Consider the following 57,124-nt stretch of genomic DNA (forward strand, 5'->3'; position numbering starts at 1 on the left):
GCCGGCATCATCGTGCCATGGAACGCGCCGGCGGTGCTGCTGGTCCGCGCGCTGGCGCCGGCGCTGGCCGCCGGCTGCGCCGCGGTCGTCAAGCCGGCGCCGCAAACCGCGCTGTTCAGCGCCGCGCTGATCGCCGAGCTGCACGCGGCCGAAGGGCTGCCGGCCGGCGTCGTCAACCTCGTCAGCGAGGACGGCCACGAAGTGGCCGCCTGCCTGGTCGAGTCCGAAGACGTGGACGTGATCAGCTTCACCGGCTCCAACCGCACCGGCCAGCGCATCATGGCCGCGGCGGCGCCGACCATGAAAAAGCTGTCGCTGGAGCTGGGCGGCAAATCGGCCTGCCTGGTGTTCGAGGATGCCGACGTCGCCGCCGTCGCGCCGCGGCTGGCCGCCGCCGCCACCATCATCAGCGGCCAGCAGTGCACGGCCGCGCGGCGCGTGCTGGTCCACGCCAGCCTGTACGAGCCGATGAAGGCGGCGCTGGCTTCGGCCCTGCGCGCGCTGCGCGTCGGGCCGGGGCTGGAAGAGGGCATGCACATCGGCCCGCTGATCGATCCGGAGGCCGCGGCCACCGTCGGCGCCCGCATCCGCGACGCGATGGAGGCCGCCGACGAAGTCGTCGTGCGGGGCGAGGCGGGCACGGGGCCGCTGGCCGGCGGCGCCTTCCTGACCCCCACGCTGGTCGCGCACCGCGACACGCACGCCTTCTTCGTGCAGGAAGAAATCTTCGGGCCGCTGCTGGTGCTCGAACGCTTCGAGGACGAGGCCGAGGCCCTCGCCCGCGCCAACCATTCCCAGTACGGCCTGTCGGCCAGCGTCTGGACCCGCGACGGCGCGCGCGCCCTGCGCGTGGCCCGCGCACTGCGCAACGGCACGGTATGGATCAACGACCACAACAAACTCTTCGCCGAGGCGGAAACCGGCGGCTACCGGCAGAGCGGCCTGGGCCGGCTGCACGGCTACGACGCGCTGGCCGACTTCCAGGAAATCAAGCACATCTACCAGCAGGCGGGTCTGGCCTGAACGACGTCAACGGCAATACGACAAGGAGACGAATGATGCAAGAAGCGACGAGAACGATACTGCGGGGCGCCGGCGCCCTGGCCTGCGTGGCGGTGGCGCTGCTGTGCGGATCGGCCCGGGCCGACGACGGCTATCCCGACAAGCCGGTGCGCATCATCGTGCCCTACCCGCCCGCGGGCTTCAACGACGTGATGGCGCGCGCCTTCGCCACCAAGCTCAACGAGAAGCTGGGCCAGCCTTTCATCGTCGAGAACCGGGCCGGCGGCGGCACCGTGATCGGCACCGCGGCGGCGGCCAAGGCGCCGGCCGACGGCTACACGCTGCTGGTGCAGGGCTTCCCGCTGATCGTCAACCAGTACCTCTACAGCAAGCTGCCCTACGACACCAACACCGCCTTCGCGCCGGTGATTCTGGGCGCCGAGACGCCCAACCTGCTCGTGGTGCGCGCCGACTCGGCAATCAAGTCGCTGAAGGACCTGATCGACGCCGCCAAGGCCAGCCCGGGCCGGCTCAACTATGCGTCGTCCGGCACCGGCACCTCGCAGCACCTGACGATGGAATACCTGAAGAGCATCACCGGCACCGATCTCAACCAGATTCCCTACAAGGGCAGCGCGCCGATGGTGACCGACCTGCTCGGCGGCCAGGTGGACGTGATGTTCGACAACTTCCCCAATGCCCTGCCCTTCGTGAAGGCCGGCAAAATGCGCGCGCTGGCGGTGACCTCGCGCCAGCGGCTGGCCGAGCTGCCCGACGTACCGACCGTGGCCGAACAGGGCTACCCGGGCTTCGAAGTGGCCGTGTTCTATGGCCTGTACGCGCCGGCCGGCACGCCCGACGCCGTCGTCCACAAACTCAACGCCGTGCTTAACGAGGCCCTGAAGGCGGACGACGTCAAGTCGATGTTCAAGACGGCCGGCGTGCAGCCGATGGGCGGCTCGGCCCAGGACTTCGCCAAATACAACGCCGCGCAGGACCGCAAATGGGCCGACGTCATCCGCAAAGCCGGCATCAAGGCGGATTGAATGGGCCCACCCCTACGCGCTGCGCGCGCCAGGGAGGGACCCACCCCTACGCGCTGCGCGCGCCCCTCAAGGGGCGGCACTGGCGGACCGGCAGAGCCGGATCCGCGGTGCCCTGGATAGGGCGGCGCAGGGTTATAGGCATTGGAAGGTACGCAGGGCCATAAAGCATTGATATGAACGATACGCTCGCTCCCTCCCGCCACCTGGGCCGGCGCGCCGAGCGCGTGGAAGACCGCGCGCTGTTGACCGGCCGCGGCCGCTATGGCGACGACGCGCCGCTGCGGCCCGGCACGCTGCACGCGGCGGTGGTGCGCTCGCCGCATGCGCACGCCCGGCTGTCGGCCGTGCGCGCCGACAAGGCGCTGGCGTTGCCGGGCGTGCGCGCGGTGCTGACCGGCGACGACGTGCGGCGCTGGTCCAGGCCCTTCATCGTCGGCGTCAAGCAGCCGATGGAAATGTGGGCGCTGGCGGTGGACAAGGTGCGCTACGTGGGCGAACCGGTGGCGGTCGTGGTGGCGGAAGACCGTTATCGCGCCGAGGACGCCGTCGACCTGATCGAGGTCGACTACGAGCCGCTGCCGGCCGTGGTGGATATCCGCGCGGCCATGGACGATGCGATCGTGCTGCACGAGCAGGTGGGCAGCAATGTCGTCAGCGACCGCAGCTTCCGCTACGGCGACCCGGAAGCGGCTTTCGCCGCCGCGCCGCACCGCGTCGAGATCTCGGTCGAATACCCGCGCAATTCCTGCACGCCGATCGAGTGCGCCGTGGTGGTGGCGGAGTTCCTGTCCGAGCAGGACGGCTACGACGCGCAGTCGAATTTCATGGGGCCGTTCTCGCTGCATACGGTGATGGCGATGGCGCTGAAGGTGCCGGGCAATCGCCTGCGCCACCGCACTTTTCCTGACTCGGGCGGCAGCTTCGGCGTCAAGCAGGCGGTCATGCAGCCCGTGGTTCTGATGTGCCTGGCCGCGCGCAAGGCGCGGGCGCCGGTCAAGTGGGTGGAGGACCGTCTCGAACACCTGGCCGCGGCCACCTCGGCCACCGCCCGGCTGTGCCACGCCGCCGCCGCGGTGCAGGCCGACGGCCGCGTCATCGCGCTGGCGCTCGACCAGATGGAAGATTGCGGCGGCTATCTGCGCGCGCCCGAGCCCGCCACCCTCTACCGCATGCATGGCTGCGTGACCGGCGCCTATGCGATTCCCAACCTGAGCGTGCGCAACCGCGTGGTGCTGACCAACAAGACGCCCACCGGCCTGGTGCGCGGCTTCGGCGGGCCGCAGGTGTATTTCGCGCTGGAACGGCTGATGCAGCGCATCGCGGTCGAACTGGGGCTGGATCCGCTGGAGGTGTACCGGCGCAACTTCATTGCGCGCGACGCCTTTCCCTATCGCGCCGCGGCCGGCGCGCTGATCGATTCCGGCGACTACCACGCCGCGCTGGACACGGCCGTCGCCGAGGGCGGGCTGGCGCGGCTGTACGAGCGCCGCGATGCCGCGCGCGCCGAGGGCCGGCTGTACGGCATCGGCTTCGCCGCCATCGTCGAGCCCTCGGTCTCGAACATGGGCTACATCACGACCGTGCTGCCACGGGAACAGCGCGCCAAGGCCGGGCCCAAGAACGGCGCCATCGCCACGGCCACGGTCGGCATCGACCCGCTGGGCGGCATCAACGTGACGGTGGCCTCGTCGCCGGCCGGCCAGGGCCACCGCACCGTGTGCGCGCAGGTGGCGGCCGACGCGTTCGGCGTCGCTCCGGCCGAGGTGGCGGTCAACGTCGAGTTCGACACCGCCAAGGACGCCTGGTCGGTGGCGGCCGGCAACTATTCCAGCCGGTTCGCCGGCGCCGTGGCCGGCACGCTGCACCTGGCCTGCGCGCGGCTGCGCGGCAAACTGGCCCGCATCGCCGCCGCCCAGTTCGATTGCGATGCGGACGAGATCGTGTTCGCCGCCGGCAAGGTGCATCCGCGGGGCCAGCCCGGGCGCGGCGTGCCGTTCAGCCGCTTCGCCGCCAATCCCCACTGGGCGCCGGCCCTGCTGCCCGCCGGCGTGGAACCGGGCCTGCGGGAGACCGCGTTCTGGACCGCGCCGCAGCTGACGGCGCCGGACGAGGACGACCGCGTGAACACCTCGGCCGCCTACGGCTTCGCCTTCGATATCTGCGCGGTGGAAGTGGACCGCACGACCGGCCGCGTGCGCATCGACGACTACGTGACCCTGCACGACGCCGGCACGCTGCTGAACCCGGCGCTGGCCGACGGGCAGATCCGCGGCGCCTTCGCCCAGGGCCTGGGCGCGGCGCTGATGGAGGAATTCCGCTACGGCGCCGACGGCAGCTTCCAGGCCGGCACCTTCGCCGACTACCTCGTGCCCACCACCTGCGAAGTGCCCGATCCCAGGATCCTGCACCAGGAAACGCCCAGCCCCTACACGCCGCTCGGCGCCAAGGGGCTGGGCGAAGGCAACAACATGAGCACGCCGGTGTGCATCGCCAACGCCGTGGCCGACGCGCTGGGCCGCGCCGACGTCGCCCTGCCGCTCACGCCGGCGCGCGTGATGGCCCTGCTCGGCATCGACGATCCGCCGCCGTCCGGGCCGCTGTCGGCCGAAGCCGAAGCCGCGGCCGCGGCCGCGCCGGCCGCCGGCAAGAGCGGCAAGGCATTGACGGCGCAGGGCGAGATCTTGCTGCCGGCCCCGCCCGAGGCGATCTTCGCCGTGCTGCTGGACCCGGCCGCGCTGGCCAGGGTCGTGCCCGGCTGCAATGCGCTCGAGGAAACCGGCCCCAACCGCTACCGCGCCGACGTGACCGTGGGCGTGGGCATGATCAAGGCGCGCTACGCCGCCGAGATCGCGCTGTCCGAACTGGACCCGCCGCGCCGGCTGCGCCTGGCCGGCTCGGGCCTGTCGAGCATGGGCGCCGCCAGGGGCAGCGGCCTGGTCACGCTGGAGCCCGCCGGCGGCGGCACGTTGCTGCGCTACGACTACGAAGCCGAGGTATCGGGCAAGGTGGCGGCCGTGGGCGGCCGTATGCTGGAAGGCGCCGCCCGGATCATCCTCAGGCAGCTGTTCGAACAACTGGGCCGCCAGGCCGGCGGCGCGGCGCCGACCGCGGGCGGCCCATGGTGGCGCCGGCTGCTGCAACGGCTGGGAGCAGGGCGATGAAGCCGGCGGCCTTCGACTACGTGCGCGCCGACAGCGGCGACGAGGCCATCGGGCTGCTCGCCCGGCACGGCGGCGACGCGCGCATCCTCGCCGGCGGCCAGTCGCTGATGGCGGTCCTCAACATGCGCCTGGCCCAGCCCGAGATGCTGATCGACATTTCCCGCAGCGCGGACCTGGACTATGCGCGCGCGCAGGGCGGCGTGCTGGCGGTGGGCGCTGCGGCCACCCAGGGCAGCGTGGAATGGCGTCCCTCGCTGGCGCGCGAAGTGCCGCTGCTGGCGCAGGCCTTCCCGTTCATCTCCCACTTCCAGATCCGCAACCGCGGCACGGTATGCGGCTCGGTGGCGCACGCCGATCCGAGCGCCGAGATTCCCCTCGTGCTGGCCGCTCTCGACGGCGAGGTCGTGCTGCGCAACGCGAAGAAGCGCCGCGTGCTGCGGGCGGCCGACTTCTTCCAGGGCATGTTGATGACGGCGCGCGAGCCCGACGAGCTGATCGAAGAGGTGCGCTTCCCGCTGGGCCGTCCGGGCCAGGGCACCGCCTTCGCCGAATTCTCGGCGCGCCACGGCGATTTCGCGATCGTGGCCGCGGCCGCCGTCGCCGATGCCAACGGCCTGCGGCTGGCGATCGGCGGCGTGGCCGATCGCCCGCGCGTGGCGCGCTGGCCGGCCGGCCTGGGCACCGCCGATCTCGACGCCGCGCTCAACGATTTCGCCTGGGAGCTCGGCGCCCGCGACGACGCGCACGCCGGCGCGTCCTTCCGCCGCCATCTGGTGCGCAAGCTCGGCGCCCGGGTGATCGCGCAAGCCATGGAGGGCAGGGCATGAAGCAATGCGAACGCGGCGCGCGGCACGTCGTGCGGCTGGCGCTCAACGGCACGCCGCGCAGCGGCAGTTGCGAATCCCGCACCCTGCTGTCCGACTTCCTGCGCCACGACCTGGGCGCCACCGGCACGCACGTGGGCTGCGAACACGGCGTATGCGGCGCCTGCACCGTGCTGATCGACGGCGTGGCCGGCCGCGCCTGCATGACGCTGGCGGTGCAGGCCGACGGCCGCTGCGTCGATACCGTCGAAGGTCTGTGCGACGACGGCCCGCTGTCGGACCTGCAGGAAGCATTCAGGCGCCATCACGCCCTGCAATGCGGCTTCTGTACGGCAGGGATCCTGATGAGCTGCGCCGACTACCTGCGCCGCAAGCCCGACCCTACAGAGATCGAGGTGCGCGAGATGCTGTCCGGCCACCTGTGCCGCTGTACCGGCTACACGACCATCGTGGCTGCCGTGCTCGAGGTCGCCGCCCGGCGCCGCGAGGCCGCCGCAGCCCGCCAGAACGGAGATTGACCCCATGTTCGACCTCGGCACGACCTTTCTGCAAAGCGTGGAGCGCAACCCGCGTGCGCCGGCGCTGGTGGACGACGGCGTCCGCCTGGACTACGCCCAATGGGGCGAGCGCATCGCCCGCGTCGCGGCCGGCCTGCGGCAGCTGGGCCTGGCGCGCGGCGACCGCCTGCTGTCGGTGCTGCAGAACCGCCACGAGGCCGCCACCCTGCATTGGGCCTGCCAGTTCGCCGGCGTGGTCATCGTTCCGCTGAACTGGCGCGCCAAGCCGGAGGAGATCGATTACTGCCTGGCCGATGCCGAGGCCAAGGCCGTGTTCTTCGAAGGGGTGAGCGAGTCGGCCGTGCGCTACAGCACGGCGGCGCGCGCCGTGCCCCGCATCGGCATCGGCGCGGACGCCACGGGCGCCACGCACGCCTGGGACGAGTTCGCCGCCGGTGCGCCGGACGGCTTGCCTGCCCAGGCCAGCGCCGACGACATATCGCTCATCCTCTACACCTCCGGCACCACGGGCAGGCCCAAGGGCGTGCCGCGCCGCCACCGGCACGAACGCGCGGCGGCGCTGGCGCACGTCGCGCAGAACCTATACCGCCGCGGCGAGCGCACCCTGGGCGTCATGCCGCTCTACCACACCATGGGCGTGCGTTCGCTGCTGGCCATGGCGCTGGTGGACGGGGCCTTCGTGTGCCTGCCGCGCTTCGACACCCAGCGCGCGCTCGACCTGATCGAAGCCGAGCGGGTCAGCTGCCTGTACCTGGTGCCCACGCTCTACCACGACATGATGAACCGGCGCGAGGCGCTGGGGCGCGGTACCGGGCCCGGGCCCGACATCGCCTCGGTAACGAAGCTGGGCTTCGCCGGCGCGCCCATGCACGACGCCCTGCTGCGCCGGCTGCAGGCCGCCTTCGCGCCGCAGGTCTTCGTCAACCACTACGGCTCGTCGGAGGTCTACACCTTTTCGATCGACCAGGACGCGGTCGGCAAGCCGGGCAGCGCCGGGCGTTCGGGCGTCAACACCCGGCTGCGCGTGGTGGCCCTGGACGCGGACGGCGTCGACGACGTGGTCGGCCCCGACGTGGAAGGGCAGATCATCGTCGACCTGCGCGGCGACGAAGCCTTCGAAGGCTACTGGAAGCGCGACGATGCCAACGCCAAGTCGCTGCGCAACGGCTGGTATTTCACCGGCGACATCGGCTATGTCGACCGCGACGGCGACCTGTTCGTCACCGGCCGGGTCGACGACATGATCATCAGCGGCGGCGAGAACATCTCGCCGGTGGACATCGAATCGGTGATCTCGCTGTGCCCCGGCGTGGGCGAGGTGGCCGTGGTCGGCCTGCCCGACGAACGCTGGGGCCAGCGCGTGGTCGCCTTCGTCACGCGCCGCGCGGGCGAGGCCGCGCTCGACGCGCAGACGCTCGACGCCCATTGCCGCAGTTCCGACCTGCCCAATTTCAAACGCCCGCGCGAATACGTATTCGTGTCAGAGATTCCCAAGTCCCCGGTGGGCAAGGTCTTGCGCCGCAAGCTGACCGCCGGCGAATACACGCCGCTGGCCGGCGGCGCCAATCCTGCCGCCTGACGCTACGATCAGCACGAGACGCCTCCATGACCACCATTGCCCCCCATACCGACCTGCGCCGCTGGCTGGCGCACCTGGCCGACACCGGCCGCCTGGCCGTGATCCGCGAAGGCACGCCGCTCAAGCACCGGCTGGCCGCCATCGCCAAGCGCCTGGACGGCCGGCAGGCGGCCTATTTTCCCCGGCCCGAGGGCCACGAGATACCGGTGGTATCGGGCTTCGTCGCCCGCCGCGCCTGGATCGCGGAAGCCATGGGCGTGCCCGAATCGCAACTGCTGGCCCGCTACCGCCACGCCGCCGAGCACCCCCTGCCCTGGATCGAGGTGGCGCCCGGCCAGGCACCCTGCCAGCAGGTCGTGCACCGCGACCGCGATCCGCGCGAGGTGCTGCCCATCCCGACCCATAGCGAGCACGACAGCGGGCCCTACATCACGGCCGGCCTGGTGATCGCCCGCAATCCGGAAACCGGCGTCCAGAACGTGTCCATCCACCGCATCCAGGTGCATGCGGCTGACCGCATGGCGCTGCTCGTGCTGCCGCGCCACCTGCAGGCCTTCCACCAGAAGGCCGAGGCGCGCGGCCAGGCGCTCGAGGTGGCGGTGGCGATCGGCGTGGATCCGCTCACGCTGCTGGCCTCGCAGGCCATCGCGCCGATCGACCGCGACGAGCTGGAGATCGCCGGCGCGCTGCACGGCGCGCCGCTGCGCGTGGCGAAGTGCCTGACCAACGAGGTGCGCGTGCCGGCCGACGCCGAGATCGTGATCGAAGGCCGCCTGATGCCGCGGCTGCGCGAGCCCGAAGGCCCGTTCGGCGAATTCCCCAAGTACTACAGCGCGCGCGAGCAGCGGGAAGTGATCCGCATCGACGCCATCACCCATCGCCGCAACCCGGTCTACCACACCATCGTGCCGGCCGAGATGGAACACCTGCTGCTGGGCGCGATCCCGCGCGAGGCGACCCTGCTCGCCTACCTGCAACGCAGCTTCCCGAACGTGCTGGACGTGCACCTGTCGATCGGCGGCGTCGCCCGCTACCATCTGTTCGTCAAGATCAGGAAGGCCCACGAAGGCCAGCCCAAGAACGTGATCTGCGCCGCCTTCGGCGCCCACTACGACGTCAAGCAGGTGATCGTGGTGGACGACGACGTCGACGTCCACGATCCCTTGCAGGTGGAATGGGCCGTCGCCACGCGCTTCCAGGCCAGCCGCGACCTGGTCCTGATCCCCGGCGCGCAGGGCTCGGTGCTCGACCCTTCGACCACGGTAGGCTTCGATTTCGCCGACGGCGCGCCGCCCCCCGCGCACCTGCAGGGATTGAGCGCCAAGATGGGCCTGGACGCCACGCGCCCCGTGGTTTACCACGAGCACGTCTTCACCAAGGTGCGGATCCCGGGCGAAGACGAGGTCGACCTCGCCGCCGAGATCGATCGCGACGCGAAAATCGACCTCGGTGCCGCATGAGGCCCGCGGCAACGAACCGGAAACCCGCCCCGCGGCGCGCGAGGCCGCCCCGCTCCAACATCCAACAGGAAACGCCATGACCGCCCTGACCCATCCCGCCCACAGCCTGCTCGACCGGTTCGACGGCTTCCGCGTCGAGGTCGACGCCGCGCGCGAGCGCGCCGACATCGTGCTCGCGCGCCCGCCCCTCAACGTCATTTCCATGCCCGCCCGCGAGCAGCTGCGCCTGGTGTTCGAGTCGCTCGACGCGGATCCCGCCGTGCGCGTCATCGTGCTGCGCGCCGAAGGCGAGCATTTCTCCAGCGGGGGCGACATCAAGGGCTTTCTCGAAGCCTCGCCCGAGCACGTCTCCCGGCTGGCCTGGAACATCGCCGCGCCGGCGCGCTGCGGCAAGCCGGTGATCGCCGCCGCGCGCGGCTATTGCTTCGGCGTGGGCTTCGAGATCTCGCTGGCCTGCGACTTCCGCATCGCCACCGACACCACGCAATACGCCCTGCCGGAACAGAAGCTCGGGCAGATCCCCGGCTCGGGCGGTTCGGCCCGCCTGCAGAAGATGGTGGGCATCACCCGCACCAAGGACATCGTGATGCGCTCGCGCCGCATTCCCGGCCGCCAGGCCCACGACTGGGGCGTGGCCACGGAATGCGTGGCCGACGCCGAGCTGGAGGCGGCCACCGACCGCCTGGTGGACGAGCTGCGCGCCTTCTCGCCGCTGGCCCAGCGCACCGCGAAGAAGCTGCTCAACGACACCGAGGACGCCACGCTCTCCGTCGCCATCGAGCTGGAAGGCCACTGCTACAGCCGGCTGCGCAGCTCGAACGATTTCCGCGAAGGCGTCGAGGCCTTCCACGGCAAGCGCCGCCCCAACTTCAACGGCACATGAACCGCCAGGGCATGGACCGACTCCGATGACCCCAAGCAAGGCCCTTTCGATCGCGGACCTGGCGCAGGCCGCGCGGCGCCGCCTGCCGCCCGGCATCTACGGCTACGTGCACGGCGGCAGCGAAGACCAGCTTTCGCTCGACGCCAACCGCGCGGCGTTCCGGCGCTGGCGCTTCCGCACCCATCCGCTGGTGGACGTGTCGCGGCGTTCGATGGCGATCGAGCTGTTCGGCGCCGCCTACGACGCGCCGGTGGGCATCGCGCCCATGGGCGTGGCCGGCCTGTGCGCCTTCGACGGCGACCTCGCGCTGGCGCGGGCGGCGGCCGCCGCGCGCCAGCCGGCGGTGCTGAGCGCGGCCTCCACCATCCCGCTGGAGCGCGTGATGCGCGAGGCCCCGGGCACCTGGTACCAGGCCTACCTGCCCGCCGCCACGGAAGTGATCGGGCCGCTGCTGGCGCGGCTCCAGGCCGCCGCGGTGCCGGTATTGGTGGTGACCGTGGACGTGCAGATCGCCTCGGCGCGCGAGAACGAATTGCGCAACGGCTTCAGCATCCCGTTGCGGCTCACGCCGCGCCTGGTGGCCGGCGGCCTGGCCCGGCCGCGCTGGCTGGCCGCCACCTTCGCCCGCACGCTGCTGCGCCAGGGCATGCCGCATTTCGAGAATTTCACCGCCACGCGCGGCGGCCCCATCGTCAGCGCGGCCAAGGGCGACCATCGCGCCGGCCGCGCCGCCATGACCTGGGATACGATCGCCTGGATGCGCGAGCGCTGGCCGGGCCGGCTGGTGATCAAGGGCATCCTGCGGCCGCAGGACGCGCGGCGCGCGCACGCGCTCGGCTGCGACGGCATCGTCGTCTCCAACCACGGCGGCCGCCAGCTCGACGGGGCGGTGGCGCCGCTCGATGCCCTGCCCGCGATCGCGGCGGCGGTGCCGCGCGATTTCGCCGTGCTGCTGGACGGCGGCATCCGCCGCGGCACCGACGTGCTCAAGGCGCTGGCGCTGGGCGCGCGCTGCGTGTTCGTCGGCCGGCCGGCCATGTACGGGCTGGCGGCCGGCGGCCAGGCCGGCGCCGCGCGCGCGCTGGAGCTGCTGCGGCGCGAGATCGACGTCGATCTCGCCCTGCTGGGCTGCCCCGACGTCAAATTGCTGAATACCGATTACCTGATACGGGAGGACAGCCTGCCATGACCGACATCCCTCTCGCGCGCCGCAGCGGCGGCGAAGTGCTCATCGAAGCGCTGCGCATCCACGGCGCCGATACCGTCTACTGCGTGCCCGGCGAAAGCTTCCTGGCCGCGCTCGACGCGCTCTACCACGCGCGCGACGCCATCCGCCTGATCGTCGCCCGCCAGGAGGGCGGGGCCGCCCACATGGCCGAGGCGCACGGCAAGCTGACGGGCGAGCCCGGCATCTGCTTCGTCACCCGCGGCCCCGGTTCCACCAACGCCAGCATCGCGATCCACACCGCGCGCCAGGATTCGACGCCGCTGATCGTGTTCATCGGCCAGGTCGGACGCGACGCCATCGGCCGCGAGGCCTGGCAGGAAATCGACTACCGCCACATGTTCGGCCACATCGCCAAGTGGGTCGACCAGATCGACGACGCGCGGCGCATCCCCGAATACGTGAGCCGCGCCTTCCACGTCGCCACTTCGGGCCGCCCCGGCCCCGTGGTGCTGGCGCTGCCGGAGGACATGCTGGCCGAGGCCGTGGAAGTGGCCGACAGCCCGCGCTACCGGCGCGCGGGCGCCGCGCCCGCCCCGTCCGCGCTGCGAGGCCTGCGCGGCGAACTGGCCCGCGCCGGGCGGCCGCTCGTGATCGTGGGCGGCGGCGGCTGGACGCGCGAGGCGAGCGAAGACCTCGCCGCGTTCGCCCGCGGCTTCGATCTGCCCGTGGCCGCCGCGTTCCGCCGCCAGGACCTGGTCGACAATCGCTGCGACCAATACGTAGGCGAAGCCGGGCTGGGAATGGATCCCAGGCTCGCCCGCCGGATCAGGGAAGCGGACCTGATCATCGCCGTCGGCGCGCGCCTGGGCGAGACCAGCACGCAGGGCTACGAGCTGCTGGCCGTGCCGCGGCCCGCCCAGCGCCTGGTGCACGTGCATGCCGATCCGGAAGAACTGGGCCATGTCTACCATGCCGACGTGCCCATCCTGTCGTCGATGCCGGAATTCGCCCACGCGGCGCGCGCCCTGGCGCCGGAAGCCGCGCCCGCGCGCTGGGCCGCATGGACCCGCGCGGCGCGCGCCGACTACCTGGCCAATCTCGAACCGCCGGCCTCCATGCCGGGCGAGGTGGACCTGGGCCGGATCATGGTCCATCTGCGCGACGCGCTGCCGCCCGACACCATCGTCACCAACGGCGCCGGCAATTACACGCTGTGGGTGCAGCGCTTCTGGCGCTACGGCGGCTTCCGGACCCAGCTGGCGCCTACCAGCGGCACCATGGGCTACGGCCTGCCGGCCGCCATCGCCGCCAAGCTGGTCCATCCGGAGCGGACCGTGGTGTGCTTCGCCGGCGACGGCTGCTTCCTGATGAACGGGCAGGAACTGGCGACCGCGATGCGCTACGGCGCCGGCGTGGTCGTCATCGTGGTCAACAACGGCATGTACGGCAGCATCCGCATGCACCAGGAACGGCATTACCCGGGCAATGTGCACGGCACGGAATTGCTGAATCCCGATTTCGCGCTGCTGGCGCGCGCCTATGGCGCGCATGCCGAATGCGTCGAACGCACGGCCGACTTCCCGGCCGCGCTGGAACGCGCGCTGCATGCGGGCAGGCCGGCGCTGATCGAATTGCGCGTGAGCCCCGAGGCGCTGACGCCGCGCGCCACGATCGCGTCGCTACGCGGCTGATGGTTTCCCGTCATCACCGCTTATGATCATGAGAATCAATATATATTAATTTACATGATGAAAAGCGGCTCTTAGACTCTGTCGGCACTTTCCACCAGAGCACGAGGACCACATGCCCACCGAGGAAATCCTCAGCATCTCGATCGAAGACAGGGTCTGCCGCCTGACCCTGAACCGCCCGGAACGCCGCAACGCGCTGTCGCGCGACATGAACGCCGCCTTGCGCGCCGCCATCCTGGAAGCCGACGTCAACCCCGCCGTGTCGCTGATCACCATCACCGGCGCCGGCACCTCGTTCTGCGCCGGCGCCGACCTGAAGGACGCCCGCGCGATGGACGAGAGCGGCACCCGCTACCGCGGCCCGCTGCACCAGCCCGAACGCACGCCCTTCGAGATCATGCTCGAGTCGCGCAAGCCCATCCTGGGCATCGTCAACGGCCCGGCCACGGCCGGCGGCTTCGAGCTGGCGCTGGCCTGCGACCTGCGGGTGGCCAGCGAGACCGCATGGTTCTGCCTGCCCGAGGCGCGGCGCGGCATGGGAGCGCATTTCGCGTCGGTGGTGCTGCCGCAGATGATTCCCCCCGGCATCGCGATGGAATGGCTGTACTCGGGCCGCAAGGTATCGCTGGAGGAAGCCGCGCGCTGGGGGCTGGTGAACCGCATCGCCCCGCCCGACGAGCTGGCCGCCGTGGCGCAGGAGCTGGCGGCGGAGATCGCCGCCTCGGCGCCGCTGTCGCTGCACCGGATGAAGCTGACCAGCCGCAAGACGGTGGGCATGCCGCTGCTGTCCGCGCTGCGGCTCGATGTCGGCCCCGATCCGTATGCGTCGGAAGACCGCAAGGAAGGCGCCCGCGCCTTCCTGGAGAAACGCGCGCCGGTGTGGCAGGGGAAATGAGCGCTGCGCGGACGCTGGCAGGCTACCTGGCATCGTTCGACGCCTCGCGCGCCGCGCCGTCCGCACGGCATGCGGTGCGCCGCGCGGTGCTGGACACGGTGGCGGTGGCCGCGGCGGCGGCCGGCGAGCCGGTGGCCGCCGCCATCGTCGGCCTGGTGCGCGGCCGCGCGGGCGCCGGCGCGGCGCAGGTCTGGTCCGCGCCCTGGCGCGTGGACGAGGAAGGCGCGGCGCTGGCCAACGGCACGCTCGCGCACGCGCTGGATTACGACGACGTCGCCACGCCGATGCGCGGGCACCCCAGCGCCTGCCTGGTGCCGGCGCTGATGGCGCTGGGCCAGCCGCGCGGGCGCACCCTGGAGCAGCTCGCCGTCTCTTACGTTGCCGGCTTCGAGGTGGCCTGTACCCTGGGCCGGGCGGTCATGCCCGCCCAATACCCGCGCGGCTGGCACACCACGGCCACCATCGGCATGCTCGGCGCCGCCGCGGCCTGCGCCCACCTGCTCGGCCTGGATGCCGGCCGGACGGCGCACGCGCTCGGCATCGCCGTCTCGCACGCCAGCGGCACGCTGGAAAACTTCGGCACCATGTGCAAGCCGCTGCACGCCGGCCATGCCGCCGCGGCGGCGGTCCGCTGCGCGCTGCTGGCCGAGGCCGGCTTCACCGCGTCGCCCACGGCGCTCGACGGCCGGCAGGGCTATCTGGCCCTGTACGGCGGGCCGCCCACGCTGAACGGCGCGCTGGCGCGGCTCGGCCGGGAACCGCCGGCCATCCTGGAAACCGGCATCGAGATCAAGAAATATCCGATGTGCTATGCCGCGCACCGCGCGCTCGACGGCGTGCTGGCGCTGCGGGCGGAGCACGGCCTGGCGCTGGAAGACGTCGCGCGGGCCGAAATCGCCGGCAGCCCGCGCTCCTTCATCCCGCTGGTATGCCCACGCCCCCGCGCCGGCCTGGACGCCAGGTTCAGCATGCCTTATGCCATTGCCGCCGCGCTGCGCGACGGCGCGATACGGCTCGGTTCGTTCACCGACGCCGCGGTGCTGCGGCCGGAGATCCAGGATTTCATGGAGCGGGTCGACGTGCGCGAGGCCGAAGGCCCCGACACGCCGCGCTGGACCGGCGTCGCGCTCGTGCTGCGCGACGGCCGGCGGCTGGAACGCCGGGTCGAGCGGCTGCGCGGCGGCCTGGGCCAGCCGCTGGCCGACGCCGAACTGGTGGAAAAGGCCCGCGATTGCTTCGAATACGGCGGCGCGCCTGCCGCCGCCGATCCGGTATGCCGGCTAGCGCTGGGCCCCGGCGATCCACGCATCGCCGAGCTGGCCGGCCTGCTGCGCGGCCCGCCCGGCTAGCCCAGCCGCGGATCAGGCCGCGGCCGCCTGGGCGATGCGTTCGCGCACCCGGCGCAGGCTGCCGCCCACCATTACCGCGCCGGGCAGCGGATGGCCCACGACGTCCTGCGCCAGCCGCGCGCACTCGATCAATGCCTCGAGGTCGATGCCGGTCTCGATGCCCATTTCCTCGCACATGAAGACCAGGTCTTCGGTACAGACGTTGCCCGCGGCGCCCGCGTTGGCCGCGAAGGGGCAGCCGCCCAGGCCCGCCACCGAAGCGTCGAAACGGTCTATGCCCATTTCCAGGCCGGCGTAGGCGTTGGCGATCCCCATGCCGCGCGTATCGTGCAGGTGCAATTCCAGCGTCACCTCCGGATACCTGGCGCGGATGGCGCCCACGGTGCGCTTGATGGCCAGCGGCGTGGCCCAGCCCATGGTGTCGGCCAGCGACAGCGAGCCGATCGACAACCCATGCTCGGCGGCCACGTCGATGGCCTGGCCGACCAGGCCGACCACCTTGTCCGGCCGCACGTCGCCTTCGTAATTGCAGCCGAAGGCGGCCATGATGGTGACGCGATCGAGGCCGATGCCGCGTTCCCGATAACCGTGCAGCATGCCGTGGAGGGTGGCCAGCTGCTGCGATGGCGTCCGGTTCAGGTTCTTCTGCAGGAAGCGGTCCGACGCGCTGAGGGAGATCGAGCCCTTGACGTCGATGCGGCCGGCGGCGATCGCGCGCTCCAGGCCGGCCTCGTTGAACCAGAGGGCCTTGTACGACACGCCCGGCACCGGCGTGATGCCCGCCACCACCGCCTCGGCGTCGGCCATGCCCGGCACGGCCTTGGGATTGACGAAGGACACGATCTGCATCTGGCGGATGCCGACCCGGGACAGGGCATCGATAAGCTCGATCTTGCGCGCCGTGGGGATCGGCGCCTTCTCGAACTGGAAGCCCTCGCGCGGGCCTTCTTCCTTGATGTGGATGCGGCTGGGCAAATCGTTCATCTGGGTCTCCTGGAGCGTTGCGCGGCCGGCGCTCAATACGACTTGGGCAGGCCGAGAACGTTGTGGCCGATGAAGGCCAGGATGAGGTTGGTCGATATAGGCGCGATGCGCTGCAGCCGGGCGGCGCGCCACTTGCGTTCGATATCGTACTCGCGCGCCACCGAAAAGCCGCCGTGGGTCTGCATGCATTCTTCGCCGGAACTCCACGCGGCTTCCGAACTCAGCAGGCGGCCCAGGTTGGCCTGCTCGCCGCAGGGCTGGCCGGCGTCGAACAGCGCGCACGCGGTGCGAACCATCAGGTCGGCGGCGCGGTACTGCGCGTAGCAGCGGGCGAGCGGGAACTGGATGCCCTGGTTCTGGCCGATGGGGCGGCCGAACACCACGCGTTCCTTGGCGTAGTTCACGGCCTTGTCGATGAAGTAGCGGCAATCGCCCAGCGACTCGTGCGCCAGCAGGATGCGCTCGGAATTCATGCCGTCGAGGATGACGCGGAAGCCCTTGTTCTCCACGCCGATCAGGTTCTCCACCGGCACGCGCAGATTGTCGTAGAAGATTTCGTTGGTCTGGTGGTTCACCATGGTTTCGATCGGCCGGATGGTCATGCCCTTGCCCAGCGACTCGCGGATGTCGACCAGCAGCACCGACAGGCCGTCGGTGCGCTGCTTGACCTGGTCGGCCGGCGTGGTGCGCACCAGCAGCACCATCAGGTCGGAATTCTTCGCGCGCGAGGTCCAGATCTTCTGGCCGTTGACCACGTAGTGGTCGCCGTCGCGCACCGCGGTGGTCTTCAGGTTCAGCGTGTCGGAACCGGTGGTCGGCTCGGTCACGCCGAAGGACTGGAAGCGCAGCCTGCCCGACGCGATGTCCGGCAGGTAGCGTTCGCGCTGCCGCGGCGTGCCGTGCTTGACCAGGATCTTCATCATGTAGGCCTGGGCGCGGATGTTGCTGGCGCTGCAGCCGGCGGCGGTGATCTCTTCGAACACCACGCCGCCGGCGCGGATCGGCAGGCCCGCGCCGCCGTACTCCTCGGGAATCAGCGCCGACAGGTAGCCGGCGTCGGTCATCGCCTGCGTGAATTCCTGCGCGTGCTCGTGCCGCGCCTCCTGGTCGCGCCAGTATTCGCCGGGGAAGTCCTTGCAGATGGCCTGTATCGATTGCCGTATCTCCGGATAGTCCTCGCCGTAAGGCACCATGGTCAGTCCGCTGTCATTGGCTTCGACGCTCATCGGGTCTCGCTCCTGTGTTCCAGTATCAGATGGGTATCGGCGCCCAGCTCGGGAGGCGCCTTGCGCAGCGGCGGCCGCACGCCGTCGAACGAGACCGGCAGGCCCATCAGCGATACGCTGCCGTCGGGCGTCCGCTGCAGCATGCCCAGCGCCCGGGTTTGCGGATGCTGCATGACCTGGTCGAGCGTCTGCAGCGGCGCGCACGGCACGCCGGCCGCCTCCAGCAGCGCGAGCCATTCGCCGCGCGGGCGCGTGGCGACCACCGCCGCCACCGCCTCGTTGACCGTTTCGCGGTTGCGCACGCGTTCGGGGTTGGTGGCGAAGCGCGCGTCGTCGAGCCAGTCGAGCCGCCCCAGCGCGCCGGCCAGGCGGCGGAAGATGTTGTCGTTGCCGGCCGCGATCGACAGGTAGTCGTCGGCCGCCTTGAACACCTTGTACGGCACCAGCGTGGGATGCTCGGTGCCGCGCTTGCCGGGCACCTTGCCGGTGGCCATGAAAGAGGCGATGTGCGACTGCATCCACGACAGGCTGGTCTCGAACAGCGAGGTGTCGATTTCGCAGCCCTCGCCCGTGGCGGCGCGCCGGTGCAGCGCCGACAGGATGCCGATGACCGTCCACATGCCCGTTCCCACGTCCACCATCGACGGCCCCACCCGCACCGGCGGCCGGCCGGGCTCGCCCGTCACGCTCATGATGCCGCCGAAGGCCTGCATCAGCGGGTCGTAGCCGGGCCGGCCGGCCAGCGGTCCGGAAGCGCCGAAGGCGTGCATATTGCAGTAGATCAGCCGCGGATCGGCCGCCCGCAGCGTCGCGGCGTCTAGTTCCATGCGGGCGATCAGCCCGGGCCGCATGTTCTGCAGGACCACGTCGACCCGGTCGGCGATGTAGTGGCGCAGGGTCTTGCGCTGGGCCGGATCCTTCAGGTCGATCGCCAGCGAGTGCTTGTTGCGGTTGAGCGCCTGAAAGGTGCAGGCGGTGCCGTTGACGAACGGCGGGCCCCAGGAACGCGTGTCGTCGCCGTCTTCCGGCTTTTCCACCTTGAGCACCGTGGCGCCCAGGTCCGCCAGGACGTGGCCGGCGAATGGCGCCGCCACGCTGTGGCCGAACTCGACCACCACGAGGCCCGCGAGGGGCTGGTGGGCGTCCGGCCGTGCTTCGGATTGGTTCTCCATGCCGACTTCTTCTTCCTCGATTGGAAACGCGATTAGCTGAACTTGACGCCGGAGCGGGCCACCGCTGTCCAGCGGTCGATGTCGTCGCGCACCAGCTGCGCCAGTTCGTCGGGCGTCGACGGCCACGGCACCAGGCCGTTGCCGTTCATGGTCTGGCTGACGTCGCCGCGCCTCAGCGCGCGCGCCATTTCGGCATTCAGCGTCCGTACGATGGGCGCCGGCGTGCCGGCCGGGGCGAACATGCCGCCCCAGCCCGACACGTCGAAGCCCGGGAAGGTCTCGGCGATGGTCGGCACCTCGGGCAGCTCGGCGTAGCGCGCCTTCTCGGTAATCGCGAGGGCGCGGATCTGGCCGCTGCGGATATTGGGCAGGACCGCGACCAGGCTCGCGATGGCCAGCGGGATCTGCCCGCTGATGAGGTCGACGGCGGCCGGCCCGCCCCCCTTGTACGGGACGTGTTCTATCTCGATATCGGCGACCTGCTTGAGCAGTTCGCCGGCCAGCTGGTGGGGCGTGCCCACGCCGGGCGATCCGAAGCTCAGCTTGCCGGGCGACTTCTTCGCATAGTCGAGGAACTCGGCGAAGTTTCTGGCCGGCAGGGAAGGATGGGCAACCAGTACGAGCACATTGCGATAGCCGCGACAGATCGGCGCGAAGTCTGTAATCGGGTCGTACGGCAGCTTGGCGAAGGCCAGCTTGTTGGAGGCCTGGTTGGAAGTATTGAAAAGCAGGGTGTAGCCATCGGGCGCGGATCGCGCCACCGATTCCGCGCCGATGATGCCGCTGGCGCCGGCGCGGTTTTCCACCACGAAGGTCTGGCCCAGCGCCTCCCCCATCTTCTGGGCCAGGATGCGGGCGCTGGTATCGGTAGACGATCCGGGCGGCCACGCCACTACCAGCCGGACCGTACGGTTCGGATAGGCCTGGGCCGCGGCGGCCGGGAGAATGCCGCTGCCGCCCAGCAGGGCGGCCGAGCCCGCCAGCGCGCCCAGCACGCTGCGGCGCGATTCGTTCACAGGGGTTCCATTTCCGGCTTTGTTGTCCACATCGTCTCCTCGTGTTCGTGTCGTTCGAGCGAAGGGCAGTCTAGGAATCGGCCTATCATCAAGTCAATTAATATATGTTTATGGACATGATCATCATCTATGATGATGAATCGCCGCCCCGACCAGCCCGCCCCAGGAGCAATGACGTGGAAATCCGCCAGGTCCAGTACTTTCTTTGCCTTTATGAAGAGCGGTCGGTCACACGGGCCGCCCGCCGCCTGAACATCGTGCAGCCGGCCCTCAGCATGCAGATCGCGCGGCTGGAAAACGAGCTGGGCCAGCAGCTCTTCCTGCGCACCAAGCGCGGCGTGGAGCCCACGGCAGAGGGCCGCCAGATGTACCGGCTGTTCCTGCCGATCCTCGGCGACTTCACGCGCGCCCGCGAGCAGATGATGAACAGCTCGGGCGAGCTGACCGGCCAGGTGCGGGTCGGCACCGTGGCCAGCATCTCGCAGGGCGTGCTGGTCGGCGCGCTGCTGGAATTTTCCGCGGCCCATCCCAAGGTCGGCCTGATGCTGACCGACGGCTATAGCGGCGGGCTGGCCGACGCGGTGGCCGGCACGCAGCTGGACGCGGCCATCACCAACAAGCCGCGCCGCTCGCTGTCGCTGAATACCGAAGTGATCGTGGAAGAGGACCTGGTGCTGATCACGGGACTGTCGCATCCGGCCCTGCCGCCGGAGGTGCCGTTCCGGCACCTATCGTCGCTGCGCATGGCCTTGCCCACACGCCAGCACGGCCTGCGGCTGATCATCGAGAATTTCGCGCAGGCCGAGGAAGTGGACCTGTCGCCGGCGGTGGAGATCGATTCGATCGGCACCATCCTGCGGCTGGTGCACGAGAGCGACTTCGCCACCCTGCTGCCCCGCATCGCCGTCCGGCGGCTGCTGCGGCGGCCGGCCTACCGCTGCCATGCGATCGTGTCGCCCGTGCTGCGGCGCCAACTGGTATGCGTGACCCATCCGCGCAATCCGGTCAGCGTCGCGACCTCGGCCTTCCTGGCCGTGCTGACGCGGCACATCCGCGAGGCGGCCGAAGGGGCGACGGAGGCCATCGCGGCCACGGGCGCGGGCTGAGCGCCGCTGCGCCCGCCCGCCGATGGCGCGGCCCGCTACATCCGGCCCGGCAGCCACGTGGCCAGCGGCGGCCACTCGTACACCACCCACGCCACGAACAGGATCAGGATCCAGTACGGCGCCGCCCCCGCGAAAATCTGCCGCACCGTGATGTCGCGATCCGGGATCGCCGCCTTCACCACGAACACCCCGATGCCGAACGGCGGCGTCAGCACGCCGGCCTCGATCACCAGGATGCCGATCAGCGCGAACACGACGGGATCCAGACCCAGGCTGGCCGCCACCGGCCAGAAGATCGGCACCGTCAGCAGCATGATCGAAATGCTGTCGATCAGCATGCCCAGCAGGAACCACACCGCCACCATGAACAGCATGGTCTGCCCCGGTCCCAGGCCCATCGACTCGAGCGTCTCCTGCACCTGCTGCGGAATGCCGTTGAGCGCGATCAGCTTGCTGTACATCACGGCCGTCAGCAGCAGCAGCATGATGGGCGTGACGGTACGCCCCGACTCGACGAAGGCGCGGAACAGCCCGCGCAGCCGCATGCCCTTGGCCACGGCCAGGATGGCGGCCCCGAACAGGCCTACGGCGCTGCCTTCGGTCGGCGTGAAGTAGCCGAACCAGATCCCGCCCAGCGTGACGGCGATCAGCAGGCACACGCCGAGCGAGCCGGAGACCTGGGCCGGCGTGAGCGGCGCGGCGGCGCCCTCGCCCTCGGGCGCGAGTTCGGGCCGCAGCCGCGCCGCCGCCACGCAATACAGCGCATAAAGCAGCGCGAGCAGGATGCCGGGGAAGACGCCGGCGGCGAACAGCCGGCCCACCGACTGCTCGGTGAGGATCGCCCACACGATCATGAACACCGACGGCGGGATCAGCAGGCCCAGCACCGAGCTGCCGGCGATGCAGCCGACCGCGTAGCTGCGGCGGTAGCGGTTGTCGCGCATGGCCGGATACGCCACGTGGCTGAACGCCGCCGCCGCGGCCACGCCGACCCCGGTCACCGCCGCGAAGATGGCGTTGCCGCCCACCGTGGCGACCGCCAGCCGGCCCGGCACGCCCTTGAGCATGCGATTGACCACGCTGAACAGGTCGCCGGCCGCGCCGCAGTGGGCGATCAGCATGCCCATGACGGTGAACAGCGGAATGACGACGAAGTTGTATTCCTTGATGCCCGACAACGCCGTCTGCTGCAGCAGGTCGACGGCGGGCTCGAGCCCGCCCAGCGCGAAGTACAGCCCGAAGCCGGCGGCGGCCGCGAAGGCGAAGACCACCGGCACGCCCAGGATCGCCAGCACGGCCAGCGCGACCAGCCCGCCCCACATTTCATAGGCCATCTACGTTCCTCATTCCGGCAGTTGGTCGTCTTTGTCGCCAAGACGGCCGCACAGGCCGTCCACCACATAGAGCAGGCACACCAGCGCGGCCACGATCCACAGCGCCAGCGTGCCGAAGCGCAATGGCCAGGCGGCGATGCGGAAGGCGTCGTTGCCGAAGAACTCGCCGGTGGACCAGCCGGCCACCGCCGGCTCCCACGACACTGCCGCCATCGCCGCGAAGAACGCCGCCCCCAAGGCGTAGGCGAGGGCGTTCAGCCCGCTGCGCGCGCCAGCCGGCAGCAGGTCCAGCAGGAAGGTCACGCGCAGCAGCTTGCGCTGGCGGATGACGTAGGGCGCCTGCAGGAAGGTGAGCAGCACCAGGCCCACGCCCACCAGTTCGGCCGTGCCGGCGAACGGCCGGTTCAGCAGCAGCCGGCCCGCCACGTCGTAGACGATCACCAGCGTCAGCGCCGCCACCACGCAGGCGCCGGCCACGTGCAGCCACAGCAGCAGCCTGTCGATACAGGTCTTCATGTACAGGCCTCCTACAGCGGGTAGTCCGTCGGGAACTCGTACCCGGCCTCGTCCAGGAAGCGGATGTAGGTCTTCAGCACTTCGGTGGCGGGGTAGCCCTTGCCGTCGAGCTCCTTGGCCGCCCTGCCGGGCAGGTCCTTGAGCAGGCCGGCCCAGTGGCGGCGTTCGGCTTCGGGCAGGGTGTTGATCTTGATACCCTCCGCCTTCAGCCGCGCCTCCACTTCCTGGTCGCGGCGCTTGCTGATCTCGGCCACGCGGGTCGAAGCTTCGCCGGCCACCTGGTCGATGATGGCCACCACCTGCGGCGGCAGCTTGCGCCGGGTGTCCATGTTCATGAAAGCCACCAGAGTGCTGAGCGAACCGAAGCCCGTCTTGTTGAAGAACTTGGCCACTTCCTTCAGCTTGAACGCCTCCATGCCCGACATGTAGAACAGGCTGCCGTCGGCCAGGCCGTTCTGCATCGCCTGGTAGTGCTCGCCGATGCCCAGCGTGACCGGTACCGCGCCCAATGGCAGGAACAGCGGCGCGTTGGTGCCGGCCAGCGCGATGCGCTTGCCCTTGAGCTCGGCGGCCGTGTTCCAGTCGAAGCGGCTGGAGATGCCGTAGGCTTCCGACACCATCGAACCCAGCACGTAGCTGTTGTAGGGCTTCATGCTCTCCTGCAGGGCCGGCACTTCCTTGAGCATGCGGGTGGCCACCTTGTGCTGCAGCATCGGATCGGGCGAGGTGAAGGGCACATAGGCGCTGTAGTTCAGCAGCCCGGCGCGCGACTGCTCGAAGCCGATCGGCGACAGGCCGATGTCGAGCGTGCCCTTCTGCACCGCCTCGATGGTGCCGTCCACCTTGGCCACGCTGCCGCCCCAGGCCTTGATGAAGCGCACCGTGTGGCCCGTCTGCGCCTTGACGCGCGCCGCTACCTCCTTGGCGAAGAAGTCGTCGTAGACGGCCACGTAGGTCAGGCCGGTGGTATGGCCCGAACCCATGCGCAGGGTAAAGGTGTCGGCGCGCGCGGCCAGCGCGCAGGCCATCATCGTCGCGGCGGCGAATATCTGACCAAGCTTCATTCCTGTGTCTCCGTATCGTCGTTGTAATGGTCGTGTTCGTGGATCGCTTGCATGGGGTCACTGCATGGCTGTTTCCAGCAGCCTCTCATATTCCTCCGGGTTCAGCAGATGCGGATAGTGTCCGCCGCGCGGCAGGCAGACGTGGCGGGCGCCGGGATAGCGGGCCCGCAGCCGGGCACGGGCGGCCGGCGGTATCAGCGGATCGTCGTCGCAGTCGAGCACGGTGACGGCCGCCGGCGCCAGCGGCAACGGCGGGCAGGCGCTCGCCTTCACCACGCCCAGGAAGCGGGCGCGCAGGTTGTCCGGCTGCTGGCGCTCGGCCAGCATGATTTCCTGCAGGGCCTGCAGCGGCGACGGCGGCGTGGCCCGCACCCGCGCCAGCCATTCGGCGTGCAGCGCAGCGGCCGGGGTCGATTCCACATGCGCGCGGTCGAACAGCGGATTGGCCGCCAGGTCTGCGCCGTCGGTGAAGCCGTTGCCGATGATCAGCGCATGCACGCGCTGCGGATGGGCCAGCGCGAAGAACTGGGCCCAGTACGCGGCGAACGACGACCCGGCCACCGTCGCGCGGGGCAGGCGCAGGTGGTCCATCACCGCCGCCAGGCCGGCGGCCAGCGCCTGCGGCTCCGACAGCGCCGGATAGGTCACCGCCACCAGCCTCGCGCGCCGGCCCAGCGACAGCAGGATGCGGCCGAACATCGCGCCGTCGCCCACCGAGCCGGGCAGCAGCACCGCCGCCGGCCCGGGCCGGGCGGTGTCCAGCCAGCGCCATTCGTGGCCGTCCACCACCAGCGAATGCCAGGGATGGCGCGCCTCCAGCCCGGCCAGCCAGGCGCGCTGCGACTCAATATCCGCCGTCGTCATCGACGTAGCCCCTGGCCTTGAGTTCGGCCATCGCCTCCGGCGAGAACTCGGCCTGCGGCGCGTTGCCGCCGATCACGAACAGCAGCCAATGCTTGCGGTCCGGCTCTTCGTGGGTAATGTTCTCGAACCGGCGCTGCACCCCGGCGGGAAAGGAAATGACGTCGCGCGGGCCAAGGTCGAACGACTCGACCCGGCCGTCGACCTCCCACGAACAGCGCCAGCGCCCGCTCAGCGGCATGAAGGTCTCGTTGGTATCGTGGTTGTGCATCATCGGCCCCTTGCCGGGCGATGCCTCGCAGAAACCCAGGTTGAAGCCTTCGTTGATCTTGATGGCGGCATGCTCTGCGGCCTGCGCGCCCACCGGCGATACCCGGCCCGGGTCGCCCTCGGGCGGCTGGAAGCCGATCACGTTGTAGAGCGTGCGTTCGGCGCCGGGGTAGCGGCTGTCGGGCAGACCGCCGTCGTAGCCCTTGATTTCGCTGAACAGGGCGACCCGTTTGCGCATTTCTTCGCGCGTCACGCGTATGGTCGGAAGACTCATCGCATTCTCCTCTTCGATGGCAGATGCCGCGCCGGGCGAGCGCCGGGCGGCCGCCACCATTAAAAGACCGGTTCGGCGGCCGCTACAATCAGCCTCGCCGATAGCCGCTATCGATTTCTCGTTGGTGCGCTGCGCAACGAAAACGAGCAAGGGTTTTGCCGGAGAAAGACATTGCGGCTGCGGGACGTGGACCTGAACCTGCTGGTGGCGTTCGACGCGCTGATGCGCGAGTGCCACGTCACGCGCGCGGCCTACCGGCTCGACGTGAGCCAGTCGTCGATGAGCCTGGCGCTGTCCAAGCTGCGCGTGATGTTCCACGATCCGCTGCTGGTGAAATCGCACAGCGGCCTGATCGCCACCGAAAAGGCGCGCAGCCTGGTGCCGCAGGTGGAAGAGATCCTGCGCAGCGTCGACATGCTGCTGGGCGAACAGCAGCCGTTCGATCCGGCCCAGGCGCAGGAAACGGTGACGATGATCGTGATCGACTACATCGATTTCGTCGTCATGCCGCGCCTGCTGAGCGAATTGCAGCGGCTGGCGCCGGGCGTGTCGCTGCGCATCGCCGGCCCCAATCCGCGCCGCCTGGGCGAAGTCATGAGCAACGGCGAGATCGACCTGGCGCTGTCCTATTTCCCGGAACCGCCCGACAACATCCGCACCCGGCCGCTGTTCTCGGACCGGCTGGTGGGCATCGCCCGCGCCGGCCATCCGCTGTTCGAACGCCCGCTATCGCTGGAGCGCTTCTGCGATTTCGCCCACATCGCCATCGAGCCGGCCGAGGGCGCCACCATGTACAACGCGCTGGTCGACGACGCCATGCGCAGCGCCGGCCGCCGGCGGCGCGTGGCGCTGTCCAAGCCGACCTTCCTGGGCGTGCCGTTCATCGTGGCGCAGACCGACCTGGTGGCCACGCTGCCGGAACGGGTGGCGCAGCGCTTCACCGACATCGCGCCGATCCGGATCTTCGAGCCGCCGCTGCCGCTGGCCGCGATCAACGTGGTGCAGATGTGGCACGACCGCACGCACAACAACCCGCTGCACCGCTGGCTGCGCGGGTTGATCGACCAGGTGTGCGGGCATTGGCGGTGACGCGGCCCCGGCCGCTCACCACCGCAGCCACCGGCGCAGCGCCGCCGACACCACCGCCGGCTGCTCGATCGGCGACAGGTGCCCGCAATCCTCGATCACCTCAAGCCGCGCGCCGGGAATCAGCGCGGCCATCTCTTCGTGCATCCACAGGGGATTGGCCACGTCCTCCCGGCCGCACATGATCAGCGTGGGGCAACGGATCGCCCGCAAGGAGGGGCGCGAGTCGATCCGCGAAAGCAGGGCATCCAGCTGCTGGCGCCATACCTTCGGCCCCACCTGCGCCGCCATCGACTCGACCAGGCCGCGCAGCCGCGGATCCTGCGCGTGCGCGGGCGACATCCAGCGGTCCGGGCAAAGCCGTATCAGCGCCGCCAGCCCGTCGCGTTCGACCAGTTCCTCGTCGCGCTGGCGCACGGCCAGCCGCTCGGGCGAGTCGACGCCGGCCCGCGTGTCGATCAGCGCCAGCCGCTCGACCCGCTCGGGCGCCTGCCGCATCACCTCCATCGCCACGTGCCCGCCCATCGACAGCCCCGTCAACGCGAAGCGGGGCGGCGCCCGGTCCAGCACCGACCGCGCGATCTCCGCCATCGAGCTGCCCGTGTCCAGCTCCAGCGGCAGGCAATCCGCCACGTCGGCCAGATTCTCGCACTGCGCCCGCCACAGCGCCCCGGTGCACAAATGCCCCGGCAACATCACCACCGCCTGACGGTCCGTCATCTAGTCCACCTTCGCGCCCGATTCGCGCACCACCTTGCCCCAGACTCCGGTATCCGACTTCAGCAGCGCCGCCGTCTGCGCCGGGTCGCGAAACATCGTCTGCGCTCCCTGGTCCTGCAGTGCCTTTTGCATGTCGGCCGAAGTGGCGATCTTGCGCAGCGCGGCCGACAGCTTGTCGGCCACCGCGGCCGGCGTGGCGGCGGGCGCGAACAGTCCCATCCAGTAGACCGCCTCGTAGCCCTTCACGGTGGCGCCGATGGGCGGCACGCCGGGCAGCACCGGCACCGGGTCGGCGGTCGTCACGCCCAGCGCCTTGACGCGCCCGGCCTTGAGCACTGGCATCGCTTCCAGGTTGGAGGCCCAGAACAGCTGTATGCGGCCGCCGATCAGGTCGGCGATGGCGGCCTGGCTGCCCTTGTACGGAATGTGCTGGATCGGCGCGCCGGCCATCGACGTGAACAGCACGCCGGCAAGATGGTTGACGGCTCCGTTGCCAGACGAGCCGAAGAACAGCGCGCCGGGCTTGGCCTTGGCCAGAGATATCAACGCGGCCACGCTGTCGGCCGGCAGGGAATTGTTGGCGATCAGCGTGTAGCCGGTGGAGGCGAAGGTGCCCAGCGGCTTCAGGTCGCGCTCGGCGTCGAACGGCAGCTTGGCGTACAGCGTGCGGTTGATGGCCAGGCTGGAAGTTCCCATCAGCAGCGTGTAGCCGTCGGGTTCGGCCTGCACCACCGTTTCGGTGCCCACGTTGGTGCCGGCGCCGGGCTTGTTCTCGACCACGAAGGTCTGCCCCAGCTCGGCCGACAGCCGGGCGGCCACCTGGCGCGTGACCACGTCGGTGAAGCCGCCGGGCGGGAACGGCGCGATGATGCGCACCGGCTTGGCCGGCCAGGCCTGGGCGGCGGCGGGCGGTGCCCAGATCCACGCAGCCATTGCCACAATGGCACTTAGCGCCATTGCAGCCGGCGATCCCGCGCGCGGCCGGGCGCCGCTGCGTGTGATACGCGAGCGTTGCGGGCGGCCATGTACCTGATTGAGCCCGAAAATCGTCCCTGTCATAGCATGTCTCCTCGCGATGAGCGTCGCTTTTGGTGGAAGCGCTTTTTTCTGACTATGCTTCCACCATACCTTGCAACGCGTCCCAATGCCATCGGGGTTCGGGTGTCGCGCCATCGGCGAACGCCGCGGCAGCGCCCTTACCGCTCGGGAAGATTCCCGGCACCAAAGGCGTCGTTCTCCGGCGGAAGAGGAAACCCGTACAGCAGCGCAGGATTCGTGACCAGAATGCGCCTGAGCGCGGCATCATCGGGAACCCATTCCAACAAGAGGTCGAGCAGATCCGCATCGTTGGGCTTGGCGTGCGCCGGCTCCGTCGGATGCGGCCAGTCGCTGCCCCACACCGCTCGCTCGGGGGCGAACGCGGCGAAAGCCGCGGCGACCGCCGCACTGTCTTCGTAACGCGGGGGGCCGCGCCGGCTGTCGTTGTACAGCCCCGTCAGCTTGATCCAGCCGCGCCCGGCATCCAGCAACCCGCGCATGATGGAAAAAGCCGGATGCCCGTTGCCGCGCGGTTGCGGCAGATGGCCCAGGTGATCGAACACGACCGGACACGGCAGGCCGCGCAGCAGCGCCGCGGCAGCGGCTATCCAATCCGCGCTCGCGTTGATTTCGAGATGCCAGCCCAGGTCGGCGCAGCGCCGGCCCAGTGCGACCACATTGGCATGGTCGCCGTCGGCCGGCCGCGCGATGGCATTGATCCGCAGTCCGCAAACGCCCGCATCGTTCAATCGGCGCAGCACGTCCTCTCCCGCATGGCGGTCGACGACTGCAATGCCGCGCGCATACGCCGGACCGAATCGTTCCAGGCCTACGACCAGGCCGCGGTTGTCGGTGCCGTAGGTCGAGGGCTGAATCAGCACGTTACGCGCAAGGCCGAGCCGGCGCTGCAGGGCGCGGTAGTCTTCCACCGTAGCCTCGGGGGGCTGCAGGAAAGCGCCTGGCGCAACGGCTAGCCGATCGTCATACAGGTGATGGTGACAATCGGTTGCCGGCTGCGGCAGCGCGCACCGGGGCCGGTTGACGCCGGCCGACCAGCGCACCGCGGCGGCGGCAGGCTGCGGCCGTCCGGCCGCCTTCGGCTCGATCACGTCGGCGAAAGTCGGGCGAGGAATGCCAGCGTGCGTTCGACGCACAGTTCCGGCGCCAGCAGATTGACGCCGTGCCCGTAGCCGTCGATGACCACGAGTTCCGCGTCCGGCAGATGGCGCTGCACGTACTCCATCTGGCTTTTCTCGGCGAGCGGGCTGCCGTCACCGACGAGATTCAGAATCGGCAGCTTGAGCGCCGGGGCGCTCTTGACCAGGTCGGCGTCGATCGAAAGCTGGAAGTGGTCGATCATGACCTGCGGCGGCACCTTGCCCATTTCCTTGACCAGCCATTCCTGCAATTGCGGACTCGCCTTGGCGAGATCGAGGCGGTAGGCCAGGGTCCGGCGGCTCCAATCCTCCACGCCATACTTGCCGATAGTGGTCGCGAAATCTTTTTCGCCGAGCAAATAGATTTCGCCGACGCTTCTGGGAAAGCGGAAAGGCGTATTGATCAGAACCAGCGAGGCCAGGCGCTCGGGAAACGCCAGCGCGGCGGCAAGCCCCAGCACGCCGCCGGAGGACTCCCCGATCCAGTGCGCCTCGCGTACGCCCACCGCATCCAGCAGCCCCATGGCATCGCGGACCAGGACGTCGGCATCGTAGCGTTGCCCCGCCGCGGGATGCGTGCTGGCGCCGATGCCGCGAGGATTGAACATGACGACGCGATAACGTCTCGCCAATTCCGGCACCCACGGCAGCCAAATATCCATTCCGCGCGAATTGCCGTTGTAGAACAGGACAGTCGGCGGCGCGGGCAGCCACGGCGGCACGCAGCAGACCACGCGGTACTCGATATCGACTTCGCCGACGGTGATGACGTTCGATGTATTGTTCATGCGCGATTTCTCAGTTCACTTCAGCTTTGGTTTCGACGACGATCTTCTTCCACTTGACCAATTCCTGTTCCACGTAGGAACGGAAGTGCTCCGGGCTGTCGCCCACCAGTTCGGTGGCCTGGCGTTGCCAGAACTCGCGCGCGGCGGGATCGTGCAGCACGGCGATGATGTCGTCGGCGACCCGCCGCAACACGTCCGGCGGCAGGCCCGCCGGCGCGAAGAATCCGATCCACGTCGCCGTATCGAAGTTGGGCAGGCCGCTCTCGGCAACAGTGGGTACGTCGGGCAGCATGGGCAGCCGCGCCGGGCTCGTTACCGCGATCGCCCGCAGTCTGCCGCTGCGGATGAACTCGATGCTTTGCGGCGGGTTGGAGAACATCAACTGTATTTCGCCGCCAAGCAGATCCTTCAGCGCACCGGACTCCCCCTTGTACGGGATGTGGTCCATGCCCAGCTTCAGCCGCTCGTTCAGCAGCGCACCGGCCAGATGAAGCGAGGTACCATTGCCGCCCGAGCCATAGGCGAGCCTGCCAAGCTTGCCCCTTTCCTTGGAGATGTCTGAGAGCGTGCGGATCGGCGAATCGGCCCGCACGACCAGCACCTGCGGCGACGTGCCGAAATTTGTGATAGGCGTGAAATCCCTAAGCGTCTCGTACGCCATCGACGGATATAGCGCCGGCGCCACGACCATGCTGGTCTGCGGCGATACCATCAGGGTATAGCCATCGGGTGGCGACTTGGCGACGATCTGGGCGGCCAACATGCCGCTCGCGCCCGGCCGGTTGTCGACGATCACCGCCTGCTTCCATTTTTCCGACAGCTTCTGCGCCACGTACCGGGCGGCGGCATCGGTGCCTCCAGGCGGGAAACCCACCACGATGCGCACCGGCTTGTCAGGATATCCGGCCATGGCGGACAGGGGGATGACGGCCGCAAAGGCCAGTGCGGCGAAAAGCCGCCCGATCAGGTTCATGATGGTCTCCTATGATTATGCGTTCGCGGCCGTATCAAGCCACTGTATGCCATGGATCGCCGCCGTCCCTGCGCGGCACGCCATAGCGTTCGATCGCCTCGGCGGAAAAGCGGAAGCCCAGGCCGGGCTCGACCGGCAGCAGGATATCGCCGCCTTCGGCGCGCAACTGCCGGTCGATCAGGCGGCGGAAATTGACGATGTGGTCGTCGGGCATCCACTCCACCATGGTGGCGTTGGGCGTGGATGCCACCAGATGCACATGCAAGTCATGCCACGCATGCGGCGATACCGAAACGCCGAAGCTGGAGGCGGTGGCGGCGATACGCCGCCATTCCGTCACGCCGCCGCACACGGTCGCATCGGTCTGCAGCAACGTGGTGGCTTCCCTCTGCAGCAGATCCTTGAAGCGCCAGCGGCCGGCTTCGATTTCTCCGGTCGCCACCGTGATGCGGGTGGCCTTGGCCAGCCGGGCATGATTGTCGATGTCGTCCGGCGAGAACGGCTCTTCGATCCAGTATGGGTCGTATTTCTCGAGGCGGGCCACGTATCCGAGAGCAGTGGGCAGATCCCGCCATCCGTTGTTGATGTCGAGCGTCAGCAGCACGTCGGGGCCGATAGCCTCGCGCACCGCGGCCACCCTGGCTTCTTCCTCGCGCGGCGACAGGCGGCCGGCCTTCATCTTGACTGCCTTGAAACCATCCCGGACATGGTTGCGCATTTCCTCGGCCAGCATGGCGTTGGTCTTGCCTTCCAGGTAATAGCCGCCGCTTGCGTAGGCCGGCACCCGGTCGTGCACGGCCGCGCCGAGGTATCTGAACAACGGCAGCCCGGCCGTCCGCGCATTGAGATCCCAGATGGCCGTATCGATGGCAGACAATGCCCGCATGACCCCACCCGCGCGGCCCTGCAGCAGCGCCTCCTGGTACATCTCGCGCCACAGGCCTTCGACGCGCAGAGACTCCTGCCCGACGACGACGGGCGCCAGCAGTTCGCTTACCGCCATACCGAGCACGATGCCCGAGGTATTGACCGCATAGCAGTAGCCGAGGCCCTCGATGCCGTCGGCGGAGCGAACGCGCACCAGGCAGTACTCGCGTGCCGCCACGACGCGGGTAGAGAAGGCGACCGGCCGGTCCAGCGGTACGCGGGCAATGCATACGGACACGGATTCGATACGGGGCATGAGGTCTCCATGAAGAGTCATTTTCATTAAATGAAGTCTAGAATCCCCCATGCCCTCAGGAAAAACGAGTTTTGCTCCTGCTTTTCATGAGTTTCATGAATGAATCCGCGTAAATTGACTCCATCCATGTCGCTGCTTCTGGCTTTCGAATCGGCGGCACGCCACCAAAGCTTCACGCGTGCGGCGCAAGAACTGTCGCTGACGCAGAGCGCCGTCAGCCGGCACGTGCAAGCGTTGGAGCAACTGCTGGAAGTCCAGCTTTTCCGGCGAGTGGGCCGGACCATCCAGCTGACCGACGTCGGCGCGATGTACCTGCGCGAGCTCAGCAGCGGCCTGGGCCGGATCCGCGACGCGACGCTGCAGGCCATCGCTTACCGCAGCGGGGGCGGTTCGCTGCACCTGGCGATACTGCCGTCGGTGGCAAGCAAGTGGCTATTGCCGAGGTTGCCGGCCTTTTATGCCGAAAATCCCAATATCCTCGTCCATATCCATTCGCGCATCGGCATGTTCGACATTGAGCGGTCCGGCATGGACGCCGCGATCAGCAACAGTCCTGACGGCCACTGGCCTGGAGCCGTCTCGGAAAGGCTGCTGGAGGAGGAACTCGTGCCGGTCGTCAGTCCGCGACTGGCGAGCAGCATGCGCACGAGCGAACCGGCGGAGCTTTGCGATCTGCTGTTGCTTCAAGTGGCGGCGCGCCAGAACGTATGGCGCGACTGGTTCATCATGCACGGATTGCCCTTGTCCCGCATGCGCGCCGGTCCTATTTTCGAGCTCACGTCGCATTTGCTGCAGGCGGTCTCGGCCGACCTCGGCGCCGGACTGGTGGCCCGCTTCCTGATCGAGGAGGAATTGCGAAGCGGCAAACTGGTCATGGCCTGCGGCCACGCCATGCCCAGCGACGTGTCATATTACCTTTTCACCCCGCCGCACCGCGTGGATTTCCCGCCTATGAAAGCGTTCCGCGAATGGCTGTGCGCCGTCGCGCGGCGTCAGGCCGGCAAGGAATAGCCGCGCCGCTCCAATGCGCCCGCCCGGGCGGCGTTTTTGCCCAAACCGGCGATTTTGGAGACAATGGCCATGAATCACGGGCGCGCTCATCCGGCCCCAGACCGGGACGCATCGTCCGCACATTCCGGGGAACGCCCGCGCCGGCCGCGACGGACGGTGCCCGCGATCCCGCACCCCCGCACTCAAGCAAGGTTCAAGAGACCATGTCCACTACTTCGAAGATCATCTACACCCTGACCGACGAGGCCCCCGCGCTGGCCACCCGTTCGCTGCTGCCCATCGTGCAGGCCTTCGCGAAATCGTCCGGCGTCGTGGTCGAAACCCGCGACATTTCGCTGGCCGGCCGCATCATCGCCGTGTTCCCCGACTACCTCGACGAAAGCCAGCGCATCGGCGACGCCCTGACCGAGCTGGGCCAGCTGGCCACCCGGCCCGAGGCCAACATCGTCAAGCTGCCCAACATCAGCGCCTCGATCCCGCAGCTGAAGGCGGCCATCAAGGAACTGCAGCAGAAGGGCTACAAGCTGCCCGACTATCCCGACGAAGCCAAGACCGACACCGAAAAAGACGTCAAGGCGCGCTACGACAAGGTCAAGGGCAGCGCGGTCAATCCGGTGCTGCGCGAAGGCAATTCCGACCGCCGCGCGCCGCTGTCGGTCAAGAACTACGCCCGCAAGCATCCGCACCGCATGGGCCCGTGGACGGCCGATTCGAAGGCGCACGTGGCGCACATGCAGGACGGCGACTTCTACGGCAGCGAGAAATCCGCGCTGATCGCCCAGGCCGGCAACGTGAAGATCGAGCTCACCGCCGCCGACGGCAGCAAGACGGTGCTCAAGGAAAAGACCCCGGTCAAGGCGGGCGAGCTGATCGACGCCGCCGTGATGAGCAAGGCCAAGCTGCGCAGCTTCCTGGAAGCGCAGATCGCCGACGCCAAGCAACAGGGCGTGCTGTTCTCGGTGCACCTGAAGGCCACCATGATGAAGGTGTCGGACCCGATCATCTTCGGCCACGCCGTGTCGGTCTACTACAAAGACGTGCTGGCCAAGCACGCCGACGCGCTCAAGCAGGTCGGCTTCGACCCGAACAACGGCATCGGCGACCTCTATACCAAGATCAAAGAGCTGCCGGCCGACCAGCAGGCCGCCATCGAGGCCGACATCAAGGCCGTCTACGCCACGCTGCCGCCGCTGGCGATGGTCAATTCCGACAAAGGCATCACCAACCTGCACGTGCCGAGCGACACCATCGTCGACGCCTCGATGCCGGCGATGATCCGCGAATCGGGCAAGATGTGGAATGCCGAGGGCAAGCTGCAGGACGCCAAGGCCGTCATCCCCGACCGCTGCTACGCCGGCGTCTACCAGGCCGTGATCGAAGACTGCAAGAAGAACGGCGCCTTCGACCCGGTCACCATGGGCAGCGTGCCCAACGTCGGCCTGATGGCACAGGCGGCCGAGGAATACGGTTCGCACGACAAGACCTTCCAGATCCCGGCCGACGGCACGGTGCGCGTGACGGACGAAACCGGCAAGGTGCTGATCGAGCACGCGGTGCAGGCCGGCGACATCTGGCGCATGTGCCAGACCAAGGACGCCCCGGTACAGGATTGGGTCAAGCTGGCCGTGAACCGCGCCCGCATCACCAATACCCCGGCCGTGTTCTGGCTGGACAAGAACCGCGCCCACGACGCGCAGCTGATCGCCAAGGTCGAGAAGTACCTGAAGGACCACGACACCACCGGGCTCGACATCCGCATCCTGTCGCCGGTCGAGGCCACCAAGTTCTCGGTAGAGCGCATCCGCGCCGGCAAGGACACGATCTCGGTCACCGGCAACGTGCTGCGCGACTACCTGACCGACCTGTTCCCGATCATGGAACTGGGCACCAGCGCCAAGATGCTGTCGATCGTGCCGCTGATGGCCGGCGGCGGGCTGTTCGAGACCGGCGCCGGCGGCTCGGCGCCCAAGCACGTGCAGCAGTTCGTGGAAGAGGGCTTCCTGCGCTGGGATTCGCTGGGCGAATTCCTGGCGCTGGCCGCCTCGCTGGAACACCTGGGCCGCAGCTATGACAACCCGAAGGCGCTGGTGCTGGCCAAGACGCTGGACCAGGCCACCGGCAAGTTCCTCGACAACGACAAGTCGCCGGCGCGCAAGGTGGGCGGCCTCGACAACCGCGGCAGCCACTTCTACCTGGGCCTGTACTGGGCGCAGGCGCTGGCCGAGCAGACCGAAGACAAGGAACTGCAGGCCTATTTCGCCGACGCGGCCAAGACGCTGACCGACAACGAGGCCAAGATCGTGGCCGAGCTGGGGGCGGTACAGGGCAAGCCGGTGGACCTGGCCGGTTACTACGTGCCGGACGAAGGCAAAACCCGCGCCGCGATGCGGCCCAGCGCCACGCTGAACGGCGTAATCGACGGGCTGCTGAAGTAAAGGGCGTTGCCTACGGCAGTTCCGCCGGATGATTGGTCTGCGCCAGCGCGAGCTGGCGCCTGATGTCCCACTCGTTCAGCGTGGCCTGCACCGGGCCGTAGAACACGCCGTCGCGCGTGACGAACATCGAGGGCAGGTGGAAGACCTCGTAGCGCTCGGCCAGGCCGGCGTTCGCGCCCGCGTCGATCCAGCATATCCGCTGCACCGGCAAGTTCATTTCGGGCAGCCGCGCCCGCGCCAGGCGGCAATCGCCGCAGCCGGCGCTGTAGAACACCAGCAGCGACACGCCCGCTGCATTGAGCAGGAAGCGGTCGGCGGTGCCGTCGTCGAGGTCGAACTGTTCCATGGCGCGTATGCGAAAAGAGCGCATACGATACCGCACCGCGGCAGGCGCGGGGCGGCCCCGGGGACGGCGGCGCGCCGCCCTCGCCTCAGAACGCTTCTTCGGCGCGCGCCAGGTGGCCCAGCAGCGCGGCGTCGAAGCGCGCCGGCTGGTCGATGTTCGGCAGGTGGCCGGCGCCGTCGATCACCTCCAGCGCGGCACCCGGTATTTCGCCCTGCAGGTCTTTCATGGCCTGTGGCAGCGCCGCATCGTTGGCGCCAACGATCATCGTGACCGGCGCCGCGATGCCCCCCACGCCGGCGCGGTAGTCCAGGCCCTGGATCGCGCGCGCGCAGCCCACCAGCCCGTCGATGGCGGTGGCGCCGGCCGCCTGCCGGAATCGCGCGGCGATGTCGGGATGGGCGTCGACGAAGGCCTTGCCGAACCAGCGCTCGATGGTCGGGTCGGCCAGCGCCGCGCAGCCCTGCCGCTGCGCCAGCGCGATCCGGTCGTCCCACGGCGCGGCGAAATCGGCCGGGGCGTCGGCGCGGGCGTCGCACAGGCACAGGCTCAGCACGCGCTCGGGGTGCCGGATGCCCAGGCCGAAGCCGGCCATGCCGCCCAGCGACAGCCCCACGTAGTGCGCGCGCTCGATCGCCAGCGCGTCGAGCAGGTCGACGATGTCGTCGACCAGGTCGTCCATCGCGTACGGCGCGGCGGGCGCCTGCGATGCGCCGTGCCCGCGCGTGTCGGCGCGCAGCACGCGGTAGCCGCGCGCGGCCAGCAGCGCGGCCTGGCTGTCCCACATCATCGACGACGTGAGGATGGCATGCGCCATGAAAACGGGCGGCCCGGATTCCGGGCCCTGGACGTGGATGGCGGCTTCGCAGTCGGAATGCGGCAGCCGGAAAATGTGGCGGGTCATCTGGCTCATGGTGGTATCGATGCGGTCGGCACCGGCGGTGCCTGGAATTGACGATCAACCGGTAAGTTTCCCGTCGGCGGGCGAATCGCGCAATCGAGTAAACCTCGGAGGTGCGTGAGAGAATCTCACGAGAGCCTTGACTTACATTGTTCTTACCGGGCCACACCACCGTTTCCCATGGCGAGAAAACTCCCTCCATTGAACGCCCTGCGCGCCTTCGAGGCGGCCGGCCGCCACGTCAGCTTCACCAAGGCGGCGGCCGAACTGGGCGTGACCCACGGCGCCGTCAGCCGCCAGGTGGCGTCGCTCGAGGCCTGGCTGGGCGTGCCGCTGTTCCGCCGCACCGCGGCGCAACTGGCGCTGACCGACGCCGGCCGCGAATACCTGGCCGAGCTCACGCCGATGCTGAACCAGCTGGCGCTGGTATCGATGCAGCTGAAAGACCGCGCCGCGCCGGCCGTGCTGCGCGTCAACGCCCCGCCCACCTTCGCCATGCGCTGGCTGATCCCGCGGCTGCCGGGCTTCCAGCTCAAGCGGCCGGACGTCGAAGTATTGCTGACGACCTCGCTGGCGCCGGTGAATTTCGACGAGGGCAAGTACGACATCGCCATCGCAGGCGCCCACGAGCCGCTGTCGGGCTGCGTATCGCGCCCGTTCATGACCGAGCTGATCGTGCCGGTTTGCCATGTCGACCTGGTCGAGACCAATGGCTTGACCGAACCGGCCGGGCTGGCCCATCACGCGCTGCTGAGCTACGCCACCGAGCCCTATTCGTGGCCGGACTGGCTGGCCGCGGTCGGGCTGCCAAGGCTGCGGCCGCGCAGTTCGCTGAAGTTCGAACAGATGTTCTTCGCGCTGCAGGCTGCCGTCGGCGGGCTCGGGGTGGTGCTGGTCCCGCTGTTCCTGGCCATCGACGACATCATCGCCGGCCGCCTGTGCACGCCGTTCGGCCTGCTTGCCGCGCGGCAGCGGCAATACTTCGCCAACACGCCCCGTACCAACGCGGTCATGGAAAGCTTCTGGGACTGGCTCAGGCGCGAGGGCCGCGATACGGAGCAATCGATCGAACAGTGGACGGCCGGGCGGCCCGGCGCGCCGGTACCCGACAGCGAGTAGCGCGCAGGGCAACAAACCATTTAAGTTCACGAAGCGTGAGGAAACTCCCCGGGGAAAACGATCAGGGCAGCAACGCCTGCCTGCGCAGCCGCAGCGCATTGCCCACCACCGACACCGAACTCAGGCTCATCGCCAGCGCCGCGATCATCGGCGACAGCAGCAATCCGGTGAACGGATACAGCACGCCTGCCGCCAGCGGCACCCCCAGCGCGTTGTAGACCAGCGCGAACATCAGGTTCTGCCGCATGTTGCCGACCGCCGCCTGCGACAGCGCGCGGGCCACGGCGATGCCGCGCAGGTCGCCCTTGACCAGCGTGACCTGCGCGCTGTTCATCGCCACGTCGGTGCCGGTGCCCATCGCAATGCCGATGTCGGCGCGGGCCAGCGCGGGCGCGTCGTTGATGCCGTCGCCGGCCATCGCCACCACGCGGCCCTCGCCCTGCAGGCGCTCGACCAGCGCCAGCTTGTCGGCCGGGCGGACTTCGCCGTGCACCTCGTCGATGCCCAGCCTCGCGGCCACCGCCTTGGCGGTGGTCAGGCCGTCGCCGGTCGCCATCACGATGCGCAGGCCGGCCGCATGCAGTGCCCGCAACGCCTCTTCGGTGCCGGCCTTGACCGGGTCGGTCACGGCCAGCAGCCCCGCCAGGCGGCCGTCCACGGCCAGGTAGACCACGCTGGCGCCTTCGGCCCGCAACGGCTCGGCCTGCGGCAACAGCGGATCCGCCTTGGCGCCCTCCTGCTCCAGCAGCACGGTGTTGCCCAGCGCCAGCCGCCGCCCGCCGACCGTGCCGCGCACGCCGATGCCGGTGGCCGATTCGAAATCGTCCGCCGCCTCCAGCGCCAGCCCGCGGTCGCGCGCCGCCTTCACGATCGCATCGGCCAGCGGATGTTCGCTGCCCTGGTCCAGGCTGGCCGCCAGCCGCAGCACCTCGTCGGCGCCGAAGCCCTCGGCCGGCACGGCGCGATCGAACGCGGGCCGGCCTTCGGTCAGGGTGCCGGTCTTGTCGACCACCACGGTGTCGACGCGCCGCAGGTTCTCGATGGCGGCCGCGTCGCGGAACAGCACGCCCTGGGTGGCGCCGCGGCCGGTGGCCACCATGATCGACATCGGCGTGGCCAGCCCCAGCGCGCACGGGCACGCGATGATCAGCACCGACACGGCATTGATCAGCCCGTAGACCCAGCTGGGCTGGGGGCCGAACAGGCCCCATGCCAGCAAGGCCAGCACGGCGGCCGCGATCACCGCCATCACGAACCAGCCGGCCACGGTGTCGGCCATGCGCTGCAGCGGCGCCCGCGAGCGCTGGGCCTGCGCCACCATCTGCACGATCTGCGCCAGCACGGTGTCCGATCCCACGCGCTCGGATCGCATCAGCAGCGCGCCGCTGGTGTTGAGCGTGGCGCCGATCAGGCGATCGCCGGAACGCTTTTCCACCGGCACCGGCTCGCCGGTCAGCATCGATTCGTCGACGGCGCTGCCGCCTTCGAGCACCACGCCGTCGACCGGGATCTTTTCACCCGGGCGCACGCGCAGCCGGTCGCCCACGTGCACGTGGGCCAGCGGGATGTCTTCCTCCGCGCCGTTCTCGCGCACCCGGCGCGCGGTCTTGGGCGCCAGGCCCAGCAGCGAGCGGATGGCGGCCGAGGTCTGCGAACGCGCCTTCAATTCCAGCAGCTGGCCCAGCAGCGTGAGCGAGATGATGACCGCGGCGGCCTCGAAATAGACGCCCACCCGCCCCATCGAAACGAAGGAATCGGGAAACATGCCGGGCGCCACGGTGGCCGCCACGCTGTAGACGAAGGCGGCGCCGGTGCCCAGCCCGATCAGCGTCCACATGTTCGGGCTGCGATGGACCACCGACTCCCACGCGCGCCGGAAGAACGGCAGCCCGGCCCACAACACCACCGGCAGCGACAGCGCCAGCTCGACCCAGCTCTGTACCCGCATGTCCATCCAGTGCAGCCGATGGCCGGCCATCGCCAGCACCAGCACCGCGAGCGACAGCGGCAGCGTCCACCAGAAGCGGCGGGAGAAGTCGCGCAGTTCGGGGTTGTCGTCGTCGTCCGCCGCCGGCAGCAGCGGCTCCAGCGCCATGCCGCACTTGGGGCAATTGCCGGAATGGTCCTGCCGGATCTCGGGATGCATGGGGCAGGTGTAGATCGTGCCTGGGGCCGGCGGCGCCCCAGCGCCGGCCGGAGCGCCGTGGACGTGGCCGGAAGAGTGGGCGTGCGACCCATGGTCATGATGATGGTCGTGGCCGACGTGCTGTTCCATGGTTCATGCTCCGGCGCCCGTCAAGGCGGCATGTATCTCAGGGAGGGGAAGCGCGGCATGCGGTCACCACCGCGGGAATGTCGCGCTGCGCGCCCGCCATCCACGTTTCGAGCGGCGCGCAGCGGCCGCCTATGCAAAGCTGGTAGTCGCCGGCGAATTCGGATCGCGACAGCGTGAGGGAATCCCGCCAGGGCTGCGCGGGCCGATAGTGCCAGGCCCCGCCCTCGAACCGGGCATCGGGCGGCGGATCCATGCCGGCGCCCGAGCCCAGGACGGCGGCATCGGTAATCAGCAGACGATTGCCGGCAACGCGATACGACTCGCGCCACTCGATCTTTTCGATCGAATGGCGCCAAGACAGCGTGAACGTATCGCCCGGCAGCGCGACGTGGAAGCCGCCCGCCGCCAGGCACAGCGCGGCAACCAGCATGTCAGTCGCTCCACCGTGCGCGCAGGGGTGGGCTCATCTTCACGCGGAAACGGCGCCGGCGGCCGCGGCGGGCTTGCGTGTGCGGTAGTGGTGCCAGACCGCCAGCATCAGCGCCATCGCGAAACCCACGCCATCGGTCAGCGGCACGGCGGCCACCAGCAGGCACGCGGCCACGAAGGCCCAGGCCCGCTCGAACAGGTTCAGCGGCCCGCGCCAGTAGCCGATGGCCGTGCCGCCCCACAGGATCACCGCGACGATCGCCTTGACGACCACGTAGGCCGTGTCGGCCAGCGTGCCCGCCTCCAGCATCAGGGCCGGGCTGTACACCGCCATGTACGGGATCAGGAAGCCTGCGATCGCGATCCGCATCGCCTGCACGCCGATCTTCATGCCCGAGGCGCGGGCGATCGGCGACGCCGCGAACGCGGCCAGCGCCACCGGCGGGGTCAGGTCGGCCATGATGCCGAAGTAGAAGACGAACATGTGCGAAACGATCAGCGGCACGCCCAGGGCGAGCAAGGCCGGCGCCGCCAGCGAGCTGGTGATGATGTAGTTCGGGATGGTCGGGATCCCCATGCCCAGCACCAGGCACACCAGCATGGTCAGTATCAGGCTGAGCAGCAGGCTGTTCTCGCCGATGCTGATGATGTAGCCCGCGAACGTGGTGGCCGCGCCGGTAAGCGTGAGCGTGCCGATGATCACGCCCACCAGCGCGCAGGCGATGCCCACCGGCAGCGCATGCCGCGCGCCGTCGGCCAGCGCCATCAGCGCGGTGCGCAGGATGGCTCTGCCGCCGTCGCGCAGGTAGAGGATGACGCCCAGCACCGCGATCAGCGCCACCACGGCGCCGATGCCGAACTTGAGAAAGGCCGAGCACGCCAGCGCGATCACGATCCAGAACACGACGCGCCAGCCGAACGCGTTGAAGCGCAGCGCCACGCCCGCGCCGAATATCAGCACGACCGTCAGCGCCAGGCCGACCGTGCCCGAAAACAGCGGCGTGTAGCCCGAGAACAGCAGCCACACCAGCGCGATCAGCGGCAGCAGCAGGTACCAGCGTTCGCGCACGGCGCGCCACGGATTGGGGCAGTCTTCCTTGGCCATGCCGTGCAGCCCGGACCGGCCCGCCTCCAGGTGCACCATCACGTAGGCAGTGAAGAAGTAGAGAATGGCCGGTATCAGCGCCGCCTTGCAGATCTCCACGTACGGCACGTTGATGGTTTCGGCCATGATGAAGGCGACCGCGCCCATCACCGGCGGCATGATCTGCCCGCCCATGCTGGCCGTGGCTTCCACCCCGCCAGCGAAGCTGGCCTCGTAGCCGAAGCGCTTCATCAGCGGAATCGTGAACTGGCCGGTGGTGACGACGTTGGCCACGCCCGAGCCGTTGATGGTCCCCATCAGCCCCGACGAGAACACCGCCACCTTGGCCGGCCCGCCGCGCCGGTGCCCGAACAGGCCCAGCGCGAAGTCGGTGAAAAGCTGGATCATGCCGGCGTGCTCGAGGAAGGCGCCGAACAGGATGAACAGGAAGATGTACGACGAGGACACGTAGATCGGCGTGCCATAGATGCCCTCGGTGCCGAAACCGAGCTGGCCGACCACCTGGTCGAACCCGTAGCCGCGATGCGCCAGCTCGCCAGGCAGGTACTGGCCGAACAGCGCATAGGCCAGGAACAGCGCGCACACGATGGGCAGCGCGATGCCCATTGCGCGGCGCGTGGCGTCGAACACCAGCACCACCAGCACCACGCCGACCACCATGTCGAGCTGGGTGACTTCCCCCGCCCGCTGGATGAGGTCGCCTTCGAAGTACCACTGGTACAGGCCGGTGGCGAACGCCACCGCGCCGACGACCCAGCCCAGCCAGGCACGCCGCAACGGCGGGTGGAGGACGAAGACCATCAGCAGCAGGAACCCGACGTGCACCGCCCGCACGACCGTGCTCGACAGCGGGCTGAACGCCGCCGTGACGATCTGGAAGGTGGAGAACGCGATGGCGATGAAGAACAGCGCGCCGGTGAGCGCGGTGGGTTCCGGCTCGCCCGGCGCGGCCGGGCGGGCGGTGGCGGCGGTATCGTTCATGGTGTCTGGCGATCCGGACGCGTTACTTCAGCAGGCCGACTTCTTTGTAGTACTTCTGCGCGCCTGGATGCAGCGGCACGGCGCTGCCGCTGGTCGCCTCCTCGCGTTTGATGGCCTTGGCCGCGGAATGCGCGGCGACCATCTGGTCGAGGTGCTCGAACAGGCCTTTGGTCATCGCATAGGCGATGTCGTCGGACACGCCGTCATGCGTGACCAGGAAGTTCTTGATCGCGATCCCGGGTACGTCGGCGGTCTGGCCCGGGTAGGTATTGGCGGGGATGGTGGTGGGCTGGTAAGCCGCATCGCCGATCTTGGCCACGACATCGGCCGGGACCGCCACGACGACGATCTTGAGGCTGGTGGCCAGGTCGCGGATCGACGCGACGCCCAGGCCCGCCGATTGCAGCGTGACGTCGAGCTGGCGGTTCTTCATCAATTCCACGGACTCGCCGAATGGCAGGTATTCGACCTTGCTGAAATCCTTGTAGGTCAGGCCCGCGGCGCGCACCACCGCGCGGGCGTTGAGTTCGGTGCCGGAGCGCGGGGCGCCCACCGAAATCCGCTTGCCTTTCAGGTCGGCCAGCGTCTTGATGCCGGATTCTTCGCTGGCGACGATCTGGATGTAATTGGGATAGATGCCGGCGATGACCCGCAGCTTCTTGAGCGGGTTCTTGAACCCGGCTTCTTCCGAGCCGTTCCAGGCATCGGACAGCGAATCGGCCAGCGTGAAGGCGATTTCGCCGCGGCCCGATTGCAGCAGGTTCAGGTTCTCGGCCGATGCCTTGGTGGCCTGCACGCTGGTGCGCACGCCGGGAATCGCCTTCGAATAGATCTGGCCCAGCGCCACGCCCAGTGGGTAGTACACGCCGCTCTGCCCGCCGGTCAGGATATTGATGAACTTCTGCTGCGCGAATGCCGGCATCCCGGCCAGCGACGCGGCGGCGCCGGCCAGCGATGCGGTCAGAAGGGTACGGCGGCGGGCATCGATGCCGGGGCGGGTGTGGGTCGACTTCATGAAGGGGGTCTCCTTGCGTTTCGTCCAGCTAGTTCCGGCAGGCGGCGTGGCGCCGCATGCCGCCCGGCGGGCCGACCGAGGGCCGGTTTCCCCCCGGAAACCTTGAAGCTACGCAGTTCGGGCTGCGGATTTTTATGTGGATGGTACACGGTTCGCCAGCATAGACATAGACGCGGCCGGCTCAGCGCCCCTCTGTGCCGTAGCGCCGGATCCGGTCGAGCGCGCGTTTGCGGGCCGAGTCATTGCGGTTCGCGATCATGCCGATCATCGTGGTCCGGATCGGCGCGATGCCGCAGAACGCCAGGATGTTGCGTTCCAGCCCGCGCACCCCGCCGGCGCCGAAATACCAGCGGTAGATCGGCGCAGCCATGCCCATCGTCACGACTACCCGGGCCGATTTGCCGGCCAGCAGCCGGTGGTAGCGGGCATCGTCGTCGGTGGCCGCGATCGCGAAGCCGGGCCGCAGCACCTGCTCGAAGAAGCCCTTGAGCAGCGCCGGTACCGTGCCCATCCAGAGCGGGAAGAAGATCGCCAGGTGGTCGGCCCAGCCGATGTCCTGCTGCGCGGCGCGCAGCGAATCGGGCAGGGCGCCGGGCGCGTTCCATTCTGCGCGGGTGCGCAGCAGCGGAAAGTCCAGCCGGCCGACGTCGATTTCCCTCGCCTCGTGGCCGGCCCGCCGCGCCGCCTCGGCGTATGTCCGCGCCAGGACGCGGCCGTAACGATTGTCGTCGGGATCCGGGTGACCCACGATCACTGCGATGCGCTTGCCCATGTGCAGCCCCCGCGGCCGGGCCCGCGACCCCGCGCCGCCGGCATCCGCCGCCTTTCGTCTCGATATGAGCGTAAACGGAGGCGCGCGTGGCGGCTTGACACAGATCAGGCAGTTCATTGCCGTCCGCGCGGGCCGAGCCTGTGGATAAGCTCTAGCAAGAGTGGATGTGCAAAAGCTGTTCAGGGTTTCTGGACAACTCGGCTATCGGCGGAAGTCGCGAAAGTTGTCCAGAAACGCGTACTCCGCTACACGCAAGTTATCCACACCGGAATTTCGGCTTCAAGTGCTTGAAGATAAAAGAATTTTATGGTTCTGAAAAGTTATCCACAGGCACCTATTAGCTATCACTATCAGCATAGATGACAGGAGATAGAACAACCTTTGCTACGAGGCGACCGCAGATCGCCGCATCGCCACCATGAAAAAACGGCAGCCGAAGCTGCCGTCCACGATCCAGGCCTGCGCGAATGCCTAGACGGCCCGCATTCGCTCCAGCGCATCGTCCAGCGTTTCGTCGCGCTTGGCGAAGCAGAACCGGACCAATTGCCGGTTGGACGCCGGCGCGTCCGGATCTCCATGGAAGGCCGCTACAGGGATGGCCGCCACGCGGTGCTCGACCGCCAGCCACCGGACGAAATCGATTTCGGGCAGGTCCGAGATGGCGCTGTAGTCGGCCAGCATGAAATAGGTGCCCGGGCAGGGCAGCGGCCGGAAGCGGCTTCGCCGCAGGCCGGCGGCCAGGCGATCCCGCTTGGCGGCATAGAAGGCGGGCAGTTGCAGATAGGGCGCCGGGTCGGCCAGGTGTTCGGCCAGCGCGTGCTGCATCGGCGTCGACACCGAGAACACCATGAACTGGTGGATCTTCCGGAACTCCGCGGTCAGCGCCGCCGGCGCGCAGCAGTAGCCGATCTTCCATCCGGTGGCATGGTAGGTCTTGCCGAACGACGAAACCAGAAAAGCCCGGGCCGCCAGCGCGGGCCGCCGCGCGACGGACGCATGGCGGACGCCGTCATAGACCATGTGCTCGTAGACTTCGTCGGACACCAGCAGGATGCCGGTCTGCTCGACGATGCGTTCGAGTTCGTCGAGGTCGTCGTCCTGCAGCACGGTGCCGGTAGGGTTGTGAGGGAAGTTGATCATCAGCAGCCGCGTATGGGGCGTGATGGCGGCGCGCACGCGGCCCCAGTCGGGACGGTAGCGCGGGTCGCCGGCCCGCGGCGGCCGCAGCGGCACCGCGACGGGGATGCCGCCGGCCAGCCGGATCGCCGGCACGTAGGAGTCGTAGACAGGCTCGAGCACGATTGCCTCGTCGCCCGGGCCCACGGCCGCCAGCACCGCGGTCATCAGGGCCTGGGTCGCGCCGCTGGTGACGGTGACTTCGGTGTCCGCGTCGTAGCGCGCGCCGTAGCACTCGGCGGTCTTGGCGGCGATGGCCCTGCGCAGCGTCTCGATCCCGGCCATCGGGGCATATTGGTGGTGGCCGTTCCCGAGCGCCCGGGCAACCCGTTGCAGCAGCACCGGGTCGGGGTCGAAGTCGGGGTAGCCCTGGCCGAGATTGATGGCCTGCAGCTCGGCCGCCAGGCGGCTCATGGTGGTGAAGATGGTGGTGCCCACGCCGGGCAGTTTCGAGTTGAACATGGCGGGTTCGGATTCCGGATGGCCGGGCCGGGAGCCCGGGTTTCCGTGATTCTCGCACCGCAGTCGGGCAGGCTTTTCGTAGCGCCGTTTGCTAAGCGTTTTCCCGCACTGGATGGGGCGTTGCGGGTGCCCGGTCCTGGGCATGCGAGGGGGCGCGAAGCCCTGTATCGATGCGGCAACGAATCTTTTGCCGTAGCCCCGCTAAATGTTATTGATTCGTCCAGATCGGCCGGGTATGCTGCGTTTCGCAGTTGAATTCAAGCAGCACGCAAGTCCGGTCTGCCATTTGCGGATGCCCGGTAGTACCGCATATCAGTTCGTGTCGGCGTTCTTGGTTCCATTGCACTGTTCATATTTAAAGGACGCCGCACATGGCACAAAAGGGCAAGGTCAAATGGTTCAACGCCGACAAGGGCTACGGCTTCATCACGCCGGATGCCGGAGGTCCGGACGTTTTCGCTCACTTTTCCGCCATCTCGGGCCGCGGCTACCGTAGCCTGACCGAAGGCCAGGAAGTGGAATTCGAAGTGAAGGACGGCCCCAAGGGCCCCCAGGCAGCCGACATCAAGCCGCTGTAAAAAGCGCTTCGAAATCTTCGCGGCCCGCGCAATTCCACCCGCGCCAGCCGCCACCCTATCCAGAGCACCGCGGATCCGGCTTCGCCGGTCCGCCAGTGCTGCCCCTTGAGGCGCGCGCGAAGCGCGTAGGGGTGGCCTCAACCGGTGAGCCTCAACCCCTCCTTCGAGTCAACGCCTCGGGGTTGACGATATTGCTGGGCTGTCCATCGGCCCAGGCGACGACGTTCTCGAACGCCGTCCTGAAATACAGTTCATAGCTGTCGCTTTCCACGAAGCCGATATGCGGGGTGCAGATAACGTTCTCCATCCGCAGCAGCGGGTGTCCCTGCAGTATCGGTTCCGATTCGAACACGTCGATCGCGGCCATCCCGGGCCGTCCACGGTTGAGCGCATGCACCAGCGCGTCAGGCTCGATCAGTTCGGCGCGCGAGGTATTCACCAATAGCGCGTCGGGTTTCATGCGCAGCAGATCCTGCTGGCTGACGATGCCGCGGGTTTCGTCCGTCAATTTCAGCAGCAGCGCCAGCACGTCGCTCGTCTCGAACAGCGCTTCCTTGCTTGGCGCCGTTTCCAGGCCGGCGGCGCGCGCGCGCTCCAGCGTCGATTCCCTGCCCCAGACCACCACTTTCATGCCGAAAGCGCGGCCGTAGTCGGCCACCAGCTTGCCGATCTTGCCGTAGCCATAGATGCCGAGCGTACGGCCGTGCAGCGTGCGTCCGAGCCCGAAATTGGGCGGCATGGTCGAGGCTTTCATGCCGGATTGCTGCCAGGCGCCCTGCTTGAGGTTGGCGATGTATTGCGGCAGGCGGCGCATGGCCGCCATGGTCAGCGCCCAGGTGAGCTCGGCCGGCGCGACGGGGGAGCCGACCCCCTGGGCGACGGCGATGCCGCGTTCGGTGCAAGCCTGGATGTCGACGTGGTTGCCGGCGCGGCCGGTTTGCGCGATGAGCCTTAACTGGGGGAGCTTGTCGAGCAACGCGCGGCCGACGGCGGTGCGTTCGCGTATCAATACCAGCGCTTCCGTGTCGCGCAGGCGGACAGCCAGTTGGCCTACGCCTTTGACCGTATTGTTGTAGACCTTGACTTCATGCCCGTCCAGCAAGGCGAAGCAGTCGAGCTTGCGCACGACGTCTTGGTAATCGTCCAGGATCGTTATTCGCATGGAAAAAAGTCCGGAATTTGGAGGATTGAGAGCCGTCGGCAGGGGCTTGGCCGGTGAGGGACTGCTGTAACCATCCCTTGCTAGTCGTAGCGGTCCCCATGGGTCGGTGGAGTATATTAGGCCCATTTCGAGCCGGCTGCCGCTCAAAGAGTTCACATATCAGGCGTTATCAGCGCCGGGAGACTTTTCATGAATGCAATTCCCCGAACATCTCTACCGCCATTGAACGCGCCTGCCTGGGTGCGTCACGAAAAGCTCAAGTCGTGGGTCGCCGAGATCGCCGCGCTGACGCAGCCCGATCGCATCGAATGGTGCGATGGCTCGCAGGAAGAATACGACCGCCTGTGCGCGCAGATGGTCGAAGCGGGCACGCTGCAGCGACTGAACCCCGAGAAGCGGCCGAACTCCTACCTGGCGTGGTCGGATCCCAGCGACGTGGCGCGCGTGGAGGACCGTACCTTCATCTGCTCCGAAAAACAGGCCGACGCCGGCCCGACCAACAACTGGGTCGATCCGGTCGAGATGCGCAATACCCTCAACGGCTTGTTTAGTGGCTGCATGAGGGGTCGGACCCTATATGTCGTGCCGTTCTCGATGGGTCCGCTGGGTTCGCCCATCGCCCACATCGGCATCGAGTTGTCGGACTCCCCGTACGTGGTGGTCAATATGCGGATCATGACCCGCATGGGCCGCAAGGTGTACGACGTGCTGGGCGCCGATGGCGAATTCGTGCCGTGCGTGCACTCGGTAGGCAAGCCGCTGGAGGCTGGCGAGGCCGACGTGGCCTGGCCCTGCAACGATACCAAGTACATCGTCCACTATCCGGAAACGCGCGAGATCTGGTCGTTCGGCTCCGGCTACGGCGGCAATGCCCTGCTGGGCAAGAAGTGCCTGGCGCTGCGGATCGCGTCCAAGATGGGCAAGGACGAGGGCTGGCTGGCCGAGCACATGCTGATCCTGAGCGTGACTTCGCCCGAGGGCCGCAAAATGCACGTGGGCGCGGCGTTCCCGTCGGCCTGCGGCAAGACGAATTTCGCGATGCTCATTCCGCCGGCCTCGCTGCCTGGCTGGAAAGTGTCCACCATCGGCGACGACATCGCCTGGATCAAGCCGGACGCCCAGGGCCGGCTACGCGCCATCAACCCGGAAGCCGGCTATTTCGGCGTGGCGCCCGGCACCAACGAGAAGACCAACTTCAACTGCATGGCGACGCTACGCAAGAACGTCATCTTCACCAACGTGGCGCTGACCGATGACGGCGACGTCTGGTGGGAAGGCCTGGGCGAGCCGCCGGCACACTGCATCGACTGGCAGGGCAAGGACTGGACGCCGGAAATCGGCAAGACCGGCCGCAAGGCGGCGCATCCGAACTCACGCTTCACGGTGGCGGCCGACCAGAACCCCGCGATCGATCCCGACTGGGACAACCCCGAGGGCGTGGCGATCGACGCCTTCGTGTTCGGCGGCCGGCGTTCCACCACGGTACCGCTGGTAACCGAAGCCCGGAACTGGGTCGAGGGCGTCTACATGGCGGCGACGATGGGTTCCGAGACGACGGCCGCCGCGGTCGGCCAGCAGGGCGTGGTGCGCCGCGATCCTTTCGCGATGCTGCCGTTCTGCGGCTACAACATGAGCGACTATTTCGGCCACTGGCTGGAACTCGGCGCCAAGCTGCAGGCCGCAGGTGCCACGCTGCCGCGCATCTTCTGCGTGAACTGGTTCCGTACCGACGAGAACGGCAAATTCGTCTGGCCCGGCTTCGGCGAGAACATGCGCGTGCTCAAGTGGATGCTCGAACGCATCGAAGGGAAGGCCGGCGGCGTGGAACACGTGTTTGGCGTGACGCCCAGCTACCAGGATCTGTCGTGGGACGGCCTGTCGTTCAACGCGCAGCAGTTCGAGAAGATCACTGCAATCGATCCGGAAGCGTGGAAGGCAGAGCTGGAGCTTCACGATGAGCTGTTCAAGCTGCTTCATCATGGCCTGCCGGCGGAACTGGCCGAAGTCAAGCGCAAGCTGAATCAGCGGCTTGCCGCCTGACGGCATTTCAGCTATTGGCTGAAAGGCCCCGCGTTCCCCCTCGGACGCGGGGCCTTTGTTTTTTGGCAAGGTAATTTGATGTTTCACGTGGAACATCGGTCTATCGATGAAGTCGTCCTTATATAGGAGAATGAACAGACATAGCGTTTCTTCGGCCAGGGCGCTATGTCGACTGCCAGGAGGGCGCATGAATTCGCTATCGAGATATCTGTTCGGTGCGGCGTTGTCGGTGGCTTTGTCCGCCTCGGCATACTCCGCCACCATCATCGATACGGCCAAGTCCGCAGGTACCCTCAGTTCGTTTCTGGAGACCTTGAAAGAGGTCGGACTCGAACAGCAGCTCAACGAAACAGGGCCATACACCGTATTCGCACCGTCGGACGAGGCCTTTGCCAAGATGCCGGCAAGGGTGAGGGAAGGGCTGAAATACGACAAGGATTGGGCTCGCAAAGTGATGGCCATGCATATCGTGCAGGGCAAGGTGCTCATTGAGAATGGACAGAACAAGGATCACATCAAGACGCTGGCCGGACCTGAACTGTCGGTTAAAAAAGAGAAACGCGAATGGTCGGTCGAAGGTGTGCCCATTCTTGAACCCGATGTCGAGGTGGACAACGGAGTAATCCACGTTATCGATGCTGTCCTGCTTCCCCAGTGATACGCTGACCATGTTTCACGTGGAACATCTCCCAGGCGACCTCAGATGTTGTTCCACGTGGAACATCGGGCAAGCCCTCTGCGACTTTTCCGCCCATATGCTCGCCTCAGGCAGCGCTCGGCACCTATAATCAATCTTCTCCCCGTTGCTTGTCCTTTTCATAGGTGAAAAGCGCTGGGTTTCTCTTGACGGACCCTCACCATGTTGTATCCAACCGAATTCGATGTGATCGTCGTAGGCGGCGGCCATGCCGGCACGGAAGCGGCGCTGGCTTCGGCGCGCGCCGGCTGCCGGACATTGCTGCTGACGCACAACATCGAAACGCTCGGGCAGATGTCCTGCAATCCTTCGATTGGAGGCATCGGCAAAGGTCACCTGGTGAAGGAGGTCGATGCCCTGGGCGGCGCGATGGCCCTGGCCACCGATGAAGCCGGTATCCAGTTCCGCATCTTGAATGCCTCGAAGGGGCCCGCCGTCCGCGCCACCCGCGCACAGGCCGACCGGGTGCTGTACCGCAAGGCCATTCGCCACCGGCTGGAGAACCAGCCCAATCTGTGGCTATTCCAGCAGGCCGTGGACGACCTGATGCTGGAAGGCGACCGCGTGGTGGGCGCTGTCACGCAGATCGGGCTGCAGTTCCGCGCCCGTGCCGTGGTGCTGACGGCCGGCACCTTCCTGAACGGCCTGGTCCACGTCGGGCTGGAGCATTATTCCGCCGGCCGCGCGGGCGATCCGCCGGCCATCTCCCTGGGCAGGCGGCTGCAGGAACTCAAGCTCGGCCAGGGTCGCCTGAAGACCGGCACGCCACCGCGCATCGACGGCCGCACCATCGATTTCAGCCGGCTGGAAGAGCAACCCGGCGACCTGGATCCGGTGCCGGTGTTCTCCTACCTGGGCGACCCGGCCATGCATCCTCGCCAGATGCCGTGCTGGATCACCCACACCAACGCGCGCACGCACGAGATCATCCGCGCGGGCCTGGACCGTTCGCCGATGTACACCGGCGTGATCGAAGGGGTAGGGCCGCGCTACTGTCCGTCGATCGAAGACAAGATCCACCGCTTCGCCGACAAGGCCTCGCACCAGGTCTTCCTGGAACCCGAAGGGCTGACCACGAACGAGTTCTACCCGAACGGCGTATCCACCAGCCTGCCGTTCGACGTGCAACTGGAGCTTATCCATTCGCTGCCCGGCCTGGAACAGGCGCATATCCTGCGCCCGGGCTATGCCATCGAATATGACTACTTCGACCCGCGCGGCCTGAAGGCCTCGCTCGAGACCCGCGCCATCGCGGGCCTGTTCTTCGCCGGCCAGATCAACGGCACCACCGGCTACGAAGAAGCGGCGGCCCAGGGCCTGCTGGCCGGCATCAACGCCGCGCTGCTCGTCAAGGGCGAAGCGCCGTGGACGCCGCGGCGCGACGAGGCCTATCTGGGCGTGCTGGCCGACGACCTCATCACCCGCGGCGTGACCGAACCGTACCGGATGTTCACCTCGCGCGCCGAATACCGGCTCAGCCTGCGCGAAGACAATGCCGACTGGCGGCTGACGGAAACCGGCCGCCGCCTGGGCCTGGTGGACGACGCCCGCTGGGACGCCTTCAACCGCAAGCGCGACGCAGTCGCCGCCGAGATCGAACGGCTGAAGTCGACCTGGGTGAATCCCCGCATCTATCCGGCGGAGGCGGCCGCCGAGCTGCTCGGCAAGGGCATCGAACGCGAATATTCGCTGTTCGACCTGCTCAAGCGCCCGAACGTGGGCTACCGCGCGCTGATGCAGGCCCGGCGCGACGGCAGCGAACTGCTGGCCGGCCCCGGCGTGGCCGACCCGGCCGTGGCCGAACAGGTCGAGATCCAGGTCAAGTACGCCGGTTATATCGCCCGCCAGCAGGAAGAAGTGGAAAAGCACGCCCACCACGAGAACCAGCGCATTCCCGACGACCTCGACTACGACGACGTCCGCAGCCTGTCGTTCGAAGTCCGCCAGAAGCTCAAGACCCACCGGCCGCAAACGGTCGGCCAGGCCGCCCGCATCTCGGGCGTCACGCCGGCTGCCATTTCGCTGCTGCTGATCCACCTGAAACGGCGCCGCCCCGGCCGCCGGCCGCCGGCCGGGCTCGATACCGACCGGGCGGCGTGACCGTGCAGACGTCCGCCCACAACGACGCGGCGCCGCCGTTCAACGGTGCCGTTTTCGCCGCCCAGCTCGACGCCGACAGCGCCGCGCTGCGGCTGCCGCTGGCCGATACCCAGGTCGACCGCCTGCTCAACTTCCTGGCGCTGATGCTGCGCTGGAACCGCACCTACAACCTGACCGCGATCCGCGAGCCTGGGCAGATGCTTTTGCATCATATAATCGACAGCCTGGCCGTGGTGCCCGAGCTTGCGCAGCGGCTTGCGGGCCAGCCCGCCAGCCTGCTCGACGTCGGTTCGGGCGGCGGCTTGCCTGGCGTGGTGCTGGCGGTAGCACGGCCGGAATGGCGGGTGGTGTGCGTCGACGCGGTCGAAAAAAAGGCCGCCTTCGTGCGCCACGTGGCCGGGGTGCTGAAACTGCCCAACCTGGAAGCCGTGCACGGCCGGGTCGAGGCGCTGGCGCCGGCCGAGAGCGACGTCGTCATCTCTCGCGCCTTTGCCTCGCTGCCCGACTTCGCCGCGCTGGCCGGCCGCCACGTCCGGCCGGACGGCGTGCTGGCCGCGATGAAGGGCCAGACCCCGGACGACGAAATCGCCGCGCTGAAGGACCAGGGCTTGTGGCAAGTGGAAGGCGTGACCCCGCTGAACGTGCCGCGCCTGTCGGCGCGCCGCTGCCTGGTATGGATGACTCGACTCGAAACTTCCGGAGAAACTCGCTGATGCACGTTCGCCTGGTGCTCGCCTGTCTGGGCCTGCTGCTGGCGGGCCGCCTGTGCGCCGCGCCGGCGGCGCTGACCGCCGTCGAAGCGTTCGACACCGGCCGCTACGCCGGCAAATGGTACGAGATCGCCCGCTATCCGAACCGTTTCCAGTCGGCCTGCTTGCGCGATGTGACCGCGGAATACCGGCCGCTTGACAATGGTAAGATTGAAGTGGTCAATCGCTGCGAGCGCGACAACGGCAATATCGAGCAGGTCGTGGGGCTGGCCCGGCCGGCCGGCGCGCCGGGCAAGTTCGAAGTGCGCTTCGCGCCATCGTGGCTGTCGTGGCTGCCCTGGGTCTGGTCGCCTTACTGGGTGGTGCAGCTGGGCCCCGACTACCGTTATGCCGTGGTCAGCGAACCGGGCCGCAAATACCTTTGGGTTCTGTCCAGGTCGCCGTGGCTGTCTCCCAACGACCAGCGGGCGATCTACACCGCGCTGGGCGAACAGGGATTCGACATCGCGTCGCTGCGCCGCACCGAGCAGGCCGGCGCCAGCCAACCTTGAACGGAACGAAGTACGAGTCAATGTCTCTCCCAACCAGTACCGCCGGATCGGCCTCGCAGGCCAGGGCCCGCCTCGAATCGCTGGTTGGCGGCGGCGCGCCGGCGGCGCAGCCGGCCGCCGGCCGCCGCGCGGCCCGCGTGTTCTGCGTGGCCAACCAGAAAGGCGGCGTGGGCAAGACCACCACGGCGGTGAACCTGGCCGCCGGCCTGGCCGCGCAAGGGCAGCAGGTGCTGCTGGTCGACCTCGATCCGCAGGGCAACGCCACCATGGGCAGCGGCATCGACAAGCAGAACCTGGCGAACACGCTGTACCAGGTGCTGATCGGAGACGTCCAGATCGCCGACGCCGCAGTGCGCTCGGAAACCGGCGGCTATGACGTGCTGCCCGCCAACCGCGAGCTGTCGGGCGCCGAGATCGACCTGGTCCAGCTGGAAGACCGCGAACGCCAGCTCAGGCAAGCGATTGCCGCGGTGGCCCCGCGCTACGATTTCATTCTCATCGACTGCCCGCCCACGTTGTCGCTGCTGACGCTGAACGGGCTGACGGCGGCGCATGGCGTCATCATCCCGATGCAGTGCGAATATTTCGCGCTGGAAGGGCTGTCGGACCTGATCAACACGATCAAGCGCGTGCATGCGAACCTGAATCCCGACCTGCGGGTGATCGGCCTGCTGCGGGTCATGTTCGACCCGCGCATGACGCTGCAGCAGCAGGTGTCGGCGCAGCTGGAAAGCCATTTCGGCGACAAGGTGTTCGCCGCCATCATCCCGCGCAACGTGCGGCTGGCGGAGGCGCCCAGCTACGGCATGCCGGGCGTGGTGTTCGACCCCGCCTCGAAGGGCGCGCAGGCCTACGTGGCCTTCGGCGCCGAATTGATCGAACGCGTGAAAAAACTATAGCAAAGCCACATGGCGGCGCGGCGGCGGGCGCAGGCCCGCGCTGCCCCACGAAGCCAGAGAGCCAGGAAGCAAGAGAGCGGAGCCAGCATGGAACCCAAGACAGCACCCAAGAACGCCGCCAAGAGACCCAAGGGGCTGGGCCGCGGCCTCGACGCCCTGCTGGGCGCCGACATGCCGGCGGTCGGCGCGCTGGGTACTCCCGCGCCCAAGGAAGACCCGGCCGCGCCGTCGACGCTGCCGGTGGCCCGGCTGCAGGCCGGCAAGTACCAGCCGCGCACGCGCATGGACGAAGGCGCGCTGGCCGAGCTGGCCGATTCGATCCGCGCCCAGGGCGTGATGCAGCCGATCCTGGTGCGCGCCGTCGACGGCGGCCGCTACGAGATCATCGCCGGCGAACGGCGCTTCCGCGCGGCCCAGCTGGCCGGCCTGACCGAGGTGCCGGTGCTGGTGCGCGAGGTCAGCGACGAGAACGCCGCGGTCATGGCGCTGATCGAGAACATCCAGCGCGAAGATCTCAACCCCCTGGAAGAAGCGCAGGGCGTGCACCGGCTGATCGACGAATTCGGGCTGACGCACGAACAGGCGGCGCGCGCCATCGGCCGCTCGCGCTCGGCCACCAGCAACTTGCTGCGTCTGCTGAACCTGGCCGGCCCGGTGCAGACCATGCTGCTGGCCGGCGATCTCGACATGGGGCATGCCCGCGCGCTGCTGGCGGTGGACGCCGCCACGCAGATCCAGCTCGCCACCCAGGTGGTGGCCAAGCGGCTGTCGGTGCGCGACGCCGAAAAGCTGGTGGCCCGCACCCAGCAGGAATTCACGCTCAAGGGCGGCCGCAAGCCGGCGGCCAAGTCGCGCGACGTGGCCCGGCTGGAAGAGGCGCTGTCCGACCGGCTGGGCACCCAGGTGGTGTTCCGGATCGGGGCCAAGGACCGCGGGCAGATCGTGATCGATTTCCACGGCTGGGACCATTTGTCGGCGCTGCTGGAAAAGCAGGGACTGGCCGACGTGCTGGAAGGAAGCTGAAGCCGCCGCGGCCGGCGCCCCGCGGGCGCTGCCGGCCGCCGCCGTGCCGGCCCTGCGGGCCGGGACCATTTGAACCATAAGCGAGATACCGTATGCAGACGTTCGTGATCGTCGGGGCCGGCCAGGCCGGTGGATGGATAGCGCTAACATTGCGCAGCGAAGGATTCGCCGGCCGCATCGTGATGATCGGCAACGAGTCGCACCCGCCCTACGAGCGGCCGCCGCTGTCGAAGGCTGTGCTCAAAGGCGAGGCCGAGCCGCACAGCACCTACATCGTCACCGCCGACAAGCTGGCCGAGGACAAGGTGGAGCTCTGGCTCGACGAGACGGCGCAGGAAATCGACCGCGAGCGGTGCGCCGTGCGCTGTGCCAGCGGCCGCAGCGTGCAGTACGACGCGCTGTTCCTGACCACGGGCGGCTCGGCGCGCAAGCTGCCGTCGCTGCCGGAAGGCCCCAATACCTTCTACCTGCGCCGGCTGGAAGACGCCGCGCTGCTGGGCGAGGCGCTCCAGCGCGCCGGCAGCCTGCTGGTGGTGGGCGGCGGCTGGATCGGGCTGGAAGTGGCCGCCACCGCGCGCCAGGCCGGCAAGGCGGTAACGGTGGTCGAAATGGCGCCCGCGCTGTGCGCGCGTTCGCTGCCGCCGGAGATGTCGGCTTTCCTGGCCGACCTGCACCGCGGCCACGGCGTCGACCTGCGGCTCGGCGCCCGCGCCGATTTCGAGCCGCACGGCGCCGGCGTGCGCGCGCGGCTGGCCGACGGCACGGCGGTCGACGCCGACGTGGCGGTGGTGGGCGTGGGCATGGTGCCGCACACCGAGCTGGCGCAGGCCTGCGGGCTGGAGGTGGACAACGGCATCGTCACCGACGCCCAGGGCCGCACCAGCGACCCGCGCATCTTCGCCGCCGGCGACGTCGCCAATCATCCGAGCCGCCACGCCGGCCGCCGGCTGCGGCTCGAATCGTGGGCCAACGCGCAGAACCAGGCGGTGGTGGCGG

50 protein-coding genes (2 of these 50 cut by a window edge) are annotated in these 57,124 nt (G+C 68.6%); 26 read left to right on the plus strand and 24 right to left on the minus strand.

Features of this window, described 5'->3' with window-relative positions; all coding sequences use genetic code 11:
* The 12 genes from ABD927_RS12190 to ABD927_RS12245 all read left to right on the plus strand — a co-directional run.
* A protein-coding gene (locus ABD927_RS12190) for an aldehyde dehydrogenase family protein (RefSeq protein WP_345249713.1) crosses the window boundary here: on the plus strand, window positions 1-1,023 show its 3' portion. It extends 432 nt beyond the left edge of the window; the window shows 1,023 of its 1,455 coding nt (coding positions 433-1,455); its start codon lies off the left edge, out of view; its stop codon occupies window positions 1,021-1,023.
* Between the two features lie 32 nt (window positions 1,024-1,055).
* The gene (locus ABD927_RS12195; protein ID WP_345249715.1) at window positions 1,056-2,048 is read left to right on the plus strand and encodes a Bug family tripartite tricarboxylate transporter substrate binding protein; all 993 of its coding nucleotides are present in this window, start codon (window positions 1,056-1,058) and stop codon (window positions 2,046-2,048) included.
* A gap of 173 nt (window positions 2,049-2,221) precedes the next feature.
* On the plus strand, window positions 2,222-5,209 hold the full coding sequence (locus ABD927_RS12200) for a xanthine dehydrogenase family protein molybdopterin-binding subunit (RefSeq protein WP_345249718.1): 2,988 nt from the start codon (window positions 2,222-2,224) through the stop codon (window positions 5,207-5,209).
* Window positions 5,206-6,036 carry an FAD binding domain-containing protein gene (locus ABD927_RS12205; protein ID WP_345249720.1) on the plus strand — a complete coding sequence of 277 codons (831 nt, stop codon included), beginning with the start codon at window positions 5,206-5,208 and terminating at the stop codon, window positions 6,034-6,036. The genes ABD927_RS12200 and ABD927_RS12205 overlap by 4 nt, the downstream gene beginning before the upstream one ends.
* Complete coding sequence (locus ABD927_RS12210; RefSeq protein WP_345249721.1) at window positions 6,033-6,551, plus strand: (2Fe-2S)-binding protein; 519 nt, start codon at window positions 6,033-6,035, stop codon at window positions 6,549-6,551. The genes ABD927_RS12205 and ABD927_RS12210 overlap by 4 nt, the downstream gene beginning before the upstream one ends.
* A gap of 4 nt (window positions 6,552-6,555) precedes the next feature.
* The gene (locus tag ABD927_RS12215) at window positions 6,556-8,130 is read left to right on the plus strand and encodes an AMP-binding protein (RefSeq protein WP_345249723.1); all 1,575 of its coding nucleotides are present in this window, start codon (window positions 6,556-6,558) and stop codon (window positions 8,128-8,130) included.
* Window positions 8,131-8,156: 26 nt separating this feature from the next.
* Window positions 8,157-9,590: a UbiD family decarboxylase gene (locus ABD927_RS12220; RefSeq protein WP_345249725.1), complete on the plus strand. Its 1,434-nt coding sequence runs from the start codon at window positions 8,157-8,159 to the stop codon at window positions 9,588-9,590.
* Window positions 9,591-9,666: 76 nt separating this feature from the next.
* A complete protein-coding gene (locus tag ABD927_RS12225; RefSeq protein WP_345249727.1) occupies window positions 9,667-10,473 on the plus strand; it encodes an enoyl-CoA hydratase/isomerase family protein in 807 nt (268 codons plus the stop codon).
* A gap of 25 nt (window positions 10,474-10,498) precedes the next feature.
* The gene (locus ABD927_RS12230; RefSeq protein WP_345249729.1) at window positions 10,499-11,662 is read left to right on the plus strand and encodes an alpha-hydroxy acid oxidase; all 1,164 of its coding nucleotides are present in this window, start codon (window positions 10,499-10,501) and stop codon (window positions 11,660-11,662) included.
* Window positions 11,659-13,332 (plus strand): thiamine pyrophosphate-binding protein, encoded by a 1,674-nt coding sequence (locus ABD927_RS12235; RefSeq protein ID WP_345249731.1) that lies wholly within the window; start codon window positions 11,659-11,661, stop codon window positions 13,330-13,332. Before ABD927_RS12230 ends, ABD927_RS12235 begins: the two co-directional genes overlap by 4 nt.
* A gap of 112 nt (window positions 13,333-13,444) precedes the next feature.
* Window positions 13,445-14,227, plus strand: a complete 783-nt coding sequence (locus ABD927_RS12240) for an enoyl-CoA hydratase/isomerase family protein (RefSeq protein ID WP_345249733.1) — start codon at window positions 13,445-13,447, stop codon at window positions 14,225-14,227.
* Window positions 14,224-15,576 (plus strand): MmgE/PrpD family protein, encoded by a 1,353-nt coding sequence (locus tag ABD927_RS12245; RefSeq protein WP_345249735.1) that lies wholly within the window; start codon window positions 14,224-14,226, stop codon window positions 15,574-15,576. Before ABD927_RS12240 ends, ABD927_RS12245 begins: the two co-directional genes overlap by 4 nt.
* Before the next feature lie 12 nt (window positions 15,577-15,588).
* Here ABD927_RS12245 and ABD927_RS12250 read toward each other — a convergent pair whose 3' ends face one another.
* The 4 genes from ABD927_RS12250 to ABD927_RS12265 are packed head-to-tail and all read right to left on the minus strand — an operon-like array spanning window position 15,589 to window position 19,974.
* Entirely contained in the window at window positions 15,589-16,560 is a 972-nt protein-coding gene (locus ABD927_RS12250; RefSeq protein ID WP_345249737.1) for a hydroxymethylglutaryl-CoA lyase, read from the minus strand.
* Between the two features lie 32 nt (window positions 16,561-16,592).
* Window positions 16,593-17,786, minus strand: a complete 1,194-nt coding sequence (locus ABD927_RS12255) for an acyl-CoA dehydrogenase family protein (RefSeq protein WP_345249739.1) — start codon at window positions 17,784-17,786, stop codon at window positions 16,593-16,595.
* Window positions 17,783-18,958, minus strand: coding sequence for a CaiB/BaiF CoA transferase family protein (locus ABD927_RS12260; protein WP_345249741.1), 1,176 nt, complete (start codon window positions 18,956-18,958; stop codon window positions 17,783-17,785). The genes ABD927_RS12255 and ABD927_RS12260 overlap by 4 nt, the downstream gene beginning before the upstream one ends.
* A 32-nt stretch (window positions 18,959-18,990) precedes the next feature.
* Window positions 18,991-19,974, minus strand: coding sequence for a Bug family tripartite tricarboxylate transporter substrate binding protein (locus ABD927_RS12265; protein ID WP_345249743.1), 984 nt, complete (start codon window positions 19,972-19,974; stop codon window positions 18,991-18,993).
* A 176-nt stretch (window positions 19,975-20,150) separates the two neighbouring features.
* Here ABD927_RS12265 and ABD927_RS12270 point away from each other — a divergent pair, with 176 nt between their 5' ends.
* Entirely contained in the window at window positions 20,151-21,080 is a 930-nt protein-coding gene (locus ABD927_RS12270) for a LysR family transcriptional regulator (protein ID WP_345249745.1), read from the plus strand.
* A gap of 35 nt (window positions 21,081-21,115) precedes the next feature.
* Here ABD927_RS12270 and ABD927_RS12275 read toward each other — a convergent pair whose 3' ends face one another.
* The 5 genes from ABD927_RS12275 to ABD927_RS12295 are packed head-to-tail and all read right to left on the minus strand — an operon-like array spanning window position 21,116 to window position 25,399.
* Entirely contained in the window at window positions 21,116-22,414 is a 1,299-nt protein-coding gene (locus ABD927_RS12275) for a TRAP transporter large permease (protein ID WP_345249747.1), read from the minus strand.
* Between the two features lie 9 nt (window positions 22,415-22,423).
* Entirely contained in the window at window positions 22,424-22,930 is a 507-nt protein-coding gene (locus ABD927_RS12280; protein ID WP_345249749.1) for a TRAP transporter small permease, read from the minus strand.
* Between the two features lie 11 nt (window positions 22,931-22,941).
* Complete coding sequence (gene dctP / locus ABD927_RS12285) at window positions 22,942-23,994, minus strand: TRAP transporter substrate-binding protein DctP (RefSeq protein ID WP_345249751.1); 1,053 nt, start codon at window positions 23,992-23,994, stop codon at window positions 22,942-22,944.
* Between the two features lie 57 nt (window positions 23,995-24,051).
* Window positions 24,052-24,858, minus strand: a complete 807-nt coding sequence (locus ABD927_RS12290; RefSeq protein ID WP_345249753.1) for an alpha/beta fold hydrolase — start codon at window positions 24,856-24,858, stop codon at window positions 24,052-24,054.
* Window positions 24,839-25,399 carry a cupin domain-containing protein gene (locus ABD927_RS12295; protein WP_345249755.1) on the minus strand — a complete coding sequence of 187 codons (561 nt, stop codon included), beginning with the start codon at window positions 25,397-25,399 and terminating at the stop codon, window positions 24,839-24,841. The genes ABD927_RS12290 and ABD927_RS12295 overlap by 20 nt, the downstream gene beginning before the upstream one ends.
* Window positions 25,400-25,570: 171 nt before the next feature.
* Here ABD927_RS12295 and ABD927_RS12300 point away from each other — a divergent pair, with 171 nt between their 5' ends.
* Window positions 25,571-26,488, plus strand: coding sequence for a LysR family transcriptional regulator (locus ABD927_RS12300; RefSeq protein ID WP_345249757.1), 918 nt, complete (start codon window positions 25,571-25,573; stop codon window positions 26,486-26,488).
* 15 nt (window positions 26,489-26,503) lie between these two features.
* On the opposite strand, the gene ABD927_RS12305 is transcribed toward ABD927_RS12300, so the two are convergent.
* The 6 genes from ABD927_RS12305 to ABD927_RS12330 all read right to left on the minus strand — a co-directional run bounded on the left by ABD927_RS12305 (window position 26,504) and on the right by ABD927_RS12330 (window position 32,344).
* Window positions 26,504-27,205, minus strand: a complete 702-nt coding sequence (locus ABD927_RS12305; protein WP_345249759.1) for an alpha/beta fold hydrolase — start codon at window positions 27,203-27,205, stop codon at window positions 26,504-26,506.
* Window positions 27,206-28,138, minus strand: coding sequence for a tripartite tricarboxylate transporter substrate-binding protein (locus ABD927_RS12310; RefSeq protein ID WP_345249761.1), 933 nt, complete (start codon window positions 28,136-28,138; stop codon window positions 27,206-27,208).
* A gap of 263 nt (window positions 28,139-28,401) precedes the next feature.
* A complete protein-coding gene (locus ABD927_RS12315) occupies window positions 28,402-29,352 on the minus strand; it encodes an amidohydrolase family protein (RefSeq protein ID WP_345249763.1) in 951 nt (316 codons plus the stop codon).
* Window positions 29,349-30,188: an alpha/beta fold hydrolase gene (locus tag ABD927_RS12320; protein ID WP_345249765.1), complete on the minus strand. Its 840-nt coding sequence runs from the start codon at window positions 30,186-30,188 to the stop codon at window positions 29,349-29,351. Before ABD927_RS12320 ends, ABD927_RS12315 begins: the two co-directional genes overlap by 4 nt.
* Window positions 30,189-30,198: 10 nt before the next feature.
* Window positions 30,199-31,161 carry a Bug family tripartite tricarboxylate transporter substrate binding protein gene (locus ABD927_RS12325; RefSeq protein ID WP_345249767.1) on the minus strand — a complete coding sequence of 321 codons (963 nt, stop codon included), beginning with the start codon at window positions 31,159-31,161 and terminating at the stop codon, window positions 30,199-30,201.
* A gap of 34 nt (window positions 31,162-31,195) precedes the next feature.
* On the minus strand, window positions 31,196-32,344 hold the full coding sequence (locus tag ABD927_RS12330) for a mandelate racemase/muconate lactonizing enzyme family protein (RefSeq protein WP_345249769.1): 1,149 nt from the start codon (window positions 32,342-32,344) through the stop codon (window positions 31,196-31,198).
* A 99-nt stretch (window positions 32,345-32,443) separates the two neighbouring features.
* On the opposite strand from ABD927_RS12330, the gene ABD927_RS12335 reads away from it, so the two are divergent.
* Window positions 32,444-33,355, plus strand: a complete 912-nt coding sequence (locus tag ABD927_RS12335; RefSeq protein ID WP_345249771.1) for a LysR substrate-binding domain-containing protein — start codon at window positions 32,444-32,446, stop codon at window positions 33,353-33,355.
* Window positions 33,356-33,558: 203 nt separating this feature from the next.
* Window positions 33,559-35,790, plus strand: coding sequence for an NADP-dependent isocitrate dehydrogenase (locus ABD927_RS12340; protein WP_345249773.1), 2,232 nt, complete (start codon window positions 33,559-33,561; stop codon window positions 35,788-35,790).
* A 10-nt stretch (window positions 35,791-35,800) separates the two neighbouring features.
* Here the strand turns inward: ABD927_RS12340 and ABD927_RS12345 are convergent, their stop codons facing one another.
* Window positions 35,801-36,136 (minus strand): thioredoxin family protein, encoded by a 336-nt coding sequence (locus ABD927_RS12345; RefSeq protein WP_345249775.1) that lies wholly within the window; start codon window positions 36,134-36,136, stop codon window positions 35,801-35,803.
* 85 nt (window positions 36,137-36,221) lie between these two features.
* Window positions 36,222-37,046 carry an alpha/beta fold hydrolase gene (locus tag ABD927_RS12350; protein WP_345249777.1) on the minus strand — a complete coding sequence of 275 codons (825 nt, stop codon included), beginning with the start codon at window positions 37,044-37,046 and terminating at the stop codon, window positions 36,222-36,224.
* A 189-nt stretch (window positions 37,047-37,235) separates the two neighbouring features.
* Here ABD927_RS12350 and ABD927_RS12355 point away from each other — a divergent pair, with 189 nt between their 5' ends.
* Window positions 37,236-38,153, plus strand: coding sequence for a LysR substrate-binding domain-containing protein (locus ABD927_RS12355; protein WP_345249779.1), 918 nt, complete (start codon window positions 37,236-37,238; stop codon window positions 38,151-38,153).
* A gap of 61 nt (window positions 38,154-38,214) precedes the next feature.
* Here ABD927_RS12355 and ABD927_RS12360 read toward each other — a convergent pair whose 3' ends face one another.
* The 6 genes from ABD927_RS12360 to ABD927_RS12385 form a co-directional block, all read right to left on the minus strand.
* On the minus strand, window positions 38,215-40,428 hold the full coding sequence (locus ABD927_RS12360; protein WP_345249781.1) for a copper-transporting P-type ATPase: 2,214 nt from the start codon (window positions 40,426-40,428) through the stop codon (window positions 38,215-38,217).
* 37 nt (window positions 40,429-40,465) lie between these two features.
* A complete protein-coding gene (locus tag ABD927_RS12365; protein WP_345249783.1) occupies window positions 40,466-40,858 on the minus strand; it encodes a DUF1850 domain-containing protein in 393 nt (130 codons plus the stop codon).
* A gap of 39 nt (window positions 40,859-40,897) precedes the next feature.
* Window positions 40,898-42,943, minus strand: coding sequence for a TRAP transporter permease (locus ABD927_RS12370; protein WP_345249785.1), 2,046 nt, complete (start codon window positions 42,941-42,943; stop codon window positions 40,898-40,900).
* A gap of 22 nt (window positions 42,944-42,965) precedes the next feature.
* Window positions 42,966-43,958 (minus strand): TAXI family TRAP transporter solute-binding subunit, encoded by a 993-nt coding sequence (locus tag ABD927_RS12375; RefSeq protein ID WP_345249787.1) that lies wholly within the window; start codon window positions 43,956-43,958, stop codon window positions 42,966-42,968.
* 181 nt (window positions 43,959-44,139) lie between these two features.
* Entirely contained in the window at window positions 44,140-44,730 is a 591-nt protein-coding gene (locus tag ABD927_RS12380; protein ID WP_345249789.1) for an NAD(P)H-dependent oxidoreductase, read from the minus strand.
* Between the two features lie 471 nt (window positions 44,731-45,201).
* Window positions 45,202-46,368 carry a methionine aminotransferase gene (locus tag ABD927_RS12385; protein ID WP_345249791.1) on the minus strand — a complete coding sequence of 389 codons (1,167 nt, stop codon included), beginning with the start codon at window positions 46,366-46,368 and terminating at the stop codon, window positions 45,202-45,204.
* 371 nt (window positions 46,369-46,739) lie between these two features.
* On the opposite strand from ABD927_RS12385, the gene ABD927_RS12390 reads away from it, so the two are divergent.
* Entirely contained in the window at window positions 46,740-46,946 is a 207-nt protein-coding gene (locus ABD927_RS12390; RefSeq protein ID WP_345249793.1) for a cold-shock protein, read from the plus strand.
* Window positions 46,947-47,097: 151 nt separating this feature from the next.
* Here ABD927_RS12390 and ABD927_RS12395 read toward each other — a convergent pair whose 3' ends face one another.
* The gene (locus ABD927_RS12395) at window positions 47,098-48,108 is read right to left on the minus strand and encodes a D-2-hydroxyacid dehydrogenase family protein (protein ID WP_345249795.1); all 1,011 of its coding nucleotides are present in this window, start codon (window positions 48,106-48,108) and stop codon (window positions 47,098-47,100) included.
* Window positions 48,109-48,297: 189 nt separating this feature from the next.
* On the opposite strand from ABD927_RS12395, the gene ABD927_RS12400 reads away from it, so the two are divergent.
* The 8 genes from ABD927_RS12400 to ABD927_RS12435 form a co-directional block, all read left to right on the plus strand.
* Entirely contained in the window at window positions 48,298-50,148 is a 1,851-nt protein-coding gene (locus ABD927_RS12400) for a phosphoenolpyruvate carboxykinase (GTP) (protein ID WP_345249797.1), read from the plus strand.
* 187 nt (window positions 50,149-50,335) lie between these two features.
* Window positions 50,336-50,806 (plus strand): fasciclin domain-containing protein, encoded by a 471-nt coding sequence (locus ABD927_RS12405; protein ID WP_345249799.1) that lies wholly within the window; start codon window positions 50,336-50,338, stop codon window positions 50,804-50,806.
* A 201-nt stretch (window positions 50,807-51,007) separates the two neighbouring features.
* The gene (gene mnmG / locus ABD927_RS12410) at window positions 51,008-52,945 is read left to right on the plus strand and encodes a tRNA uridine-5-carboxymethylaminomethyl(34) synthesis enzyme MnmG (protein ID WP_345249801.1); all 1,938 of its coding nucleotides are present in this window, start codon (window positions 51,008-51,010) and stop codon (window positions 52,943-52,945) included.
* An 86-nt stretch (window positions 52,946-53,031) separates the two neighbouring features.
* Window positions 53,032-53,658 (plus strand): 16S rRNA (guanine(527)-N(7))-methyltransferase RsmG, encoded by a 627-nt coding sequence (gene rsmG / locus ABD927_RS12415; protein ID WP_345249853.1) that lies wholly within the window; start codon window positions 53,032-53,034, stop codon window positions 53,656-53,658.
* Entirely contained in the window at window positions 53,658-54,206 is a 549-nt protein-coding gene (locus ABD927_RS12420; protein WP_345249803.1) for a lipocalin family protein, read from the plus strand. Before rsmG ends, ABD927_RS12420 begins: the two co-directional genes overlap by 1 nt.
* A 20-nt stretch (window positions 54,207-54,226) precedes the next feature.
* Entirely contained in the window at window positions 54,227-55,105 is an 879-nt protein-coding gene (locus ABD927_RS12425) for a ParA family protein (protein WP_345249805.1), read from the plus strand.
* 87 nt (window positions 55,106-55,192) lie between these two features.
* Window positions 55,193-56,128 (plus strand): ParB/RepB/Spo0J family partition protein, encoded by a 936-nt coding sequence (locus ABD927_RS12430; RefSeq protein ID WP_345249807.1) that lies wholly within the window; start codon window positions 55,193-55,195, stop codon window positions 56,126-56,128.
* A 92-nt stretch (window positions 56,129-56,220) separates the two neighbouring features.
* On the plus strand, window positions 56,221-57,124 hold the 5' portion of the coding sequence (locus ABD927_RS12435) for an NAD(P)/FAD-dependent oxidoreductase (protein WP_345249809.1). It continues 308 nt past the right edge of the window; only the first 904 of its 1,212 coding nucleotides appear in the window; it begins with the start codon at window positions 56,221-56,223; its stop codon lies off the right edge, out of view.

The sequence above is a fragment of the Pigmentiphaga soli genome (assembly GCF_039541095.1).
GTDB classification, from domain to species: Bacteria; Pseudomonadota; Gammaproteobacteria; order Burkholderiales; family Burkholderiaceae_B; genus Pigmentiphaga; species Pigmentiphaga soli.

Bases quoted from the DNA above. Each gene is read 5' to 3' on its own strand.
- ABD927_RS12195 (WP_345249715.1), top strand. From the start codon at position 1,056: ATGATGCAAGAAGCGACGAGAACGATACTGCGGGGCGCCGGCGCCCTG.
- ABD927_RS12200 (WP_345249718.1), top strand. From the start codon at position 2,222: ATGAACGATACGCTCGCTCCCTCCCGCCACCTGGGCCGGCGCGCCGAG.
- ABD927_RS12205 (WP_345249720.1), top strand. From the start codon at position 5,206: ATGAAGCCGGCGGCCTTCGACTACGTGCGCGCCGACAGCGGCGACGAG.
- ABD927_RS12210 (WP_345249721.1), top strand. From the start codon at position 6,033: ATGAAGCAATGCGAACGCGGCGCGCGGCACGTCGTGCGGCTGGCGCTC.
- ABD927_RS12215 (WP_345249723.1), top strand. From the start codon at position 6,556: ATGTTCGACCTCGGCACGACCTTTCTGCAAAGCGTGGAGCGCAACCCG.
- ABD927_RS12220 (WP_345249725.1), top strand. From the start codon at position 8,157: ATGACCACCATTGCCCCCCATACCGACCTGCGCCGCTGGCTGGCGCAC.
- ABD927_RS12225 (WP_345249727.1), top strand. From the start codon at position 9,667: ATGACCGCCCTGACCCATCCCGCCCACAGCCTGCTCGACCGGTTCGAC.
- ABD927_RS12230 (WP_345249729.1), top strand. From the start codon at position 10,499: ATGACCCCAAGCAAGGCCCTTTCGATCGCGGACCTGGCGCAGGCCGCG.
- ABD927_RS12235 (WP_345249731.1), top strand. From the start codon at position 11,659: ATGACCGACATCCCTCTCGCGCGCCGCAGCGGCGGCGAAGTGCTCATC.
- ABD927_RS12240 (WP_345249733.1), top strand. From the start codon at position 13,445: ATGCCCACCGAGGAAATCCTCAGCATCTCGATCGAAGACAGGGTCTGC.
- ABD927_RS12245 (WP_345249735.1), top strand. From the start codon at position 14,224: ATGAGCGCTGCGCGGACGCTGGCAGGCTACCTGGCATCGTTCGACGCC.
- ABD927_RS12250 (WP_345249737.1), bottom strand. From the start codon at position 16,560: ATGAACGATTTGCCCAGCCGCATCCACATCAAGGAAGAAGGCCCGCGC.
- ABD927_RS12255 (WP_345249739.1), bottom strand. From the start codon at position 17,786: ATGAGCGTCGAAGCCAATGACAGCGGACTGACCATGGTGCCTTACGGC.
- ABD927_RS12260 (WP_345249741.1), bottom strand. From the start codon at position 18,958: ATGGAGAACCAATCCGAAGCACGGCCGGACGCCCACCAGCCCCTCGCG.
- ABD927_RS12275 (WP_345249747.1), bottom strand. From the start codon at position 22,414: ATGGCCTATGAAATGTGGGGCGGGCTGGTCGCGCTGGCCGTGCTGGCG.
- ABD927_RS12280 (WP_345249749.1), bottom strand. From the start codon at position 22,930: ATGAAGACCTGTATCGACAGGCTGCTGCTGTGGCTGCACGTGGCCGGC.
- dctP (WP_345249751.1), bottom strand. From the start codon at position 23,994: ATGAAGCTTGGTCAGATATTCGCCGCCGCGACGATGATGGCCTGCGCG.
- ABD927_RS12290 (WP_345249753.1), bottom strand. From the start codon at position 24,858: ATGACGACGGCGGATATTGAGTCGCAGCGCGCCTGGCTGGCCGGGCTG.
- ABD927_RS12295 (WP_345249755.1), bottom strand. From the start codon at position 25,399: ATGAGTCTTCCGACCATACGCGTGACGCGCGAAGAAATGCGCAAACGG.
- ABD927_RS12305 (WP_345249759.1), bottom strand. From the start codon at position 27,205: ATGACGGACCGTCAGGCGGTGGTGATGTTGCCGGGGCATTTGTGCACC.
- ABD927_RS12310 (WP_345249761.1), bottom strand. From the start codon at position 28,138: ATGGCTGCGTGGATCTGGGCACCGCCCGCCGCCGCCCAGGCCTGGCCG.
- ABD927_RS12320 (WP_345249765.1), bottom strand. From the start codon at position 30,188: ATGAACAATACATCGAACGTCATCACCGTCGGCGAAGTCGATATCGAG.
- ABD927_RS12325 (WP_345249767.1), bottom strand. From the start codon at position 31,161: ATGAACCTGATCGGGCGGCTTTTCGCCGCACTGGCCTTTGCGGCCGTC.
- ABD927_RS12330 (WP_345249769.1), bottom strand. From the start codon at position 32,344: ATGCCCCGTATCGAATCCGTGTCCGTATGCATTGCCCGCGTACCGCTG.
- ABD927_RS12335 (WP_345249771.1), top strand. From the start codon at position 32,444: ATGAATCCGCGTAAATTGACTCCATCCATGTCGCTGCTTCTGGCTTTC.
- ABD927_RS12340 (WP_345249773.1), top strand. From the start codon at position 33,559: ATGTCCACTACTTCGAAGATCATCTACACCCTGACCGACGAGGCCCCC.
- ABD927_RS12345 (WP_345249775.1), bottom strand. From the start codon at position 36,136: ATGGAACAGTTCGACCTCGACGACGGCACCGCCGACCGCTTCCTGCTC.
- ABD927_RS12350 (WP_345249777.1), bottom strand. From the start codon at position 37,046: ATGAGCCAGATGACCCGCCACATTTTCCGGCTGCCGCATTCCGACTGC.
- ABD927_RS12360 (WP_345249781.1), bottom strand. From the start codon at position 40,428: ATGGAACAGCACGTCGGCCACGACCATCATCATGACCATGGGTCGCAC.
- ABD927_RS12365 (WP_345249783.1), bottom strand. From the start codon at position 40,858: ATGCTGGTTGCCGCGCTGTGCCTGGCGGCGGGCGGCTTCCACGTCGCG.
- ABD927_RS12370 (WP_345249785.1), bottom strand. From the start codon at position 42,943: ATGAACGATACCGCCGCCACCGCCCGCCCGGCCGCGCCGGGCGAGCCG.
- ABD927_RS12375 (WP_345249787.1), bottom strand. From the start codon at position 43,958: ATGAAGTCGACCCACACCCGCCCCGGCATCGATGCCCGCCGCCGTACC.
- ABD927_RS12380 (WP_345249789.1), bottom strand. From the start codon at position 44,730: ATGGGCAAGCGCATCGCAGTGATCGTGGGTCACCCGGATCCCGACGAC.
- ABD927_RS12385 (WP_345249791.1), bottom strand. From the start codon at position 46,368: ATGTTCAACTCGAAACTGCCCGGCGTGGGCACCACCATCTTCACCACC.
- ABD927_RS12390 (WP_345249793.1), top strand. From the start codon at position 46,740: ATGGCACAAAAGGGCAAGGTCAAATGGTTCAACGCCGACAAGGGCTAC.
- ABD927_RS12395 (WP_345249795.1), bottom strand. From the start codon at position 48,108: ATGCGAATAACGATCCTGGACGATTACCAAGACGTCGTGCGCAAGCTC.
- ABD927_RS12400 (WP_345249797.1), top strand. From the start codon at position 48,298: ATGAATGCAATTCCCCGAACATCTCTACCGCCATTGAACGCGCCTGCC.
- ABD927_RS12405 (WP_345249799.1), top strand. From the start codon at position 50,336: ATGAATTCGCTATCGAGATATCTGTTCGGTGCGGCGTTGTCGGTGGCT.
- mnmG (WP_345249801.1), top strand. From the start codon at position 51,008: ATGTTGTATCCAACCGAATTCGATGTGATCGTCGTAGGCGGCGGCCAT.
- ABD927_RS12420 (WP_345249803.1), top strand. From the start codon at position 53,658: ATGCACGTTCGCCTGGTGCTCGCCTGTCTGGGCCTGCTGCTGGCGGGC.
- ABD927_RS12425 (WP_345249805.1), top strand. From the start codon at position 54,227: ATGTCTCTCCCAACCAGTACCGCCGGATCGGCCTCGCAGGCCAGGGCC.
- ABD927_RS12430 (WP_345249807.1), top strand. From the start codon at position 55,193: ATGGAACCCAAGACAGCACCCAAGAACGCCGCCAAGAGACCCAAGGGG.